This is a genomic window from Streptomyces sp. NPDC041068 (assembly GCF_040647455.1).
Classification (GTDB): domain Bacteria; phylum Actinomycetota; class Actinomycetes; order Streptomycetales; family Streptomycetaceae; genus Streptomyces.
The window spans coordinates 1-56,917 of sequence record NZ_JBEZCG010000010.1; the positions used below are offsets into that span (position 1 = coordinate 1).

Sequence of the window (56,917 nt, forward strand, 5' to 3'; positions counted from 1 at the left end):
GAGCAGATCGACACGACCGGGATGTTCGAGAAGCGCGACCTGATGCCGAAGTTCGAGATCCCGGAGGGCTTCACCGAAGTCACCTGGTTCCAGGAGGAGGTCCGGGTCGGCATGAACCGCCGCTACCCGGGCGGTGTCCCCGAGGACCGGCAGAAGCAGGCCGAGTACGAGATGGACATCATCATCCAGATGGGGTTCCCGGGGTACTTCCTCGTGGTCGCCGACTTCATCATGTGGGCCAAGAACAACGGCATCGCGGTCGGCCCCGGCCGAGGCTCCGCGGCCGGTTCGATCGTCGCGTACGCCATGGGCATCACCGACCTCGACCCGATCACGCACGGACTGATCTTCGAGCGGTTCCTCAACCCCGAGCGCGTCTCCATGCCCGATGTCGACATCGACTTCGACGAGCGCAGGCGCGTCGAAGTGATCAGGTATGTGACGGAGAAGTACGGCGCCGACAAGGTCGCCATGATCGGCACGTACGGAAAGATCAAGGCGAAGAACGCCATCAAGGACTCCGCGCGCGTGCTCGGATATCCGTACGCGATGGGCGACCGCCTCACCAAGGCCATGCCCGCCGACGTCCTCGGCAAGGGCATCGACCTCTCCGGCATCACCGACCCCAAGCACCCGCGCTACAGCGAGGCGGGCGAGATCCGGGGGATGTACGAGAACGAGCCGGACGTGAAGAAGGTCATCGACACCGCCAAGGGTGTGGAGGGTCTGGTCCGGCAGATGGGTGTGCACGCGGCCGGCGTGATCATGTCCAGCGAGCCGATCGTCGACCACGCGCCGATCTGGGTGCGCCACACCGACGGCGTGACCATCACGCAGTGGGACTACCCCCAGTGCGAGTCGCTCGGCCTGCTCAAGATGGACTTCCTGGGCCTGCGAAACCTCACCATCATGGACGACGCCGTCAAGATGGTGCGGGCCAACAAGGGCATCGACCTGGAGATGCTCTCGCTCCCGCTCGACGACCCGAAGACCTTCGAACTGCTCTGCCGCGGTGACACGCTCGGCGTCTTCCAGTTCGACGGCGGCCCCATGCGCTCGCTGCTGCGCCAGATGCAGCCCGACAACTTCGAGGACATTTCCGCCGTCTCGGCCCTGTACCGGCCGGGCCCGATGGGCATGAACTCGCACACGAACTACGCCGAGCGCAAGAACGGCCGCCAGGAGATCACGCCGATCCACCCGGAGCTCGAAGAGCCCCTCAAGGAGACGCTGGGTCTGACCTACGGCCTCATCGTGTACCAGGAGCAGGTGCAGAAGGCCGCGCAGATCGTCGCCGGCTACTCCCTCGGCGAAGCCGACATCCTGCGCCGCGTGATGGGCAAGAAGAAGCCCGAGGAGCTGGAGAAGAACTTCGTCCTCTTCCAGGCGGGCGCCCGGAAGAACGGCTACTCCGACGCCGCGATCCAGGCCCTGTGGGACGTCCTGGTCCCCTTCGCCGGCTACGCCTTCAACAAGGCGCACTCCTCCGCGTACGGTCTGGTCACGTACTGGACCGCGTACCTGAAGGCGAACTACCCGGCCGAGTACATGGCCGCGCTGCTCACCTCGGTGAAGGACGACAAGGACAAGTCGGCCGTCTACCTGAACGAGTGCCGGCGCATGGGTATCAAGGTCCTCCCGCCGAACGTGAACGAGTCGGTGCACAACTTCGCCGCGCAGGGCGACGACGTGATCCTGTTCGGCCTGGAGGCCGTTCGCAACGTCGGTACGAACGTGGTCGAGTCGATCATCCGGTCGCGCAAGGCGAAGGGGAAGTTCGTCTCCTTCCCCGACTACCTCGACAAGGTCGAGGCGACCGCCTGCAACAAGCGCACCACGGAGTCGCTGATCAAGGCGGGCGCGTTCGACACCATGGGGCACACCCGCAAGGGTCTGACCGCGCAGTACGAGCCGATGATCGACAACGTGGTCGCGGTCAAGCGCAAGGAGGCCGAGGGGCAGTTCGACCTCTTCGGAGGCATGGGTGAGGAGTCCGGCGGCGACGAGCCGGGCTTCGGGCTCGACGTGGAGTTCTCCGAGGACGAGTGGGAGAAGACGTATCTGCTCGCCCAGGAGCGGGAGATGCTCGGTCTGTACGTCTCCGACCACCCGCTCTTCGGCCTGGAGCACGTCCTCTCCGACAAGGCCGACGCGGGCATCGGGCAGCTGACCGGCGGTGACTTCTCCGACGGCTCGGTCGTCACCATCGGCGGCATCATCTCGGGCCTGCAGCGCAAGATGACCAAGCAGGGCAACGCCTGGGCCATCGCCACGGTCGAGGACCTCGCGGGCTCCATCGAGTGCATGTTCTTCCCGGCGACGTACCAGCTGGTGTCGACCCAACTCGTCGAGGACGCCGTGGTGTTCGTCAAGGGACGCCTCGACAAGCGCGAGGACGTGCCGCGGCTCGTCGCCATGGAGATGCAGGTCCCCGACCTGTCGAACGCGGGCACCAACGCGCCCGTGCTGATCACCATCCCGACCGTCAAGGTGAGCCCGCCGATGGTCACCCGTCTCGGCGAGATCCTCAGCCATCACCGGGGCAACAGCGAAGTGCGGATCAAGCTCCAGGGAGCGCAGAAGACCACCGTTCTGCGGCTCGACCGGCACCGCGTGAAGCCGGACCCGGCGCTCTTCGGCGACCTGAAGGTCCTGCTCGGCCCGTCCTGCCTGGCCGGCTGATCCAAGGGGTGATCCAAGGGCCGACCCGAGAGTCGGCGTAGGAGTCGGGGCAAGAGAAGCGCGCAAGGGGCGCACCCGAATCGGGTGCGCCCCTCATGTGTGCCTGGGTGTGCGTCAGTTGTGGCCGAAGCGGCGCTGGTGCTTACGGGCAACATCAGCGGGGCTGCCCTGCGCCTGCGACTGCACGGCCGACTGGGCGTCGGAGGCGGCCGACTTGGCCTGCTCCTGGGCCTGCTCGGCCTGCGAGGCGCGGTTCTGCTGGCCGCCCTGCTTGCGGTTCTTGTTCTTGGCCATGGTGATCTTCCTCCTGAGGGGGATCTGGGGGCCAGGACGCGACCAGATTCACATATGGCGACAAGGTGTGCATTTCGGAGAATTACCGTGCGTGATAAGGGCCCTCGGAGAGTCGTGCGCCGCTGCGCCACGCCGAAGATCGAGTTCGGGCCGTTAACCTCCGCCGGGTCGGGCAGACTCGAAGGAACCCGACGTGGACCCGCACCCCTGATTCGTTGTCGTTACAGGGTGTGTTCGTGGGCCTTCGAGGGAACGTCCAGGAACCTCCGGGCACTTTTCGGGAACTTCCAAGTACGTCAGGGAACCTCCAGGGAAAGAGGGTGGATCGCGTGGACCGCTGCATCGTCCTGGTGGACGCCGGGTATCTGCTGGGTGCCGCCGCGAGTCTCCTCGCGGGCGAACCGTCCAGGTCCCGGATCACCGTCGATCACACCGCCCTGATCCAGGGCCTGCGCGAGCGCGCGGAATCGGACACCGAGCGCCCCTTGCTGCGTATCTACTGGTTCGACGGGGCCCCTGACCGCGTGCCGCAGCCCGAGCACCGCCGACTGCGCGTGATGCCGCGCGTGACGGTCCGGCTCGGCGCCCTGACCCGCAGCGACGGGCGCTGGGCGCAGAAGGGCGTCGACGCCGCGATGCACGCCGAGCTCACCGAGCTGGCCCGCAACCGCGCTTGCTCCGACGTCGTGCTCGTCACCGGTGACGGCGATCTGCTGCCGGGCATGATGGCCGCCAAGGAGCACGGCGTCGCCGTCCACCTGTGGGCCGTCCAGGCCGCCGACGGCGACTACAACCAGTCCGAGGACCTGGTCGCCGAGGCCGACGAGCGGCGCGTGCTCGACCGGGCCTGGATCACCAAGGCCGTACGCCCCAAGGAGCTCACCGGCATCTGCGCGCCGCCGCCCGCGCCGCGCCCCGAGATCGCCGCGATCCTCTCCGCACCGCTGCCGGAGTCCGCGCTCGCCGCCGCCGCGCAGCGCGCCGAGGAGGAGGCCCCCGTCCGGCACGCCGACGCCTCGGCCAACGGCCAGGACGCCGGAGAGCACCGCATCCCCGCGGGCAAGGGCGTGCCCACCCCCAAGGACCTGGCCGCCCTGCGCGGCCCCGGTACCCAGGCCGCGCAGCACCCCACGAACGCGACGCTGCGCTGGTCCTCCGACAAGGGCTGGGTCGAGCGGCCCGGCGGCGCCTCCGAGAGCCCCGAGGCCGCCGCCCTGCCCACCCTCGCCCAGCTGACCACGGCCGAGCAGCGCTGGGCCGACCGCGAGGAGGACATCACCACCGTCGGCGGCGACCCGTACGAGGTAGGACAGGTGTTCGCGCGGCGCTGGATGGCGCGGCTCCCGGAACAGCACAATCTGCAGAAGCTGTCGACGATGTACCCCCGCATCCCGCATCGCATCGATGGCGAGCTGCTGCGGTATGCCGCGCGTTTCGGCCTGCTCGCCCACAAGGACGACCAGATCGACGAGCACGACCGGTACGCGATCAGGGCCGGTTTCTGGCGGGAGATCGACGTGCGGACGGCCGCCGAGCACGCGCCCGTGGGGGACCGGGCAGGTGACTGATACGGGGCGTACGGGGCGCCCCGGGCGTCGCCGGTGCCCGCGGACCCCGTAGTCTCGTCCTTCGTGAGTACGCGCCCGGCACCGGCAGTCCGACAGGGGCTCCGCAAGGAACACGGCATCGACGCCGTCTGCGCGGTGCGCGACCTGGTCAAGACCTATCCGGCCGCCCGCCGCAGGCGCGGCAGGCCCGCGACGCCCGAGGTCCGCGCGACCGACGGGATCTGTCTGACGGTGGGGCGCGGGGAGATCTTCGGGCTGCTCGGACCCAACGGCGCCGGCAAGTCCACCCTCGTACGCCAGCTGACCGGGCTGATGCGGCCCGACGGCGGCAGCGTCGAGATTCTCGGGCACGACATCGTGCGCCACCCCGAACGGGCCGCGCGGATCCTCGCCTATCTGGGGCAGGAGTCCACCGCGCTGGACGAGCTGACGGTGTCGCTCGCCGTGGAGACGACGGCGCGGCTGCGGGGGCTCGATGTGCCGCGGGCGCGGGCCGAGCGGGACGCGGTGCTTGAGGAGCTGGGGCTCTCGGGCCTTGCCTCGCGGCCCTTGAAGAAGCTTTCCGGTGGGCAGCGGCGGCTTGCGTGCTTTGCCGCGGCGCTGGTGGGGGAGCGGCAGCTGCTCGTCCTCGACGAGCCGACCACCGGGATGGACCCCGTCGCGCGGCGTGCGGTCTGGTCGGCGATCGACCGGCGCAGGGCCGAGCGCGGGACGACCGTGCTGCTGGTGACGCACAACGTCATCGAGGCCGAGACCGTGCTCGATCGTGTCGCCGTGCTCGATCGTGGCAAGGTCATCGCCTGCGACAGCCCGGCGGGGCTCAAGGAGAAGGTCGCGGACGAGGTGCGGGTGGAGCTGGTGTGGCGGGAGCGGGCGCCGCTGGATGTTCCTGAGGTGGCGGCGTTGCGATCCTCTGCGGTTGAGTCGGGGAGGCGGTGGTCCTTGCGGCTCGCGCCCGATGAGGCTCGGGCCGCTGTTGCCGCGGTGACCGGTGGGGCCGCGTTTGCCGCGCTGGACGACTTCACCCTGGCTACGCCGAGCCTTGAGGACGTCTATCTTGCGTTGGGCGGGAGCGGGCGGGGGTTGGTGAAGGCGTGACTTGCGTGGCTTCTGGTTCTGCTTCTGGTTCTGTCTCTGCTGCGGGTTCGTCGGGGTTTTTCTGTGCCGCCGCTTCGCGGCGGATGTTTCCCACCCACCCACCCGTTTACCCCGCGTCGAGTGGTTGGGCGGGGCGGGGTGGGGAGTGCTCCGCGTCGAGTGGTTGGGCGGGGCGGGTGCGGTGTTGCTCTGCGTCGAGTGACCGGGCGGGGCGGGTGGGGGAGTGTCCCGCGTCGAGTGGTTGGGCGGGGCGGGTGCGGTGTTGCTCTGCGTCGAGTGACCGGGCGGGGCGGGTGGGGGAGTGTCCCGCGTCGAGTGGTCGGGCGGGGCAGGTGTGCTGTTGCTCCGCGTCGAGTGACCGGGCGGCGTGGGTGCGGGGTTGGGGCGTGTCGAGTGGGCGGGTGGGGCGTTGCCCCGTGGCGTGTGGTCTGCGTAGGAACAGCGACAGAAGGGTTGTCCGGTGAGTGCGGTTCCTCTGGAGGCCGCGGTGCGAGCCGATGCCAGGCGCGAGGAGGACGTCGACGGGCCCGCGCCCCTCGGGCCCCCCGCCCGGCTGTTTCCGGCGCTGTCCGCCGTCTACCGCGCTCAGCTGTCCCGTGCGCGGGTCGCGCGGATTCCGCTGCTCTTCGTGGCGACCTTCCAGTCCGTCGGGATCATGATCCTGATGCGGGGCGTCGTCGACGGAGGCGGGGAGGCGAGGGCGGTCGTCGCCGGGTCCTCCGTGCTGGTTGTCGCGTTCGTCGCGCTCAACCTGCTCGCCCAGTACTTCGGACAGCTCCGCGCCGACGGCGGTCTCGACCACTACGCCACGCTGCCCGTGCCGCCCGCCGCCGTGGTCCTGGGGGCCGCGGCCGCGTACGCCTCGTTCACGGTGCCCGGGACCTTCGTGACGGCGATCGTCGGATGCGGGCTCTTCGGGCTTCCGCTCACCCACCTGTGGGTGCTCGTGGCGGTGATCCCGCTCGCCGGTGCCGCGCTCGCGGGGCTCGGCGCGGCCCTCGGGCTGCTCGCGCCGCGGCCCGAACTGGCCACGCTGCTCGGTCAGATGGGCATGTCGGCGGCGCTGCTGCTCGGTGTGCTCCCGGCCGACCGCATGCCCGCGCTGCTGCAGTACGCGCGTGACCTGCTGCCCTCGACGTACGGCGTGGAGGCCTTCGCCCACACGTTCGGGCCGGATCCGGACTGGGCGGTCGTCGCCCTCGATCTGGCGGTCTGCGCGGGGGTCGGCGTGGTCTCGCTGGCCGTCGCCACATGGGCGTACCGCCGAGCAGCCGTCCGGTGACGCGCCGCACAGGGAGTGCTGGCACGATGTGTAGGTGACCGCACCGCTGACACCCTCCCAACCGCCGCAAGACCAACCCCCGCACGACCCCTGGCAGGCAGCCGCGCACCCGTCGGGAGCCACGCCTCCTTACGGATACGAGGAGGACGGTCCCGGTATGAAGAGCGAAGTGCGGCAGGCCGCAGTGATCATGGTCGCGGTGGCCGTGAGCGGCGTCCTGCTCGGACTGCTGTGGATGTGGCTCGCGCCGCGTGTGCCGCTCATCTCGGACGGCAGGGTGGTGTACCTCAGCGACACCGAGGGCGAGCAGGCGATCGGCGTCGACGGAACGTTCACCCTGCTCGCGCTGGGCTTCGGCGCCGTCAGCGGTGTCGTCGTCTTCCTGCTGCGCAAGCGCGGCGGCATCGCGCTGGTCGTCGGGCTGGCGCTCGGCAGCCTGCTCGGCGCGCTGCTCGCGTGGCGGGCGGGGATCTGGCTCGGCCCCGAGACGGACGTCGCGGCGCACGCCAGGTCCGTGGGCAAGGGCATCGTCTTCGACGCCCCGCTCGAACTCAAGGCCAAGGGCACGCTCCTCGCCTGGCCGGTGGCGGCGCTGGCCGTGCACCTCGGCCTCACCGCGCTTTTCGGCCCGCGCGACCCGGACCCGTATCAGGAGTCGGCGCCCTATGAAGGCCCCCGGAGCGACGGTCACCCCGAGGGCATGAGTTCCTAGGCCGGAGCTTTCCGTTCTACCGGAGCCTTCCGTTCTAGGCGGGACGCTTCCCGTGGTTGGCCTTGCGCTTCTTCGCCCGCCACTTCCGCATGCGCGTCTTTTTCGACATGCCCTCGGTACTAGTCCGGTGCGGTGCATGTGTCGAGGGCGCTTTCACGTCGTACGCACGTACGCGAAACCGTCAGAGGCCCGGCCGATCGGCGAACCCCCAGAGGCCCGGCCGATCGGCCAACCGTCAGGCCCGGCCGATCGGCGCGAGCACCGCGCCGGTGAGGTCCGCCAGGTCGCCCGGAGCCAGTTCGACTTCGAGGCCGCGGCGCCCCGCGGAGACACAGATCGTGGCGTGCGCGGACGCCGAGTCGTCCAGGACCGTACGCAGCTTCTTGCGCTGGCCGAGCGGTGAGATGCCGCCCCGCACATAGCCCGTGGTGCGCTCGGCCGCGGCCGGGTCGGCCATCACCGCGCGCTTGCCGGAGACCGCGGCGGCCAGCGCCTTCAGGTCGAGGGAGCCCGCGACGGGCACGACGGCGACGGTCAGGTCGCCGTCGACCTCGGCCACCAGCGTCTTGAAGACCCGGTCGGGGGAGACGCCCATCGCCTCGGCGGCCTCGTCGCCGTACGAAGGGTGGGACGGGTCGTGCTCGTAGGAGTGGACGGTGAAGTCGGTGCCCGCCGCGGTGAGCGCGACCGTGGCCGGGGTGCCGCCCGACTGCTGCTGTTTCTTCTGCTTCTTCGCCAAGGTGCTCGCGCCTTATGTCGGTTGAGGCCGTACGTCAGTTGAGGCTGGTCGTCCCGCGAGTGAGGTCGATCGCGGGCAGCGACGGCAGGTTACGGATGATCGCGGTCTCGGCGCGCAGCAGTGTCAGCTCGTCCCGCAGCCGCGCCGCGGTGTCCGGGGCCTCCAGGAGCCGCTGCTTGGTGGGGGTGTCCAGGACGGCCGCCGCGGCGACCAGGTACGACACGACGGACGGGTCGTCCGGCAGCTCCGCCCCCGTCGACAGCGAGCGCTCCCGGGCCCCGGCAAGCCGCTTCTGATAGGAGCGGAAGGCGCGCAGGACGCCCTCGGCCAGGGTGCCCGCGCCGTCGCCCGCTTCCTCGGGGACCTCCTCGACCTCGGCGGTCAGGTAGGCGCCGGAGGCGTCGACCGAGTGGATCCGCACCCGGGTCGTGCCCGTGGCGAGGACCTCGAAGCCGCCGTCGGGACGTTCTCTGATCGTCGCAGCGTCCGCCACGCAGCCCATGCCGTGGAAGGCCTTGAGCGGGTCGTCGCCGAAGCCCGCGGCGGGGCCGCCCTCGGGCACCGCCGTCTGGTCGGGGAGGCCTGGCGCGCTCGGCGCCACCTCCAGGCCGTCGCGGATCGCGACGACGGCGAACTGGCGCTGCTCCTCCTCGGGGGTCTTGAGCAGCTCGCGCATCATGGCGCGATATCGCTCCTCGAAGACGTTCAGCGGCAGCACGAGGCCGGGGAACAGCACCGAGTTGAGCGGAAAGAGCGGAAGCCGGGTGGTCACGACCGGCAAGCCTAATGCTCGCCGGAGCGGTCGCGTTCGCCCGGAGTGCGCAGCGGCGTCATCGACGCCACTTCGATGCGCACGCCGTCGCGCAGCTCGAGGAACTGGCCGAGCGGATCCTCCGCCATCCGGTCCCAGGGGAAGGACGTCGCGTACGGGCCGATCAGGCGCAGCTGTTCCAGGGCGTCCTGCCAGCGCTCCAGGCGGACCAGAACGTACGTGAGGAGATTGCGGACCTCGGCGGGCCACGGGTCCCCGGCGTCGTACTCCCGCGAGAGCCCGATCGCGAGGTCGGCCGCCGCGTCCAGGCGCTCGCGCGGCACCTTGCCCGAAGGGCTGGTCAGATACGCGAAGGCCGCGCGTGCGGGAAGGACCTGTATCAACGAGCCGGGCAGCGCGTCGGCCGCCGCGCGCTCGGCGAAGTCGAAGCACTCGCGGTGCGAGCCGTACCAGGCGGCGGAGAGGTACTGCAGGGCGGAGGCATGGCAGCCGTAGTGGTACGAGGAGCGGCGCACAGCCTCCTCCCACAGCCGCTCGAAGACGGTGTGCGGGGCGTGCGTGCCGCGGGCGTGGTCCAGGGCGATCCGCCAGGGCACCGGGTCGCGCGGGTCGGCCTCGGCGGCGGCGGTCAGGAGCGGGCCCGCGTCGCGCAGGAGCTCGGCGCGCGCCGGCGACTCCCAGCCGCGGACGACCGCGAGCTCGGCCTTGACCAGGAGGGCGTCCGGGTCGTGCGGGGACGCGCCGAGCCAGGCGTCGAACCACTCGGGGCGGGAGCGCGCGAAGGCGGCGAGCCGCGTCGTGTAGCGGTCGCGGTTCTCCCACTCGGCGGCCTCGCGGGTGGTGGCGAGGACCTTCGCGGCCGGGCCGTAGTCGCCCCGGCCCGCGGCGACGAGCGCGGGGGCGAGCCGTTCGTCGGGCACGTCGAGGAGCACCTCGTCGTCCGGCGGCAGCCCCTCGGCAAGCCGCGGGGTGTGCCTGACCATGCGGGCGGTACGGATGAAGGCACGCAGCACCGTGCCCTCCTTTGCGCCTCAACCGGCACCGCTCGCGCGGGGGTCGCCGGTCACCGTCGTGGTTGCTCAATTGTTGGTTGCGCTGGGATGACGGTCAAAGGGCGGGGATGGTTGCCTGCCGTCCGATAACGGTTCAGCCGCGGCGTCCGCGGGGGCGTGATTCGGCCGCGCCGGGCCCCGGCCGCGCGGGGCCTCAGCTGCGCCGCAGCAGTCGTGTCGCCCCCGCGGCCACAGTAGTCGCAAGGATCCAGCCGAGCAGGATCAGGACCGTCGAGAACCACTGCCAGCCGCCGTTCAGCTGCCAGTAGCTGTCCTGGCCGAGGTTGATGACGGGCAGCAGCAGGTCCAGGGAGAACAGCGCGGGGTTCCAGTTGGGGTGCTCGCCCGGTTTGATCGCCGGGTGGTCGGCGCGCGAGAAGGCCACCGCGCTCACCGCCCACAGGACCGCCATCCAGACCGCGGCCCGGCCCGGCCGGTAGCCGTACGCGACCGTCCAGTCCTGCGCGTACCCCCACAGCTTCGCCGCCAGCGGCAGCGTCTCGCGGCGCCTGCGCTGCTTGGCCAGGAGGACCTCGCGGGCGTCGGCGTCCTCGCCGCCGTTGCGCAGGACGGTGGCCAGCTTCTCGTACGGCTCGGGGTTGTACTCGGCGGTCGCGGCCGCCACCCAGCTGAGCCGCCGGGAGAGCGGGAAGCTGCCCTGCGGCACGAGGTTCTCGTAGGTGAAGCCGCCCATCTGGAGGCCGCCGGGGCCCGGCCAGCTGGTCGACTTGTCGATGAGGTTGACGACCCGGGCGCCGGACAGCACGACCTTGCCGCGCTGCGGCGCCTCGCCGAGGAAGCGCAGCTCGGGCGTCTGGACGCGGCGCAGCGAGATCTCCTGGTCGTTCTGGAGCGTGAAGCGGGCCTGCGCGAAGTCGATGGCGTCCCCGAAGCGGCCGTCGTCCAGGCGGATGCCGCCCTCGGCCTCGAAGCGCTGCACGCGGGTGCCGCGCGCCGGGGTCGTGCCGCTGGTCTGCGGGGGATTGCCGACGGCGGCCGGCGTCAGATACAGGGTGCGCTCGACGGTCAGCTGCGGGGCGTTGAGCGCCTGCCTGCCGTACTGGTTGACGAGCTTGCTGCCGCGCAGGCTGAGCGAGACGCCGATCTTCGCGCCGCGCAGGCTCAGCTCGCCGTGCGACTCCATCATCTCGGCCTGCAGGTCCTGGCCGACGGTGAGGCCGTCGCCGGTGATGGAGCGGCTGCGCCGGTCGCGGTAGACCACGGCCTGGTTCAGGAGCAGGTCGGTGCCGATCTGGGCGTCGGTCAGGCGGATGCCGTTGTGCACGCGGCAGCGCGGCAGGTGCAGATCGCCCTCGGTGTGCAGCCGGGCCGCCTCGATGCGCGGGATCGAGCAGTCGACGAGGCGCAACGTGGTGAAGCGGGCCTCGGGCAGCAGGACCTCCTTCTCGAAGCGGCAGTGCTTCATCTCGGCGTACGGGACGACCTGGCCGCCCGCGAGATCGAGTACGTCGGTGATCTGCACGCCCGCCAGCTTCAGCGAGGAGACCCGGCCCGCGAGGGCGGGCGGCCCGTCGAGGAGCAGCCAGCACACGATGCGCGCCCGCACGCTGCGCTCGGGGCCCCAGGGGTGTCCGCCGTGCGGATCGTCGGCCGCCGCGTCGCCCGACCTGAGGTCGTAGACGCTGCCGTTGCGGAACGCCTGCCACATGCCGATCTCCGCGGCGGTAAGACCGTCCGGCGGGTCCCCGGCGCCGACGTCGTCGACCACTGCTGTTGTCCTCCCCGTCCTTGTGGCACACCTGTGCCTCGTACATATGTCTAATGCCCGTTCGGTGACCGGCTGAACGCTAGTGGTGAACGTCGTCTTCCGGGCTCCATATCAGCCAGTGATACGGGCGTCCGGCGTCGAAAGAAGGTCTGAGAGAATTGGCCATGTGATCTCTCGAATCGATCTGCGCGGCGATGCCCTCACGGAGTTTCCGTCGGGGGCCGCCCTGCGCGCCCTGCTGCCCCGTGCCGACTTCGACGTCGCGGCCGCCCTGGAGAAGGTGCGGCCCATCTGCGAGGACGTGCATCATCGTGGCGACGCGGCACTGATCGAGTACGCGGAGAAGTTCGACGGCGTACGCCTGGACCAGGTGCGTGTGCCCGCCGCCGCGCTCGCCGAGGCGCTGGACGGTCTCGACCCCGAGGTCCGTGCCGCGCTCGAGGAGTCGATCAGGCGTGCCCGTCTCGTCCACCGCGAGCAGCGCCGCGCCCCGCACACCACGCAGGTCGTGCCCGGTGGCAAGGTCACCGAGAAGTGGGTACCGGTCGAGCGCGTCGGGCTTTACGCGCCCGGCGGCCGCTCCGTCTACCCCTCCTCCGTGATCATGAACGCGGTCCCGGCGCAGGAGGCCGGCGTCGAGTCCATGGCGCTCGCGTCCCCGCCGCAGAAGGAGTTCGGCGGCCTGCCGCACCCGACGATCCTCGCCGCCTGCGCACTCCTCGGCATCGACGAGGTGTACGCGGTCGGCGGCGCCCAGGCCGTCGCCATGTTCGCGTACGGCACCGAGACCTGCGCCTCCGCCAACATGGTCACGGGCCCCGGCAACATCTGGGTCGCGGCCGCCAAGCGCTACTTCACCGGCCGTATCGGCATCGACACCGAGGCGGGCCCGACCGAGATCGCGGTCCTCGCGGACGACACCGCCGACCCGGCGCACGTCGCGTCCGACCTGATCAGCCAGGCCGAGCACGACCCGCTCGCGGCCGCCGTGCTCGTCACCGACTCCGTGGCGCTCGCCGACGCGGTAGCCGCGGAGCTGGAGCCGCAAGTCGCCGCCACCAAGCACGTCGAGGACCGGATCGTCCCCGCGCTCAGCGGCCGCCAGTCCGCGATCGTCCTGGTGGACGGCCTGGCGGAGGGCCTCAAGGTCGTCGACGCGTACGGCGCCGAGCACCTGGAGATCCAGACCGCGGACGCCCCCGCCGTCGCCGACCGCGTCAAGAACGCGGGCGCGATCTTCGTCGGCCCCTGGGCGCCGGTCTCCCTCGGCGACTACTGCGCGGGCTCCAACCACGTCCTGCCGACCGGCGGCTGCGCCTGCCACTCCTCGGGGCTCAGCGTCCAGTCCTTCCTGCGCGGCATCCACATCGTCGACTACACGCGCGAGGCCCTCGCCGACGTGGCGCACCACGTGGTGACGCTCGCCGAGGCGGAGGACCTGCCCGCGCACGGCGCGGCGATCAAGGCGAGGTTCGGATGGAAGGTGCCGGAGAGCAAGTGACCAGGAACGCCCCCTTGTCCCCCTGGGACGAACTTCCCATCCGCGACGAGCTGCGTGGCAAGTCCCCCTACGGCGCGCCCCAACTCGACGTACCCGTACGCCTGAACACGAACGAGAACCCCTACCCGCTGCCGGATGCCCTGGTCGACCGCATCGCCGAGCGCGTGCGCGAGGCCGCCCGCGATCTGAACCGCTACCCCGACCGGGACGCGGTCGAGCTGCGCACGGAGCTCGCGCGCTACCTCACCTCCACCGGTGGTCACGAGGTCGCCCTCGCCAACGTGTGGGCGGCCAACGGCTCGAACGAGGTCATCCAGCAGCTCCTGCAGACCTTCGGCGGGCCCGGACGCACGGCCATCGGCTTCGAGCCCTCGTACTCGATGCACGGTCTCATCGCCCGCGGCACCGGCACGGCCTGGATCTCGGGCCCGCGCCACGACGACTTCACGATCGACGTCGACGCGGCCACGAAGGCCATCGCGGAGAACCAGCCGGACGTCGTCTTCGTCACGACGCCCAACAACCCCACGGGCAACGCCGTCTCGGCCGAGACCGTCCTCGCGCTGTACGACGCCGCGCAGGCCGCGAAGCCGTCCATGGTGGTGATCGACGAGGCGTACGTGGAGTTCAGCCACGGCGATTCGTTGCTCCCGCTGATCGAGGGGCGGCCGCACCTCGTCGTCTCGCGCACCATGTCGAAGGCCTTCGGCGCGGCCGGGCTGCGCCTCGGCTACCTCGCCGCCGACCCCGCGGTCGTCGACGCGGTGCAGCTGGTGCGCCTGCCGTACCATCTGTCGGCCGTCACGCAGGCCACCGCGCTCGCCGCCCTGGAGCACACCGACACGCTCCTGAAGTACGTCGAGCAGCTCAAGGCCGAGCGCGACCGGCTCGTCACCGAGCTGCGCGCCATGGGCTATGAAGTGACCGATTCCGACGCCAACTTCGTGCAGTTCGGGCGGTTCGCGGACTCCCATGAGGTGTGGCAGCGGATCCTCGACCGGGGCGTCCTGGTCCGGGACAACGGAGTGCCGGGATGGCTGCGGGTCTCCGCGGGAACCCCCGCCGAAAACGACGCGTTCCTCGATGCGGTACGCGAACTGAAGAAGGAGCAGAGCGCATGACTCGCGTTGGGCGTGTTGGAAGAATCGAGAGAACGACCAAGGAGACCTCCGTCGTCGTCGAGATCGACCTCGACGGCACCGGAAAGGTCGACGTGTCGACCGGGGTCGGTTTCTACGACCACATGCTCGACCAGCTCGGCCGCCACGGCCTCTTCGACCTCACGGTCAAGACCGAGGGCGACCTGCACATCGACTCGCACCACACCATCGAGGACACCGCGCTCGCGCTCGGCGCCGCCTTCAAGCAGGCGCTCGGCGACAAGGTCGGCATCTACCGCTTCGGCAACTGCACGGTCCCGCTGGACGAGTCGCTCGCCCAGGTGACCGTCGACCTCAGCGGCCGCCCGTACCTCGTGCACACCGAGCCCGAGAACATGGCGCCCATGATCGGCGCGTACGACACGACGATGACCCGGCACATCCTGGAGTCCTTCGTCGCGCAGGCGCAGATCGCCCTGCACGTCCACGTGCCGTACGGGCGCAACGCCCACCACATCGTGGAGTGCCAGTTCAAGGCCCTGGCCCGCGCCCTGCGCTACGCCTCCGAGCACGACCCGCGCGCGGCCGGCATCCTTCCCTCCACGAAGGGTGCGCTGTAACCCATGACCGGCCTCAACACCATCCTCATCGTCGTCGGTCTCTTCCTGATCGGCGGCGTCATCTCCTTCGTCAAGCAGGGCATGCCGAAGAGCCTCATCACGCTGCTCTCCATCGGCGCCGTGATGTGTCTGGCCGCGGGCATCCTGCGGCTCGACTACTGGAACTGACGGGAGGCGTACGCAAGATGAGCTCTCCCAAGAAGGTCGTCGTCTTCGACTACGGCTTCGGCAACGTCCGCTCCGCCGAGCGCGCCCTCGCGCGCGCGGGAGCCGACGTCGAGATCACGCGCGACTACGACAAGGCCATGAACGCCGACGGTCTCCTCGTCCCCGGTGTCGGTGCCTTCGCCGCCTGCATGAAGGGTCTGAAGGAGGCGCGCGGCGACTGGATCGTCGGCCGTCGCCTGTCCGGCGGGCGCCCCGTGATGGGCATCTGCGTGGGCATGCAGATCCTCTTCGCGCGCGGCATCGAGCACGGCGAGGAGACCGAGGGCCTGGACGAGTGGCCCGGCACGGTCGAGCCGCTGAAGGCCGACATCGTCCCGCACATGGGCTGGAACACCGTCCAGGCCTCCGCGGGATCCACGCTCTTCAAGGGCCTGGACGACGACGCCCGCTTCTACTTCGTGCACTCCTACGCGGTGTCCACCTGGTCCCTCGAAGTCGCGAACCCGGTGATGCGCGCCCCGCACGTCACCTGGTCCACGCACGGCGAGCCCTTCGTGGCGGCCGTCGAGAACGGCGCCCTGAGCGCCACCCAGTTCCACCCCGAGAAGTCCGGCGATGCCGGCGCCCAGCTCCTCACCAACTGGATCGGAACCCTGTGAGCACTCTCGAACTCCTTCCCGCCGTCGACGTCCGCGACGGCCAGGCCGTACGCCTCGTCCATGGCGAGTCCGGCACCGAGACCTCCTACGGCTCGCCGCTGGAGGCCGCACTCGCCTGGCAGCGGGCGGGTGCCGAGTGGCTGCACCTGGTCGACCTGGACGCCGCCTTCGGCACCGGCGACAACCGGGATCTGATCGCCGAGGTCACCAAGGCCATGGACATCAAGGTCGAGCTGTCCGGCGGCATCCGCGACGACGCCTCGCTGGCCGCCGCCCTCGCCACCGGCTGCACCCGCGTCAACCTCGGCACCGCCGCCCTGGAGACCCCGGACTGGGTCGCCAAGGTCATCGCCGAGCACGGCGACAAGATCGCGGTCGGCCTCGACGTGCGCGGCACGACCCTGCGCGGCCGCGGCTGGACCCGCGACGGCGGCGACCTCTACGAGACCCTGGAGCGCCTCAACTCCGAGGGCTGCGCGCGCTACGTGGTCACCGACATCGCCAAGGACGGCACGCTGCAGGGCCCGAACCTGGAGCTCCTGCGCAACGTCTGCGCGGCGACCGACCGTCCCGTGGTCGCCTCCGGCGGCGTGAGCAGCCTGGACGACCTGCGCGCCATCGCCGAGCTCGTCCCGCTCGGCGTCGAGGGCTCGATCGTCGGCAAGGCGCTCTACGCCAAGGCGTTCACGCTGGAGGAAGCGCTGGAGGCCGTGGTCCGATGAGTGGCGTACGACGAGTGCAGAGCGGGAGCCCCTGGGAGGAGGCCTTCGGCTTCGCCCGTGCCGTCGAGGCGGGCGACCGGGTCGTGGTCGGCGGCACCACCTCCTTCAAGGGCGACGTCCTGTACGGCGAGGGCGACCCCTACGAGCAGGCGAGGGTCGCCATGGCCAACGCCCTCGACGCGATCGGCGAGTTCGGCCTCGGGGCCGAGTCCGTCATCCGCACCCGGATGTTCCTGACCCACGCGCGGGACGTCGAGGAGGTGGGCCGCGCGCACAAGGAGGTCTTCGGCGCCGCGCGCCCGGTGACGACCATGGCGGTCGTCTCCGGCTTCGTCGACCCGCGCATCCTGGTCGAAGTCGAACTGGAAGCCTTCCGAGGAGCCCCCGCATGACGCTCGCGGTCCGTGTGATCCCCTGCCTAGACGTGGACAACGGCCGCGTCGTCAAGGGAGTCAACTTCCAGAACCTGCGCGACGCGGGCGACCCCGTCGAGATGGCGAAGGTGTACGACGCCGAGGGCGCCGACGAGCTCACCTTCCTGGACATCACGGCCTCCTCCGGCAACCGCGAGACGACGTACGACGTGGTCCGCCGCACCGCCGAGCAGGTCTTCATCCCGCTCACGGTGGGCGGCGGCGTGCGCACCGCCGAGGACGTCGACAAGCTGCTGCGCGCGGGCGCGGACAAGGTCGGGGTCAACACCGCGGCCATCGCGCGCCCCGACCTGATCCGTGAGATCGCGGAGCGCTTCGGGCGGCAGGTGCTCGTCCTGTCGGTGGACGCGCGGCGGACCGAGTCCGGGTCCTTCGAGGTGACGACCCACGGCGGCCGGAGGTCCGCCGGGATCGACGCGGTCGAGTGGGCGCACCGGGCCGCGGAGCTCGGCGCGGGCGAGATCCTGCTGAACTCGATGGACGCCGACGGCACGAAGGACGGCTACGACATCGAGATGATCGAGGCGGTGCGTAAGCACGTCACGGTTCCGGTGATCGCCTCGGGCGGCGCGGGGAAGCTGGAGCACTTCCCGCCGGCCGTCGCGGCGGGCGCGGACGCGGTGCTCGCCGCGTCGGTCTTCCACTTCGGCGATCTGCGGATCGGCGAGGTCAAGGAGACGTTGCGGGAAGCCGGGCATCCGGTGCGGTAGCCCCCGGTCGGCTTTTCGGGCCCCGGTCATCTGTGAGGTGGCCGGGGCTTCTTCTCGTACAGATACAAAAGGAAAGTTGTGCAATATTCGTTGCGCAACTTTCCTTTCGTATCTACGGTGGGTGTATGAGCAAGCGGCAGCGTCGCCGCGTGACCGACCTCGGCACCCTCAAGGCCTTCGGGCACCCGTTGCGCCTGAGGCTCTACGGGGCCCTGAAAGTCGCCCCCGGGCGCACCGCCACCGCCTCACAGCTCGCCGAAGAGGTCGACGAGGCCGTCTCGCTCGTCAGCTACCACCTGCGCAAGCTCGCCGAGCACGGCCTGATCGAGGAGGCCCCGCAGGCGCAGCGCGGGGACGGGCGCGAGCGGTGGTGGACGCCGGCGCAGGAGACGCTGTCGTTCCACACCGAGGACTTCGAGGACACCCCGGAGAAGGCCGCCGCCCTGACCGCCGTGACCCGCACCCTCCATGAGCAGCAGACCGATCTCTTCGAGGTCTGGCTCGGCAACCGCTCGGCCTGGAGTCCCAAGTGGCGCTCCGCCGCCGACAACTCCGACTTCCTGGCCCGCCTCAACCCCGCCGAACTCGCCTCGCTCACCGAGGAGTTGCACGCCGTGGTCCGCAAGTACGAGGAGCAGGCCAAGGCCGCCGAAGAAGCAGGGGAGACGGAGGGGCGCGAGAACGTCCTGCTGTACATGCGCTCGTTCCCCTTCCGGTCGCTGTAGGGCGGGCCCCATGACCACCGGCATATCCGCCCCGGCCGTCGCCGTCACCGAGCGGCCCGCCCACCGTGACGGCAACGTCCTGCGCTGGCTCAGCGCCTACACCGCGTCGATGGTCGGTGACAGCGCCTACTTCGTGGCGCTCTCCTGGGCCGCCACGCGCAGCGGCAGCCCCGCCCAGGCCGGGCTCGTCCTCGCCGTCGGTGCCGTGCCGCGGGCCGCGCTCATGCTCGGCGGCGGGGTCCTCGCCGACTGCTTCGGGCCGCGCCGCGTCGTCATCGGGAGCGACGCCGTGCGGTGCCTGGTGATCCTGGGCGTGGCCGCGCTGCTCCTTCTCGCCACGCCCGGCATCTGGCTCCTCACCCTCGTGGCCCTGGTCTTCGGAGCCGTGGATGCGCTGTTCATGCCGAGCGTCGGGGCCCTGCCGCCGCGCATCACCGCGCCGGGGCAGCTCGCCCGGGTGCAGGGGATGCGCGGGGTCGCGGCCCGCGTCGCCACCGTGGCGGGCGGCCCGCTGGGCGGGATCGCGGTCGCCACGGGCGGGTCGCCCGCGGCCTTCGGGGTGGCCGGGGTGCTCTTCGCCGTCTCGCTCGCGCTGCTGCTCGCCGTACGCGTACGAGAACTGCCCGGCGACGACACGGTGGCGGGGGAGGGCCCGTCGGCATGGCGTGAACTGGTCGACGGGCTGCGGTACATCCGCGGCCACCGCGTGCTCGCCCCGCTGACGATCGTGGTCGCGGTCGGCGAGCTGGGCTTCACGGGGCCCGCCAACATCGGGCTCGTGCTGCTCGCCGAGGAGCGCGGCTGGGGCGCGTCGGGGCAGGGCTGGATCCTCGCCGGGTTCGGCGTCGGGGCGGGGCTCGCCTCTCTGCTGCTGGCCGTGCGCGGCCGGGTGCCGCGCGCCGGAGCCGTGCTGTCCTGGGTGGCCTTCCCCGGCACGGCGGCCCTCGCCGCGCTCGGCTTCGTGCCCTCGGTGGCGGGCGCGGTCGTGGCCGCCGTGCTCCTCGGGGCGCTGCTCGGGCTGTGCGGCGCCCTGTGCGGGGCGCTGGCCCAGACCGTCAGCGACCCCGCCTACCTGGGCCGCGTCACCGCGGTGATCAGCTTCTTCACCCTGGGCATCGCCCCGCTCAGCTACCCCGTCGTGGGCGCCGCGATCGGCACCTGGGGCATCGAGCCGGTCTTCGTGGCGAGCGCGGCGCTCTGCGCGGCCGGTGGCGTCATCGGCCTGTGCTCCAGGCCGCTGCGCCAGGCCGAACTCCCGCGCTGAGCAAGGCGGTTCAGAGACCCAGCTGCTTCGTCTCGTGCACCTTCGCGATCGCGTCCTTGTCGCCGTCGAGCTCGACGTCGGCGACCTCCTGCCTGCCGTACGCGAACATCAGCAGCTCCGCGGGCTCACCGGTCACCGTCACCACCGGCGCGCCCCGGTGCGCCACCGCCGTCTGGCCGTCCGGGCGGCGCAGCACCAGGCCCACCGGAGCCTTGCGGCCCACCAGACGGGCCGTGCGCTCCAGGCGGGACCACAGAGTGTCCGAGAAGACCTTGTCGAGTTCGCGCGGCGTCCAGTCGGGCTGCGCGCGGCGTACGTCCTCGGTGTGGACGTAGAACTCGACGGCGTTCGACATCTCGTCGACCTGCTTGAGCGAGAAGGGCGAGAAGCGCGGCGGTCCCGTCCTGATCAGCTGGATCAGTTCCTCGTACGGCTTCGCGGCGAACTCGGCCTGCACCCGCTCCAGACGCCCCGCGAGCTGTTTGATCAGGATTCCGCCCGCGGCGTCCGCGCGGCGCTCGCGCACCACCACATGGGCCGCGAGGTCACGGGTCTTCCAGCCCTCGCAGAGGGTGGGGGCCTCCGGGCCTCGCGCCTCCAACAGGTCGGCGAGGAGAAGTCGTTCACGCTTGGCATGGGTCGACATACCGGCCAGCCTACGACCGCCCACCCCGTCCGGACAGTGGACGGCATCCGGAGGGCCCCGGCGGGCGCGGCACAATGGGCCCATGACCAGCGTTCCCCCGCCCAGCAGCGGCCTCGACCCGGAGATCGCCGCGCGCCTCAAGCGCAGCGCCGACGGCCTCGTCCCCGCCATCGCCCAGCAGTACGACACCGGTGAGGTGCTGATGCTCGGCTGGATGGACGACGAGGCGCTGCACCGCACCCTCACCACGGGCCGCTGCACCTACTGGTCGCGCAGCCGCCAGGAGTACTGGGTCAAGGGCGACACCTCAGGACACTTCCAGTACGTCAAGGAAGTGGCCCTGGACTGCGACGCCGACACCGTCCTCGTCCAGGTCGACCAGGTCGGCCCGGCCTGCCACACGGGCACGCGCACCTGCTTCGACACCGACGTGCTGCCCGTGTCCGGCACCTCGGCGCCCGGTCAGTAGGGTCGGCTCCCATGGACCTCGAGACCTTCCGCAAGCTGGCCGCCGACCGCCGCGTCATCCCCGTCAGCCGCAGGCTCCTCGCGGACGGCGACACCCCCGTCGGCCTCTACCGCAAGCTCGCCGCCGAACGCCCCGGCACCTTCCTCCTGGAGTCCGCGGAGAACGGCCGCGCCGGGTTCTTGTGGTCCCGCTACTCCTTCGTGGGCGTGCGCAGCGCCGCCACCCTCACCGTTCGCGACGGCGAGGCCCACTGGCTCGGCAGCCCGCCCGTCGGGGTGCCCACCTCGGGCGACCCGCTCGCCGCGCTGCGCGCCACCGTCGAGATGCTGCACACCCCGCGCGACGTGGTCAGCGCCGACCAGCTGCCGCCCTTCACCGGCGGCATGGTCGGCTATCTCGGCTACGACATCGTGCGCCGCCTGGAGAAGATCGGCCCGGGGGAGCGGGACGACCTGAGGCTGCCCGAGCTGACCATGCTGCTCACCAGCGATCTCGCCGTCCTCGACCACTGGGACGGCTCGGTCCTGCTGATCGCCAACGCGATCAACCACAACGACCTCGACACCGGCGTCGACGAGGCCTACGCCGACGCGGTCGCCCGCCTCGACGCCATGGAGGACGACCTCTCCCGGCCCCTCTCCCAGCCCCCGGCCGCGCTCCCGCCCTCCGAGCTCCCCGAGTACACCGCGCTGTGGGGCGGCGAGCAGTACCAGGAGGCCGTCGAGGACATCAAGGAGCGCATCCGGGCCGGCGAGGCCTTCCAGGTCGTTCCCTCGCAGCGCTTCGAAACCCCGTGCACGGCAAGCGCGTTGGACGTCTACCGCGTGCTGCGGGCCACCAATCCGTCGCCGTACATGTACCTCTTCCGCCTCGACGGGTTCGACGTGGTCGGCTCCTCGCCCGAGGCCCTGGTCAAGGTCGAGGACGGCCGCGCCATGGTCCACCCCATCGCGGGGACCCGGCACCGCGGCACCACCCCGCAGGAGGACCAGGCGCTCGCCGGCGAGCTGCTCGCCGACCCCAAGGAACGCGCCGAGCACCTGATGCTCGTCGACCTCGGCCGCAACGACCTGGGCCGGGTCTGCGAGCCCGGCTCGGTCGAGGTCGTCGACTTCATGTCCATCGAGAAGTACTCCCACGTCATGCACATCGTCTCGACGGTCACCGGACGGGTCGCCGAGGACCGCACCGCCTTCGACGTGCTCACCGCCTGCTTCCCCGCGGGCACCCTCTCCGGCGCACCCAAGCCGCGCGCGATGCAGATCATCGACGAGCTGGAGCCGTCCCGGCGCGGCCTGTACGGCGGCTGCGTCGGGTACCTCGACTTCGCGGGCGACTCCGACACCGCCATCGCCATCCGCACCGCCCTGCTCCGCGACGGCACGGCGTATGTGCAGGCCGGGGCCGGGGTCGTCGCCGACTCGGACCCCGTCGCCGAGGACACCGAGTGCCGCAACAAGGCCGCCGCCGTGCTGCGCGCCATCCACACGGCGAACCGCCTGCACGACAGTTCGGGCCGTGAGGGATAGTGGACGGGTGACTTCTGCAGTACCACCGCCCCGTACCGAGGCCCCGTCCGAGAGCCCGACCCAGCGCGGCAGCAGGCGCAGCATCGCCGCCGCGCTGCTGCTCGGAGCCGTGGGCGCGGCCCTCGCACTGCTCGCGTCCCGCCAGGCCTGGGCCCACGGGACCGTGTCGGTGGCGGGCGGCAAGCTGCCCCTGACCGCCAACGGCGGCGACGTCACGGGCGTGCCCGCGGCCCTCGCGATAGTGGGCCTCGCCGCGCTCGTCGCCGTCTTCGCGGTCCGCCGCACCGGACGCGTCCTGGTCTCCCTGCTCCTCGCGCTCAGCGGCGCGGGCACCGTGGCCGCGGCCCTGCTCGGCGCGGGCGACAGGGACGCCCTCGACGAGAAGGCCGCCACGGCCTCCGGCGACGCCGCCGCCACCATCGGCGACCTGACCCACACCGGCTGGCCGTACGCCGCGGCAGCCGCGGGCGTGCTGCTCCTGCTCGCGGGGCTGCTCGCGCTCACCTACGGCCGCTCGTGGCCCGCTATGTCGGGGCGCTACGAACGCGACGGCTCGCCCAGGCCCCGCAAGGCCCGCCGCGCCCCCGACCCGGAGCGGCCCGAGGAGATGTGGAAGGCCCTCGACCGCGGCGAGGACCCGACACGCGAAACATGATCGGCGCGACGCGCGAAGCGTGACCCCGCGCTCACGGCATACGCGCGGGTACGGGACAATGAGCGGGAGCGTCCGACTCGCGCGGTGACTTACCATCCGCCACCACGCACACAGCCAACGAGGAGCAAGTCATGTCCAGCCACGGACACACCCCGGCCGCCTGGACCGGTGTCATCATCGCCTTCATCGGTTTCTGCGTCGCGGGTGCCTTCATGGTGATGGCCAACGTGCCCGGGTTCTGGGCCGGCATGGCCATCATCGCGATCGGTGGCCTCGTGGGCGGCGCCATGCGCATGGCGGGCCTGGGCCAGGTCAAGCGTCCGCAGCGGCAGGTCGCGCGCTCCGAGAGCTGATCTTCGTCGTACGCGAGCCGTACGCACGTCGTCGCACGTCGTACGTGAAGAGGCGGTCCGGCAGCAGCCGGGGCCGCCTCTTTGCGTGCATGCGGCACCCGGCTCGCGCATCCACCGGGCGTCGGGCCCCGGAGCGGGGCAGAATGCACGGGTGACCGCCGAAACCGAGCGCGCCGCGCCCGCCGTCCTGACCCGCCTGCTCGTGCCGGCCGGGCTGCTCGCCGCGGTCGCGGGCGCCTTCGCGTACGTCGGCGCGGTCGACCCCAACGAACCCGGTCACTACCCGGCCTGCCCGCTCCTTCGCCTCACCGGCATCTACTGCCCCGGCTGCGGCGGTCTGCGCAGCGCCCACGCCTTCGTCCACGGCGACATCGCGACGGCCCTCGGGGCCAACGCGCTCGCCGTCGTCGGGTACGGCGTCTTCGCCGTGGTGTGGACCGTATGGGTGGTCAAGGCGGTGCGCGGGCGACCCCTGCGGATCGAGTTGGGCCCGGTGCAGCTGTGGGGTTTCGGCGCCCTGGTCGCGATCTTCACCCTCGTACGCAACCTGCCGTTCGGATCGTGGCTGCACCCTTGAACCCGCAGGCCACGGGGCCGGTGAATGTCCAGGTCGTGGGACGGGCGTCAACCGGATGCGGGGCCTTCGCCCTCCTGCGGATACCATCGCAGTGACCAGCTTGAACGTCAGCTTCAACCGTCAGGGAAGGGGGCCGCTCGCGTGAGTGTGCTCGACGAGATCATCGACGGAGTCCGTGCCGACCTCGCGGAGCGGCAGGCGCGCGTCAGCCTCGACGAGCTCAAGGAGCGTGCGGCCAAGGCTCCCGCGGCCAAGGACGGCGCGGCCGCCCTGCGCGGCGACGGCGTCAAGGTCATCTGCGAGGTCAAGCGCTCCAGCCCCTCCAAGGGCGCGCTCGCCGCGATCGCCGACCCCGCGGGGCTCGCCGCCGACTACGAGGCGGGCGGCGCCGCCGTCATCTCCGTGCTCACCGAGGAGCGCCGCTTCGGCGGCTCGCTCGCCGACCTGGAGGCCGTCCGGGCCAAGGTCGACATCCCGGTGCTCCGCAAGGACTTCATCGTCACCTCGTACCAGCTGTGGGAGGCCCGTGCGTACGGCGCCGACCTCGCGCTGCTGATCGTGGCCGCCCTGGAGCAGCCCGCCCTGGAGTCCCTCATCGAGCGTGCCGAATCGATCGGCCTCACGCCGATCGTCGAGGTGCACGACGAGGACGAGGCCGAGCGCGCCGTCGACGCGGGCGCCCGGGTCATCGGCGTCAACAACCGTGACCTCAAGACCCTCAAGGTCGACCGCTCCACCTTCGAGCGCATCGCGCCCGAGCTGCCGGACGGCGTCGTCAAGATCGCCGAGTCCGGTGTGCGCGGGCCGCACGACCTGATCGCCTTCGCCAACGCGGGCGCCGACGCGGTGCTCGTGGGCGAGTCCCTGGTCACCGGGCGCGACCCGAAGTCAGCGGTCTCCGACCTCGTCGCCGCGGGCGCCCACCCGGCCCTGCGCCACGGACGGAGCTGACCCTCCCGATGTCCATCGCCGCCCGCCTCGCCCCCGGCTGCCGCCCCCGCGGCTGCCGCGCGCCCGCACGGCGCGTACGGGGCAGGCGCGTGCGGTACCACATCGGTTCGGAGCCGGGCCAGATTCCCGGGATGCGATGGCGAGGCGGCGCTCTGGACGCCGCCGCGAGCTGAAGCGCCCCTGAAAGGGACGCGGGGAACTGCGCGACAAGCCCAAGACGGGCCGCGGTCGCGACAGAACCGTGACCAGCTACGGCGTCAGGGCGTACTCATGTCAAACGTCAACGCCAGCCTGAGCGAGGTTTCCGCATGCCCAGCGAGTTCTTCATCCCGGACCCGGAGGGTCAAGTCCCCAGCACCGAAGGCTACTTCGGCGCGTTCGGCGGCAAGTTCATCCCGGAGGCCCTGGTCGCCGCCGTGGACGAGGTCGCCGTCGAGTACGACAAGGCCAAGAGTGACCCCGAGTTCGCCCGCGAGCTCGACGACCTCCTGGTCAACTACACCGGCCGCCCCAGCAGCCTCACCGAGGTCCCCCGCTTCGCCGAGCACGCCGGAGGCGCCCGCGTCTTCCTCAAGCGCGAGGACCTGAACCACACCGGCTCGCACAAGATCAACAACGTGCTCGGCCAGGCCCTGCTCACCAAGCGCATGGGCAAGACCCGCGTCATCGCCGAGACCGGCGCGGGCCAGCACGGCGTCGCCACGGCCACCGCCTGCGCGCTCTTCGGTCTCGAATGCACCATCTACATGGGCGAGATCGACACCCAGCGCCAGGCCTTGAACGTGGCCAGGATGCGCATGCTGGGCGCCGAGGTCGTCGCCGTGAAGTCCGGCAGCCGCACCCTCAAGGACGCCATCAACGAGGCGTTCCGCGACTGGGTCGCCAACGTGGACCGCACGCACTACCTCTTCGGCACCGTCGCGGGACCGCACCCCTTCCCGGCCATGGTCCGCGACTTCCACCGGGTCATCGGCGTCGAGGCCCGTCGCCAGATCCTGGAGCGCGCCGGACGGCTGCCCGACGCCGCGATCGCCTGCGTGGGCGGCGGCTCCAACGCCATCGGCCTCTTCCACGCCTTCATCCCTGACGCGGACGTACGCCTCATCGGCTGCGAGCCCGCCGGGCACGGCGTCGAGACCGGCGAGCACGCGGCCACGCTGACGGCGGGCGAGCCGGGCATCCTGCACGGCTCCCGCAGTTACGTCCTCCAGGACGAGGAGGGCCAGATCACCGAGCCCTACTCGATCTCGGCCGGACTCGACTACCCCGGCATCGGCCCCGAGCACGCCTACCTCAAGGACAGCGGCCGCGGCGAGTACCGCGCGGTCACCGACGACGCGGCGATGCGGGCCCTGCGGCTCCTCTCCAGGACCGAGGGAATCATCCCGGCCATCGAGAGCGCCCACGCGCTCGCCGGTGCCCTGGAGGTCGGCAAGGAGCTCGGCAAGGACGGCCTGATCGTCGTCAACCTCTCCGGGCGCGGCGACAAGGACATGGACACGGCCGCCCGCTACTTCGGCCTGTACGACACGGACGCCACCGTCGAGGTGGACGCGTCCGCCACCGGTGCGGAGATCGAGGGGGACGCCAAGTGAGCGGCAACATCCAGCTGTTGAGCGACACCCTCGCGGCCGCGAAGGCCGAGGGACGGTCCGCCCTCATCGCCTATCTGCCCGCCGGTTTCCCGACCGTCGACGGCGGCATCGAGGCGGTCAAGGCCGCCTTCGACGGCGGCGCCGACGTGGTCGAGGTGGGCCTGCCCCACTCCGACCCGGTCCTGGACGGCCCGGTCATCCAGACCGCCGACGACATCGCGCTGCGCGGCGGCCTCAAGATCCGTGACGTGATGCGCACGGTCCGCGAGACCTTCGAGGCGACCGGCAAGCCGGTGCTCGTCATGACGTACTGGAACCCCATCGACCGCTACGGCGTCGAGCGCTTCACCGCCGAGCTCGCCGAGGCGGGCGGCGCGGGCTGCATCCTGCCCGACCTGCCCGTCCAGGAGTCGGCGCTGTGGCGGGAGCACGCCGAGAAGCACGGCCTCGCGACGGTCTTCGTCGTCGCGCCGAGCAGCAAGGACGAGCGGCTCGCCACGATCACGGCGGCGGGCTCCGGCTTCGTGTACGCGGCCTCCCTGATGGGTGTCACCGGCACCCGTGCCTCGGTGGGCGAGCAGGCGCAGGAGCTGGTGCGGCGCACCAAGGCCACCACCGAACTGCCGGTCTGTGTCGGGCTAGGCGTCTCCAACGCCCGGCAGGCCGCGGAGGTCGCGGGCTTCGCCGACGGTGTGATCGTCGGCTCCGCCTTCGTGCAGCGGATGCTCGACGCCCCCAACGAGGCGGCGGGGCTCGCCGCCGTCCGCGCCCTCGCGGGTGAGCTCGCGGACGGCGTACGCGGCAAGGCGTAACCCATACGGGTGGATCTTGGACCGGGGAGGCACGCTCGTGCCTCCCCGGTTCGTTGGCGGGGTGTGAGCGAGAAGAACCGTGAGGGAAAGCGTGCGGCCCGCGAGCGGCTGGCGGAAGAGCGAGAGCGGCAGAAGTCCCGCGACAAGCAGCGCCGGGCGCTGATCGTCGGCGCGGCCGTGCTGGGCGTCCTGGGCCTGGCCGCGGTGGTGGGCCTGCTCGCCGCCAACTCCGGGGACGACAAGAGCGACACATCGGGCCCGGTGGTCGTCCCCAAGGGGGCGAACGGCAAGGACCAGCTCTCGATCCCCCTCGGCAAGGACAGCGCCAAGTCGACCCTCACCATCTGGGAGGACTTCCGCTGCCCCGCCTGCAAGCAGTTCGAGGACGCCTACCGCTCGACGATCAACGAACTGGCCGACAAGGGCCTGCTGAAGGTCGAGTACCACCTGGCGACGCTCATCGACAACAACCTCCGCGGCGAGGGTTCCCTGCGCGCGGCCAACGCCGCGGCGTGCGCCCAGGACGTCGGCAAGTACCCGCCGTACCACGACGTGCTCTTCAAGAACCAGCCCGAGGAGACGGACGACGCCTACGCCAAGAACAGCAGGCTCATCGAGCTCGCGGGCGAAGTCGACGGACTGGTCACGGACTCCTTCAAGAAGTGCGTGGACGAGGGGAAGCACGACAGCTGGGTCGGCAAGTCCGACAAGGCCTTCCGGGACGCGAAGCTGCAGGGTACGCCCACCGTGCTGCTCGACGGCAAGAACATCTTCGGGGACCAGAAGAACCCGCTGACCCCTCAGAAGCTGAAGAAGATGGTGGAGGAGGCGAACAAGGGCTAGCGGCAGCTGCCGTTGCGCCTGTTATGGAGCCGTAGCCGGGCTGGTTGCCGTCCCCGCCGCCCGGCACGGTAGCGTCGGACCTGCCATGGACCTTGCCTTCATTCCCAGTCCGTCGCGCGGTGTGGTCGAACTCGGCCCCATTCCGCTCCGCGGCTACGCGTTCTGCATCATCATCGGCGTCTTCGTGGCCGTCTGGCTCGGCAACAAGCGGTGGGTCGCCCGCGGGGGCCAGTCCGGCACCGTGGCCGACATCGCCGTGTGGGCCGTGCCGTTCGGCCTCGTCGGCGGGCGCCTCTACCACGTGATCACGGACTACCAGCTGTACTTCAGCGAGGGCCGTGACTGGGTCGACGCCTTCAAGATCTGGGAGGGCGGCCTCGGCATCTGGGGCGCGATCGCGCTCGGCGCGGTCGGCGCGTGGATCGGCTGCCGCCGCCGTGGCATTCCGCTGCCGGCCTGGGCCGACGCGCTGGCCCCCGGCATCGCCCTGGCGCAGGCGATCGGCCGCTGGGGCAACTGGTTCAACCAGGAGCTGTACGGCAAGCCCACGGATCTGCCCTGGGCGCTGAAGATCACGTCGGCGGAGGACGGCCGGGTTCCCGGCACGTACCACCCGACCTTCCTGTACGAGTCCCTGTGGTGCATCGGCGTCGCCGTCCTGGTCATCTGGGCCGACCGCCGCTTCAAGCTCGGGCACGGGCGGGCGTTCGCGCTGTACGTCGCCTCGTACTGCGCCGGGCGCGGCTGGATCGAGTACATGCGGGTCGACGACGCCCACCATGTCCTGGGCCTGCGCCTCAATGTCTGGACCGCGATCGTGGTCTTCGTGCTGGCCGTGGTGTACCTCGTGGTGTCCGCGAAGATCCGCCCCGGGCGGGAGGAAGTCGTGGAACCGGCCGCGGTCGCCGATGCCTCCGGCGAGGGTGAGGGCGACGGTGCCGATGCCTCCGGCGGGGACGGTGACTCCGTGAAGCTGGACAAGGGGGAGCGCGAAGCCGAGGGCGAGGCGAAGGACGAGGCCAAGGACGAGGCCAAGTCCGCCGAGAAGAGCTGAGGCTTTGGTCGTTCGTCGAGAGGGCCGCCGGATCGTTTGATCCGGTGGCCCTCTCGTGTACCTGTCGGCGGTCAAACTCTGCCGGCCAGGGTCAGGACCCTCCTCGCCCCCTCCACCACCGCCTTGTCCACGAAGCGGCCGTCCGGGAGGGCCAGGGCCCCCTCGTCCGTGGCTGCCGCCTTGGTGATCTCCTCGGCCTTCTCGATCTCCTCGGGGGTGGGCAGATAGGCCCGTTCGATCACCGGGAGCTGGCGGGGGTGGATCGCCGCGCGGCCGAGGAAGCCGAGCGCGCGGCCCCGGGCGCAGGACGCGGTGAGGCCCTCCAGGTCGCGGATGTCCGGGTGGACCGACTGCGTGGGCGGGGCCAGGCCCGCCGCCCGCGCGGCCACCACGACGCGGGAGCGTGCCCAGTCGAGGCCCGTCTCCTCGCGTACCCCCAGGTCGGCGCGGAGGTCGGCCTCTCCGAGGGAGATGCCGTGCAGGGCCGGGTGCGCGGTGGCGATGGCGAAGGCGTGCTCCAGGCCGAGCGCCGACTCGACGAGGGCGTGCAGGGCGGGGGTCTCGGCGGTGGCCAGAGCCGTGCGGTCGGCGACCCGGACGACCTCCGCGCGGCTGACGACCTTGGGCAGGCGCAGGCCCGCGACGCCGGGGAGCGGGGCGACGGCGCGCAGGTCGGCCTCGGCGAGAGGGCCGTCCAGGGCGTTGACGCGGACGTGGACGGGCTGCGGCTGGGGCTCGGAGAGGAGCTCCGCCGTCGCCGAACGCGCGTACTCCTTGCGGTCGGGGGCGACCGCGTCCTCCAGGTCGACGATCACCACGTCGGCGCCCGCGTGGAGGGCCTTGGCGACCACGTCGGGCCGGTCCCCGGGAACGTACAGCCAGGTCAGGGGGAGCGCGGCGGTCACAGGGCGCCCTCCTTGCGCAGGGTGGTGATCTCCCGTTCCGTCAGGCCGAGTTCGGCCAGGACCGTGTCCGTGTCGGCGCCGTGCGGGCGGCCCGCCCAGTGGATCGCGCCGGGGGTTTCGGAGAGGCGGAAGAGGACGTTCTGCATGCGCAGCGGGCCGAGTTCCGGGTCGTCGACCGTGGTGACCGTGTCCAGGGCCGCGTACTGGGGGTCCGTCATGACGTCGCGTACGTCCTGGATGGGGGCGACCGCGGCCTCCGCCTTCTCGAAGGCCTCGATCACCTCGGTGCGGGTGTGGCGGGCGATCCAGCCGCCGACCGCCTCGTCGAGCACGTCCGCGTGACGGGCCCGGTCCGCGCCCGAGCCGAACCAGGGCTCGCCGATCAGCTCGGGGCGGCCGACCAGGCGCATCACGCGTTCCGCGATCGACTGGGCGGAGGTGGAGACGGCGACCCACGTCCCGTCCGCCGTGCGGTAGGTGTTGCGGGGCGCGTTGTTGGTGGAGCGGTTGCCGGTGCGGGGCTGTACATGGCCCAACTGGTCGTACCAGAGCGGCTGGGGGCCGAGGACCGTGAGGATCGGCTCGATGATCGCCATGTCCACCACCTGGCCCTCGCCCGTGCGGTCGCGGGCCGCGAGCGCCGTCATCACCGCGTACGCCGTCGCAAGCCCCGCGATCGAGTCGGCGAGGCCGAACGGGGGCAGGGTCGGGGGCCCTTCGGGATCGCCGGTGATCGCGGCGAAGCCGCTCATCGCCTCGGCGAGCGTGCCGAAGCCGGGGCGGCGGGCGTAGGGGCCGAACTGGCCGAAGCCGGTGACGCGGGCCAGGACCAGGCGGGGGTTGGCGGCGTGCAGTTCCGCCCAGCCCAGGTCCCACCTCTCCAGGGTGCCGGGGCGGAAGTTCTCGACGATCACGTCGGCGGTGGCGGCCAGGCGCAGGAGGGTGTCGCGGCCGCCGGGCGTGGACAGGTCGAGGGTGATCGTGCGCTTGTTGCGGCCGAGCAGCTTCCACCACAGGCCGACGCCGTCCTTCGACGGGCCGTGGCCGCGGGAGGGGTCGGGGCGTGTGGGGTGCTCGACCTTGATGACCTCCGCGCCGAAGTCGCCGAGCATCGTGGCGGCGAGGGGGCCCGCGAAGAGGGTGGCGAGGTCGAGGACGCGGAGGCCGGCGAGGGGCGGCGTCGTGGCCGGGAGCGGTGTCATGAGGGGGTGCCGTTCGCCTGGGCGTCGATCTCCTTGCGGTACGGCATCGACGCCGAAGCCCCCGGGCGCTGCACGGAGAGTGCGGCCGCCGAGGAGGCCCACGTCAGCGCGTCCGGCACGGAGTTGCCCTCGGCGAGCGCCACGGCGAGGGTGCCCGCGAAGGTGTCGCCCGCGCCCGTCGTGTCCACCGCCGTGACCCGCTCGGCCTCGACCGTGACCGGTTCGGCGCCGCGCGCCGCGTACAGACTGCCGCGCGAGCCGAGCGTGATGACGACCTCGGGGACCTGGGAGAGCAGTGCCCTGGCCGCGGCGTGCGGGTCGTCGGCGATGCCCGTGAGGGCGGCCGCCTCGTGTTCGTTGGGCAGCAACAGGTCGACGGCGGCGAGGAGTTCGGGCGGCAGGGGCTGTGCCGGGGCGGGGGTCAGGACGGTGCGCACGCCGTGGCGGCGGGCGGCCTGCGCGGCGGCGAGCACCCCCTCGACGGGCACCTCCAGCTGGAGCAGCAGGACGTCGGCGGAGGCGATCAGGCCCTCGTCGCCGGGGGCCAGGGCGGTGACGGTGCCGTTGGCGCCGGGGATGACGACGATCGCGTTGCCGCCCTCGTCGTCGACGACGATGTGCGCGGTGCCGGTGGGCGTCTCGACGGTGCGCAGGAGGTCCGTGTCGACGCCGGAGTGGTCCAGGGCGGTGCGGAGCCCGGTGCCGAACGCGTCGGTGCCGACCGCGCCGATCATCGAGACGGTGGCGCCCGCGCGGGCCGCCGCGACGGCCTGGTTGGCGCCCTTGCCGCCGGGGACCGTGCGGAACTCGCGCCCCGTCACGGTCTCTCCGCGCTCCGGGGCCTTGGCGACGTACGCGACGAGGTCCATGTTCGCGCTGCCGAGGACGGCGATGTGGGGGGTGGGGGTCATGGGCGGTGCGCCTCCCGGGCGGTGAGTTCGGTGGTGATGTCTGCGAGGGTGTCGAAGCCGATGCCGTTGAAGTCGCCGATGGAGGTGGCGAGTCGGTTCTTGAGGGGTGCCGTCCAGCGGTCGGGGAGCGCGTCGGGGTGGCCTGCGAGCAGGCCCGCGATCGATCCTGCGGTCGCGCCGTTCGAGTCGGTGTCCCAGCCGCCGGAGACGGCGCGGGTGATGGAGCCGGTGAAGTCGCCGTCGGCGTGGGTGAGGGCGGCGGCGGTGAGGGCGGCGTTGGGGATGACGTGGACCCAGTGGTGGGTCGCGGCGTACGTGGCGTGGAGGGTGTCCACGACGTCGTCGAAGTCCCTTGTGGTGCGAGCGAGTTGGATGGCATCGCGGATGGCTCGGGCCAGGCGGGAGTCCTCGGGGACGGTGGCGAGGCCGGTGCGGAGGCAGTGGTGGACGTCCGCGTGGCCCGTCGCGGCCTGCGCGATCGTGGCCGCGGTGAACATCGCGCCGTGGACGCCGTTCGCGGTGTGGGTGAGGGCGGCGTCCCTGTGGGCCTGTTCGGCGGCGGCCTCGGGGGCGCCGGGGTTGGTCCAGCCGTGGACGTCGGCGCGGATCAGGGCGCCGATCCATTCGCGGAAGGGGTTGTGGTGGGTGGCGGTGTGCGGGGGTTCGATGCCGTGGAGGAGGTTGCGGTAGGCGATGCGTTCCGCGGTGAAGGTGCGGCCCGCGGGGAGTTCGTCGAGCCAGAGCCTTGCCACGTCCGTGGTGGTGAAGGTCTTCCCGTGGCGTTGGAGGAGGACGAGGTTCAGGAGGGGGTAGTTGAGGTCGTCGTCCTCGGGCATGCCGTCGATGTTCTCGGCGAGGGAGGTTGTCGCCGAGCGGCGGTTCCAGGGGTACGTGGCTTTGAGGGCGGGCGGGAGGCCTCGCTCCGTGAACCAGGTGTGCAGGGGCCAGTTTCCTGTTGCTTTCGCGAGGCTTCGGATGCCGGTGAGGGGGAGTTTTTCCACCGGCTTGCCCAGGAGGCAGCCCGCGGCTCTGCCCAGCCAGGCGGAGTGGAGGCGGTTCTGCAGGTCGGGCGGGGCGGGCGCCTTGTTGACCGGTGCTCGGCAGTGGGGGTTGTGCCCACCCTTCCCCGACGGGAGGGGCTGGGGCGGGGGGTCGTCGTGGGGAACGCCTGCCCGCGACGGGGACGGCTGTGAGAGTTCGGTCAGGAGTTGTTCTGCCAACGTCCGCAGGTGAGGTGCTGTCGGGGTCGGGGACGCGCCTGCTGTTGGCGGGGGGAGGTGGCCGCCTGCTGATAGCCAGCGGGAGCGGGCCGTCGAGACATCGCGGCCCTCCTGTTCCGACTGGTTGAGTTCGTGGCCGATCAGGTCTTCCGGTTGGACCCAGGTCAGGCGGATCACGGGGTCGCCGTCAGGGTCGCGAAGGCCGACTCGTGGGACCTGCGGCGCTCGATGTCGCGGGTGTGGATCTCCTCGGTGACCTCCGTGAGCGCCGCCGCGGGGGCGTGCAGGTCCAGGCGGCTGGCCTCGGCGACCCGCTTCGTCCAGTCGGCGGGGATCGCCGACTCGCCGTGCAGCGCGCCCACGATCGCGCCGCTCATCGTGGCGATGGAGTCGCAGTCGCGGCCGTAGTTGACCGAGCCGAGGACCGTGCGGCGGTAGTCGGCCTCGCCGACCAGGAGCATGCCGAGGGCGACGGGGAACTCCTCGATGGCGTGCAGCCGGGAGGGGCGGCGGGCGCCGAGGGACGGGGCGCGGTAGTCGGGGCCGACGGTGTCGAAGGGGGCGACGGCGGCGCGGATCGGGGCAAGCGCCGTCTCGAAGTCCCGGTGCCCCGCGGCCACTTCGGCTACCGCCTCGATCGCGGCGCGTGTGCCGTCCTTCGCGAGGGCCAGGCACGTCTCGACCACCGAGTCCGCCGTGGCGCCCGGCGCGCAGGCCGCCGCGACCGCCGCCGCGAAGACGCCCGCGGCCTCGCGGCCGTACGAGGACTGGTGGGCGCCCGCGATGTCGAGGGCCTCGGCGTACGCGCCCGCCGGGTTGGCCGCGTTGACCAGGCCGACCGGCGCCATGTACATCGCCGCACCGCAGTTGACGATGTTGCCGTTGCCGGCCTCGCGCGGGTCGACGTGGCCGTAGTGGAGGCGGGCGACGAGCCACTTCTCGGCGAGGAAGATCCGCTGGAGGGGGAGTGCGTCGGCCTCCAGCTCCGGGATCCAGCGCGGCGTCGTCATCAAGTCGGGGACCAGGTGCTCGGCGACGGAGTAGGCGTCGAGATGGTCGCGGGCGGTGGTGTAGACGCGTACGAGCGCGTGCGTCATCAAGGTGTCGTCGGTGACGTGCCCGTCGCCCTTGTGGTACGGCGCGATGGGGCGGGCGGTGCGCCACCGGTCGCCGTTCCAGGGGCCGACGATGCCGCGTACGCGACCGCCGTGGCGCTCCGCGATCTGCTCGGGGGCGTAGCCCTCGACGGGGCCGCCGAGCGCGTCGCCGACCGCGGCTCCGACGAGGCTGCCGGTGATGCGGTCGGCCAGGCCGATCGTGCTAGTTGTGGGCTTCATGTCGGGATTGTCCACCTGGGGCGGCCAGTTCCGCGGCTGCCAGGTGTCCGGCGAGTTCCACCAGGTCGGTGCCCGCGAGGCGGGGGAGCGCGCAGCCGGAGAGGGTGCGGCAGGCGTCGCGCCAGGCTTCGGGGAGCGCGGCCGAGGTGCCGAGCGTGCCGGTCAGCGCACCGGCGAGGGCGGGGGCGGAGTCGGCGACGCGGGACAGGCACGCGGCGGCGGGCACGGCCTCGCCGATGCGGCCGCGGGCGGCGGTGGTCAGGGCGAGGGCGACGGGGACGGTCTCGGCCGCGGCGATGCCGTAGCTGTAGACGTGGTCGACGATCTGGTGCTCCAGGAGCGGTACGAGGGCGAAGGCGCCGTCGTTCGGGTGGGCGGCGCGGGCGAGCTTGACGGCGTGCCGGGCGTTGCGGCCGATCTCCGTGTGCTCGGGGAGTTGGGCGAGGGCGGCGTCCACCGCGGTGTCGACGTCGGCGCCGCCGAGGGCGGTGGCCGTCGCGGCGGCCATGGCGCGGGCGCCGTGCACGCCGTCGCCGTCCTGGGTGTAGCGGGCGTCGAACTCCGCGAGGGCGGCGGCCTGTTCGGGGGCGCCGGGGTGGACGCAGGCGAGTACGCAGGCGCGTACGCAAGCGGCGTCGTCGAAGTAGTGGGGGTTGTCGTGGCCGGTGGCCGGTGGGCGCAGGCCTGCGGCGAGGTTGCCGAGGCCGGCGCGGACGGAGATGCGGGCGCGGAGGGGGAGGACCGCGGATTCGACTTCCGGGGCGCGGGCCGAGGCGGCGGCGACCTCGGCGGCGAGGGTGGACCAGGCGTGGTCCAGGGCGGCGCGGGGGGCGAGGGCGCCGGTTGCCGCGTGGAGGAGGGACTCGGCGGTGAACGCCGCCCACTCGGCGTCGTCGGAGGGGCCGAGTCGCAGGGGCTCGGGGGGCTGGTTCAGGGCGATGGGGACGGGGAGGGTGGTGGTGGCGTTCTGCTCGGCGAAGGTGTCGAGTTCGCGGGTGAGTCTTCGGGTCCACTCGGGCATGCGGGCGGCCCTGTGCCTGGCCGCGGGCCAGCCTGCGGCGTCGCCTGCGGCGAGGCCCAGGAGGAGGCCCTCCAGGCGCGGGGCGCAGGCATCGCCTTGGCGGAGGCCTCGTGGGTCGGCACCCGGCACCGTGGGCTGTGCCCACTCTCCCCCGAGCTCTCGGCTTCGCTCGAGCAGGGAGGACTCCCCTCGCCGTGCGGAACGCCTGCCCGCAGCGGGAGCGGCTGGGGCGTTCCTGGCGAGGGCGGAAGGGCTGTCCACGGCAGGGGAGGCCGGGTCGCTCCCGGTTCTCGCTGCCGGGTAAACGGGTGGGTGGGTGGGAGAGATCCGCCGCGGAGCGGCGGGGTTTTCCTCGGTCACTACGCCTCCCCGTCAGGGATCAGCAGCTCCGCGACATCCAGTACGTGATGCCCCCGCATCGAGGGAAGGCAGCTGCCCCGCGCCGGGCCGATCGCGGTGGACCAGGGCTGGGGGATCGCCGAGGCGCCGCACGCGGCGCCGGAGAGCGCGCCGGCCACCGCCGCCGTGGTGTCCGCGTCACGGCCCATGTTGACGGCGGTCAGCACCGCCGCGGAGAAGTCGCCGCGCGCCGCCGCGTACGCCCCGAAGGCCAGGCCCACCGCCTCCGGCGCGAGGTCCGTCCAGGGGTAGCCGCCGATCACCACGGCGGAGCGCACCGCGCGTTCGCCGAGGTGGGCGACCGCCACCGCGCGCCGCAGCGAGCGGGACGTCCAGCAGTCCTCGGGGATGACGGAGAGGGCCGCTTCCACCACCGACCGCACCGGTTCGCCCGCCATCGCCGCCGCGACGCCCGCCGCGACCGCCTGCCCGCCGTAGATGCCCTCGCCGTCATGGCTCACGGAGCCGTCGATCGCCACGAGCCGTGCGGCTTCGGCGGGTTGACCCGAGGCGAAGACCCCGAAGGGGGCGGCCCGCATCGCCAGGCCGTCGCTCCAGGCGTGCCGGTGCTGGGCCGAGATGGGGGCGGTGAGACCGCGCCGGAGGTTCTCCAGCGTGCCGCGCTCGCTGAAGCCCGCGCCCCGGAAGGGCCCTTCGTCCAGGTCCGCGATCCACTGGTGCCAGGCCCGTTCGACGTGCCCGACGGTCAGCGCCGAGCCGTGCCGCGCGAGCAGCAGGCCCGAGAAGATCGCGTACTCCGTGTCGTCCGTACCGGCCGGGTGCTCGGCTACGTATCCGGTGATCCGCCCCCAACGGGCCCGGATCTCGGACGGTTTCATGTTCTCCGCGGGCGCACCGAGGGCGTCGCCGACGGCGAGGCCGAGGAGTGCGCCGCGCGCCCTTTCCTGGAGGTCGCTCACGTCTGTATACCTGCCACGCGGCGTCCCGCGCGCGAGCATCCGGGGGCCCACGTCACCCCTTCGGCACCTCCGATGCCCTGCCCCGGCACCCCCGATTCCCCCCTTCGGTACCTCCGAGGCGACCCTTCGGCGCCCCTCGGGCAGGGCCGGAAACCCGTCGCCGGAACCCACGTTTTCGCAGGTAAGTACGGCCTTCCTTGCTGGCGGGAGATTTTTTTCGCGCGTACTTTCGAGGTCGTCCAAGCACATTGAGGGGGCTCACCACCATGGCGATCATCGAGACCGAAGCGGCACTGCACGAGGCGCACCGCGACAATCACACCCACCGTGACGTGAACGGTGGCTGGCTGCGTCCTGCCGTCTTCGGGGCGATGGACGGACTCGTCTCCAACCTGGCGCTGATGACCGGCGTCGCGGGCGGCGCCGCCTCGCAGCAGACCATCGTCGTCACCGGTCTGGTGGGTCTGGCCGCCGGCGCCTTCTCGATGGCCGCGGGCGAGTACACCTCGGTGGCCTCGCAGCGCGAGCTGGTGCAGGCCGAACTGGACGTCGAGCGGCGCGAGTTGCGCAAGCATCCGAAGGACGAGGAGCGGGAGCTAGCCGCCCTCTATGTGTCGCGCGGCGTCGAGCCCGAGCTGGCCCGCGAGGTCGCCCGGCAGCTGTCCCAGGACCCCGAGCAGGCCCTGGAGATCCACGCCCGCGAGGAGCTCGGCATCGACCCGGGCGACCTGCCCTCGCCGACCGTCGCCGCGGTGTCGTCCTTCGGCTCGTTCGCGCTGGGTGCCCTGCTCCCCGTACTGCCGTATCTGCTCGGTGCCACCGTGCTGTGGCCCGCGCTGCTGCTCGCGCTCGTCGGGCTCTTCGCCTGCGGCGCGGTGGTGGCCAAGGTGACCGCGAGGTCCTGGTGGTTCAGCGGTCTGCGGCAGCTCGTGCTCGGCGGTGCGGCGGCGGGTGTGACGTACGCCCTGGGCAGCCTGTTCGGTACCGCCGTAGGATGAGCCGCTGCAGGCCTATGCGGGATCTTGCATAAGTAGCCGTTACTCGGCGGTTTCGATTCCTTAACCACCGGGCATGAGCCGTAAGCGCTGCGGGCAATGAGGCCTGTGTCGCTTTGGGCCTTCGGCCATCGATCTGTCCGCAAAGGTCCCTTCGAACCGCTCTCCACCTCCCCGAGCGGTGTCCACATGGTGGAATGACGTATCCGCTTTTCGAGAAGCGTTCCATCATGTAACCTGCACGAAATTTCGCCAGGGCCAACGTCGTCCCTCGCCTTCTGCATATGCCACGACGACGACGGGAGTGCCGATGCGTACCCACGCCTGGTCGCCCATGGACGGTCGCCCCGCCCCCCAGGGGATGTACGACCCCCGTAACGAACACGACGCCTGCGGTGTCGGGTTCGTGGCCACCCTCACCGGTGTTGCCAGCCATGAGCTGGTCGAACAGGCGCTGACGGTACTGCGCAACCTCGAGCACCGCGGGGCCACGGGCTCGGAGCCCGACTCCGGCGACGGCGCCGGAATCCTGCTCCAGGTCCCGGACGCCTTCCTGCGCGAGGAGGCCGGATTCGAGCTGCCCGAGGCCGGCGCCTACGCGGTCGGCATCGCCTTCCTGCCCGTCGACACCGCAGGCACCACCGACGCCGCTGTCTCACAGATCGAGACGATTGCCTCGGAGGAGGGCCTGACCGTCCTCGGCTGGCGCGACGTGCCCGTCGCCCCCGAGCTGCTCGGTGCCACGGCCCGCTCGACGATGCCCGTCTTCCGGCAGATCTTCGTCGCCGACGGCGACACCAAGGGCCTTGACCTCGACCGCAAGGCGTTCGTGCTGCGCAAGCGCGCCGAGCGCGAGGCCGGGACGTACTTCCCCTCGCTCTCCGCCCGCACGATCGTCTACAAGGGCATGCTGACCACCGGACAGCTGGAGCCCTTCTTCCCGGACCTGTCCGACCGCCGCTTCGCCACGGCCGTCGCGCTCGTGCACTCCCGCTTCTCGACGAACACGTTCCCGAGCTGGCCGCTGGCGCACCCGTACCGCTTCGTGGCGCACAACGGCGAGATCAACACCGTCAAGGGCAACCGCAACTGGATGCGGGCCCGTGAGTCGCAGCTCGCCTCGGACCTCTTCGGCCAGGAGAAGCTCGACCGGATCTTCCCGATCTGTACGCCGGACGCCTCCGACTCCGCGTCCTTCGACGAGGTGCTCGAACTCCTGCACCTGGGCGGGCGTTCGCTGCCGCACTCCGTGCTGATGATGATCCCGGAGGCCTGGGAGAACCACGCTTCCATGGACCCGGCACGACGCGCCTTCTACCAGTTCCACTCCACGATGATGGAGCCCTGGGACGGCCCGGCGTGCGTCACCTTCACCGACGGCACGCAGGTCGGCGCCGTCCTCGACCGCAACGGTCTGCGCCCCGGGCGCTACTGGGTCACCGACGACGGCCTCGTCGTCCTCGGCTCCGAGGTCGGCGTCCTCGACATCGACCCCGCGAAGGTCGTCCGCAAGGGCCGGCTGCAGCCGGGCCGGATGTTCCTCGTCGACACCGCCGAGCACCGCATCGTCGAGGACGACGAGATCAAGGCCGCCCTCGCCGCCGAGAACCCGTACCAGGAGTGGCTGGAAGCCGGCGAGATCGAGCTCTCCGACCTGCCCGAGCGCGAGCACATCGTGCACACGCACGCCTCCGTCACGCGCCGCCAGCAGACTTTCGGCTACACCGAGGAAGAGCTGCGCATCATCCTCGCGCCGATGGCCAAGACGGGCGGCGAGCCGCTCGGCTCCATGGGCACGGACACCCCGATCGCGGCCCTCTCCGAGCGCCCGCGGCTGATCTTCGACTACTTCACCCAGCTCTTCGCGCAGGTCACCAACCCGCCGCTGGACGCCATCCGCGAGGAGCTCGTCACCTCGCTGCACTCCTCGCTGGGCCCGCAGGGCAATCTGCTCGACCCGAGTGCCGCGTCCTGTCGCAGCGTCACCCTGCCCTTCCCGGTGATCGACAACGACGAGCTGGCCAAGCTCATCCACATCAACGCCGACGGCGACATGCCCGGCATGAAGGCCGCGACGCTCTCCGGCCTCTACCGGGTCGGCGGGGGCGGCGACGCGCTCGCCGACCGCATCGACGAGATCTGCGCCGAGACCGACGCCGCCATCGAGGCCGGCGCCCGCCTCATCGTGCTCTCCGACCGGCACTCCGACGCCGAGCACGCGCCGATTCCCTCGCTGCTGCTCACCGCGGCCGTCCACCACCACCTCATCCGCACCAAGCAGCGCACCGAGGTGGGCCTGCTCGTCGAGGCGGGCGACGTCCGCGAGGTCCACCACGTGGCCCTCCTCATCGGCTACGGCGCCGCGGCCGTCAACCCTTACCTCGCGATGGAGTCCGTCGAGGACCTCGTCCGGGCCGGAACGTTCCTCCCGGGCATCGAGGCCGAGCAGGCCATCCGGAATCTCATCTACGCCCTCGGCAAGGGCGTCCTGAAGGTCATGTCCAAGATGGGCATCTCGACCGTCGCCTCCTACCGCGGCGCCCAGGTCTTCGAGGCCATCGGCCTCGAGCAGTCCTTCGTGGAGCGGTACTTCGCGGGGACGACGACGAAGATCGGCGGCGCCGGTCTCGACGTCATCGCCCAGGAGGTCGCCGCCCGGCACGCCAAGGCCTACCCGGCCTCCGGCGTTCCCTCCGCGCACCGCGCCCTGGATATCGGCGGCGAGTACCAGTGGCGCCGCGAGGGCGAGCCGCACCTGTTCGACCCGGAGACGGTCTTCCGCCTCCAGCACGCGACGCGCAACCGCCGGTACGACATCTTCAAGCAGTACACGGACCGTGTGAACGAGCAGTCCGAGCGCCTGATGACGCTGCGCGGACTCTTCGGCTTCAAGTCCGGCCGCCCGTCGATCTCCGTCGACGAGGTCGAGCCGGCCTCCGAGATCGTCAAGCGGTTCTCGACCGGCGCCATGTCGTACGGCTCGATCTCCCGCGAGGCGCACGAGACCCTCGCCATCGCCATGAACCAGCTGGGCGGCAAGTCCAACACCGGTGAGGGCGGCGAGGACCCGGAGCGTCTGTACGACCCGGCGCGGCGTTCCTCGATCAAGCAGGTCGCGTCCGGCCGCTTCGGCGTGACGAGCGAGTACCTCGTCAACGCCGACGACATCCAGATCAAGATGGCGCAGGGCGCCAAGCCCGGCGAGGGCGGCCAGCTGCCCGGCCACAAGGTGTACCCGTGGGTCGCCAAGACGCGTCACTCGACGCCGGGGGTCGGCCTGATCTCGCCGCCGCCGCACCACGACATCTACTCGATCGAGGACCTGGCCCAGCTGATCCACGACCTCAAGAACGCCAACCCGACGGCCCGCATCCACGTGAAGCTGGTCTCCGAGGTCGGCGTCGGCACGGTCGCCGCGGGTGTCTCCAAGGCGCACGCGGACGTGGTGCTCATCTCGGGCCACGACGGCGGTACGGGTGCCTCGCCCCTCACGTCGCTCAAGCACGCCGGCGGCCCCTGGGAGCTCGGCCTCGCCGAGACCCAGCAGACCCTGCTGCTCAACGGTCTGCGCGACCGCATCGTCGTGCAGACCGACGGCCAGCTGAAGACCGGCCGTGACGTCATCGTCGCCGCGCTGCTCGGCGCCGAGGAGTTCGGTTTCGCGACCGCGCCGCTCGTCGTCTCCGGCTGCGTGATGATGCGCGTCTGCCACCTGGACACCTGCCCGGTCGGCATCGCCACGCAGAACCCGGCCCTGCGGAGTCGCTTCTCCGGCAAGCCCGAATTCGTCGTGAACTTCTTCGAGTTCATCGCCGAGGAGGTCCGCGAGATCCTCGCCGAGCTCGGCTTCCGCTCCATCGAGGAGGCCGTCGGCCACGCCGAGCTGCTCGACACCACGCGGGCCGTCAGCCACTGGAAGGCGCAAGGCCTGGACCTGGAGCCGCTCTTCCACGTGCCCGACCTGCCGTCCGGTGCCGTGCGCCACCAGATCACGGTTCAGGACCACGGTCTGGCGAAGGCGCTCGACAACGAGCTGATCAGGCTCTCCGCCGACGCGCTCGCCGCGTCCAGCGCGAACGACGCCCAGCCCGTGCGCGCGCAGGTCGCCATCCGCAACATCAACCGCACGGTCGGCACGATGCTCGGCCACGAGGTGACGAAGAAGTTCGGTGGCGCGGGCCTGCCCGACGACACCATCGACATCACCTTCACGGGCTCGGCGGGCCAGTCGTTCGGCGCCTTCGTGCCGCGCGGTGTCACCCTGCGCCTGGAGGGCGACGCCAACGACTACGTGGGCAAGGGCCTTTCGGGCGGCCGCATCGTGGTCCGTCCCGACCGGGGCGCCGACCACCTCGCCGAGTACTCGACGATCGCGGGCAACACCATCGCGTACGGCGCGACCGGCGGCGAGCTGTTCCTGCGCGGCCGCACCGGCGAGCGCTTCTGCGTCCGCAACTCCGGCGCGACGGTGGTCTCCGAGGGTGTGGGCGACCACGGCTGCGAGTACATGACCGGTGGTCACGCGGTGGTCCTCGGCGAGACGGGCCGCAACTTCGCGGCCGGTATGTCGGGCGGCATCGCGTACGTGATCGACCTCGACCTCGACAACGTCAACGCCGGAAACCTGGCGGCCGTCGAGCCTCTCGACGAGACCGACAAGCAGTGGCTGCACGACGCCGTGCGCCGCCACCAGGAGGAGACGGGCTCGACCGTCGCCGAGAAGCTGCTCGCGGAGTGGGACACCGCCGTGGAGCGCTTCAGCAGGATCATCCCCAGCACGTACAAGGCAGTGCTCGCCGCCAAGGACGCCGCCGAGCGAGCCGGTCTCTCCGAGACCGAGATCACCGAGAAGATGATGGAGGCGGCGACCAATGGCTGATCCCAAGGGCTTTCTGAACCACGGCCGTGAGGTCGCGCAGACCCGCCCGGTCGGCGAGCGCGTCCAGGACTGGAACGAGGTCTACGTTCCCGGTTCTCTCCTCCCGATCATCTCCAAGCAGGCCTCGCGCTGCATGGACTGCGGCATCCCCTTCTGCCACAACGGCTGTCCGCTGGGGAACCTGATCCCGGAGTGGAACGACTACGCCTACCGCGAGGACTGGCAGGCCGCGTCCGAGCGGCTGCACGCCACGAACAACTTCCCGGAGTTCACGGGACGGCTCTGCCCGGCCCCGTGCGAGGCGGCGTGCGTGCTCGGCATCAACCAGCCGGCCGTCACCATCAAGAACGTCGAAGTCTCCATCATCGACAAGGCGTGGGACGCGAACGACGTCAAGCCGCAGGCGCCCGAGCGGCTCTCCGGCAAGACCGTCGCCGTCATCGGCTCGGGCCCGGCGGGCCTCGCCGCGGCCCAGCAGCTGACCCGGGCGGGCCACACGGTCGCCGTCTACGAGCGCGCCGACCGCATCGGCGGCCTGCTCCGCTACGGCATCCCCGAGTTCAAGATGGAGAAGCGGCACATCAACCGCCGCATCGAGCAGATGCGCGCGGAGGGCACCAAGTTCCGCACCGGCGTGGAGATAGGCCGCGACATCGACGCGGCGAAGCTGCGCAAGCGGTACGACGCCGTGGTCATCGCGGCGGGTGCCACGACCGCCCGTGATCTCCCTGTCCCCGGGCGGGAGTTGAAGGGCGTCTACCAGGCGATGGAGTACCTCCCCCTGGCCAACAAGGTCCAGGAGGGCGACTACGTCACCACGCCCGTCTCCGCCGAGGGCAAGCACGTCGTCGTCATCGGCGGCGGCGACACCGGCGCGGACTGCGTGGGCACCGCGCACCGCCAGGGCGCGGCCTCCGTGACCCAGCTGGAGATCATGCCGAGGCCGGGCGAGGACCGCGCCCCGCACCAGCCGTGGCCCACCTTCCCGATGCTGTACAAGGTCACCTCGGCGCACGAGGAGGGCGGCGAGCGGGTCTACTCCGTCTCGACCACGCACTTCGAGGGCGACGGGGACGGCAACGTCCAGTCCCTGCACCTCATCGAGGTGGAGTTCGTCGACGGCAAGCTGACCCAGAAGCCGGGCACCGAGCGGAAGATCCCCGCCCAGCTCGTCACCCTGGCGATGGGCTTCACCGGCACGGACCGCGAGAACGGACTGGTGGACCAGTTCGCCCTGGAGCTCGACGAGCGCGGCAACGTCGCGCGCGACGGCGAATTCCAGACGAACGTGCCCGGTGTCTTCGTCGCCGGTGACGCCGGCCGCGGCCAGTCGCTCATCGTCTGGGCGATCGCCGAGGGCCGTTCCGCGGCGCGCGGCGTGGACCGCTTCCTCACCGGTGCGAGTGATCTTCCGGCCCCGATCCGTCCGACGGACCGCTCCCTGACGGTCTAGCCCGTACGGTTCCTTTCCGTACGGTTCCTTCTCGTACGGCCTCGTCCGTACGACCCCTCATACGTCCCGCACAACGGAGTGCGGAACTGACGCGGCGCCCGCTTTGTCCCCGACCGGACGGAGGCGGGCGCCGTGGCGTTCGGGGCCGTCCCTGTCAATGCGGCACGACGCGGACCAACGCGGGGCCGTGACGCATGCGTTGCGTGGTGCGCAACGGCATGAGCGTATGTTGCGTCAGCCGCAACCCTCATTACGGTTCGGCCGCTTATCCCAATGGGTCTAGACCGCCCCTGTCCTGTGTGACCACAATCGCTCCCACCAATCGGAACCTGGAGGGGGCCGGCATGAATCGACGTGTCATCGCCGCTGGTTGTATCGCCTTGAGTCTCGGACTGACCGCCACGGCGTGCGGTGGCGATGACGGCGACAAGGGGGACGAGGCCACCGACGGCAAGGGCAAGACCCTCACCGTCTGGATCATGGAGGGGACCAACCCCGACGCGCGGCCGTTCTTCGAGGAGGCCGAGAAGGCCTTCCAGAAGAAGACCGGCGCCAAGATCAAGGTCGAGTACCAGCAGTGGGCCACCGCCCAGAAGAAGTTCACGACCGCCATCGAGGGCGGCGCGGACCAGGTGCCCGACGTCGCGGAGGTCGGCACCACCTGGGTGCCGCAGTTCGCCGAGACGGACGCGCTTGTCGACGTCACCGACGAGGTGAAGAAGTCGGGCCTGAATGACGACCTCGTCGAGGGCCTCAAGGACGCGGGCACGCTCGACGGCAAGCAGTACGGCATGCCGTGGTACGCGGGCGTCCGCTCCATCGTCTACCGCAAGGACATCTTCGAGAAGCACAACCTGAAGCCCCCGACCACGTGGAAGGAGCTCCAGGCGACCGCCAAGACGCTCAAGGAGAAGGAGCCCAAGCTCGTCTCCTTCCCGGTGGCGGGCGGCGCCGAGATGTTCGCGACCCCCTTCATCTGGGGCGCTGGCGGCGAGCTCGCCACCGAGTCCGGCGGCAAGTGGAAGTCCGGCATCAACTCGCCCGAGGCCATCAAGGGCATCGAGTTCTACACGGGCCTCGCCACCAAGGACAAGGTCTCCCCGGCCAAGGTCAACACCTGGACGGAGAAGGAGGTCGGCGACGCCTGGAACAAGGGCGAGATCGCCATGGCCATCGGCGGCAACTGGACCCCGAAGGCCATCGTCGACAACAACCCGGACCTCAAGGGCAAGCTCGGCGCGGTGCCGATCCCTGGCGAGAACGGCGGCATGAGCAAGTCCTTCCTCGGCGGCTCCTACCTCTCCACGTTCGACACGGAGAACAAGGACCTCGCCTGGGAGTTCGTGAAGATGCTGACCACCGGTCAGTTCGCCGCCAAGTGGGCCGAGGAGACCAACTACTTCCCCGGCCAGAACTCCGAGCTGAAGAAGATCGAGGCGAAGAAGGACCCGCTGGTCGAGCCGTTCGCCAAGCAGATGCTGGAGGCCGGGGCGACCGTCCCGAAGACCAAGTCGTACGGCGAGATCCAGGCGTCGAAGGTCATCCCGGGCATGATCCAGTCGATCCTCACCGGCAAGTCGTCCGTCAAGGAAGCGGCGGACAAGGCCGCGAAGGACATGGACGCGATCTTCGCCAAGGACGAGTAGGCGAGGGCGAGTCCGCCACTGTCAAGCACGTCAGCCTCGTGCAGCACACGACACCGTGCAACACACGACACCGTGCAACACACGACACCGTGCAACACACGACACCGTGAAAGACACGACACCGTGAAAGACACGCTCGTCAGCGGCGGGCCGGAATCCCCGGCCCGCCGCGTCCCCCGGCAGCCGGACGGCGGGGCCGAGGCGGCCCGCCGCCGCAAGAAACTGATCACTCTCACCCGTCCCTGGCTCCTGCTCGCCCCCTCCCTCGTGGTCCTCGCGGGCCTGCTGCTCTGGCCGCTGATCCAGGTCGGCAAGCTCTCCCTGCAGGACTACAAGGTCAAGTTCGGCGGCGGCGTAGGGACGTACATCGGGTTCGACCACTACAGCGACCTGCTCGGCAGCAGCCTGCTGTGGAAGACGGTCCTGCCCAACACCGTCTTCTTCGCCATCGCCTGCGTCGGCCTCACCGTCGCGCTCGGCACTCTCGTGGCGCTGCTGCTCAACCGCCTGGGTCCCACCTGGCGGGTGATCTGCTCGATCGCGATCCTCGCCGCCTGGGCCATGCCGGCGGTGACAGGGACGTACGTATGGATCTGGCTCTTCCAGCCGCAGGACGGCATGGTCAGCCAGATCGCCGGGGCGGTCGGCCTGATCGACCCGGAGACCACCAACTGGTTCACCGAGCGCGGCCCGTTCTACGCGATCGCCACGCTCAACGTCATCCACCACGGCTTCCCCTTCGTCGCCATCACCGTTCTCGCGGGACTCATGACGATCCCCAAGGAGCTCTACGAAGCGGGGGAGTTGGACGGCGCCAACGCCTGGCAGCGGTTCTGGAACATCACCGTGCCGACGATCAAGCCCGTCTTCCTCGTGGTGACCATCCTCTCCACCATCTGGGACTTCAAGGTCTTCACCCAGATCTATCTGCAGCCCGGCGGTGACGGCTCCAACGAGGACGTCTACAACCTCGGCGTCTTCTCCTACATCCAGGCCTTCGCCAAGAACGACTACGGCACGGGCGCGGCCGCGGCCGTCCTGCTGACCGCGCTGCTGCTCGTCATCACCGTCGTCTACATCCGCACGCTGTTCCGGCAGGGGGAGGAGGACCTGTGACCACCCGCCGCACCACTTACGCCTCGCGCATCGGGCTGCCGGTCGCGGTCGTGGCGCTCCTGGTCTTCACGCTCTTCCCCGTCTACTGGATGATCTCCACGGCGCTCGACCCGAAGGCCGCCCTGCGCGGCTCGGACGTGCTGCCGAGCGGCATCAGCTTCGAGCACTTCACGTTCGTCTTCGAAAAGGGCAACTTCGGTACGTACCTGCTGAACTCGGCGCTCGTCGGCTTCGCCACGATCATCGCGGCCGCACTGCTCTCGCTCTTCGCGGCCATCGCGGTGGCGCGGTTCAAGTTCCGCTTCCGCACCTCCGTGCTGATCATGATCCTGATCGTGCAGATGGTGCCGCTGGAGGCGCTGGTCATCCCGCTCTTCATCCAGATGCGGGACTACGACATGCTCAACTCCCTGCTCGGGCTGAGCATCGTCTACATCGCCCTCTCGCTGCCCTTCGCCATCTGGACGCTGCGCGGCTTCGTCGCCACCGTCCCCAAGGAGGTCGAGGAGGCCGCGTACATCGACGGGGCGTCCTGGCCGCGGATGTTCTGGTCGGTGCTGCTGCCGCTGGTCGCGCCCGGACTCGTCGCCACCTCGATCTTCGCCTTCATCACGGCGTGGAACGAGTTCGTCTTCGCCTACACCTTCATGAAGGGCAGCGACAAGTACACGGCGGCCGTGGGCATTTACCAGTTCTTCGGTGAGAACTCGACGGCCTGGGGCCCGGTCATGGCGAGCTCCACGCTGGTCACCCTGCCGGTCATGATCTTCTTCGTGATCGTGCACAGGAAGCTGGGCTCGGGCCTGGCGGCCGGCGCCGTCAAGGGCTGACCGTCCGGGGGGCGTTCAAGGGCTACGGCACCTTGAACGTCTCCCCGTACACCTTCCAGGTCAGCGGAGTCCTCAGGTCCAGATTGCCGTCGTAGAGGAACTGGCGCTGGGCCGTCTCGACGCGGGTCGTGTCGTGGTGGGCCTTCTTCTCCTTCATCGCCTTGGTGCGGATGTCGAGGAAGATGTCCAGGTACGCCTTCTCCTTGCCGCCCTGGGACGGCGTGTTCGCCTCCTTCAGCGCGGCCTCGCGCAGGCCGTAGAAACCGCGGGGGCCCGTGCCGGGGCCGTGCAGGACCATCGCGTCGTAGTAGATGAACTGGCCGAGCGTGCCGAGCCCGTCGAGCTTGGCCAGGCGCACCGCCGGGTCGAAGTAGACGCGGTCGCGCGTCCTGTCCTGGGCCTTTCGGAACGCGGGCTCGGTGGCCTCCGCCTTCCAGGCCTCGGTGAAGCCGGGGTCCAGGCCCTCGTGAGAGTCGCTGCCGTCGACCCTGCGCAGGGCGGGCAGATAGCGGGCCAGGCCGTTGTCCGGGTGGTCCTTCGTGTAGCGCTCGACGAGGGTCAGCAGGTCGTGGGTGCCGGTGCAGAAGCCGATGATGCCCGCGGTGTAGCCGTTCCCGTCGCCTATGTCCTCGATGTAGCCGTACTGGCCGCGCCAGTTCAGCGTCGAGTTCTCCGCGCTCGCCACGAGCTTCTGCGCCAGGTCCTTCTTGGCCGGGGCGGCGAGGCCGGGCGGCAGCGACGCGATCAGCTTGTCGTCGGCCCTTTTCTCGGCCGCCGACTTGTCCTCGTCGTAGGGGCGTCCGGCGCCGGGAGCCTTCTGGTCCGCCGCGCCTGCCGAGTCGGAGTCTGCGCCCATGAGGTAGACGGCCATCGTGGCGACCGGGGCGACGGCGACGAGAAGCAGGAGACCAGCGCGTTTCATTCGGCCAAGATTACGTGCGCTTTCGCGGCGGCGCGCCTTCCGGACCCATGCCGCAGGTGACCGGATCCGACTCTATTGACTAATAGTCAATTCGGCGCCAGTCTCGGGACCCGTACCCAGCCGTGGAGGTCAGCCCGGGGAGGCGACGTGAGCACCGAAGCGCACGAACAACGGGAGCAGCTGAGCGCGGAGCTGCGGGACGAACCACCCGAGTCCTTCGGGCAGTTGGCGCCTCAGCGGCTGGCGGCACTGACCCAGGCGCTGAAGCGGGAGCGCGAGAGCCGGGCCGCGGGACTGAACGAGGCCGCCGAGGAAGCCCTGAAGCTCGTGCCGGCCCTGGCCCGCGGCCCCGTCCGCCGGATCCTCTTCCGCTAGCCGCAAGGAGGCTTGAGTCAGCATGGACAAGCTGCGCAGCAGGGCCGAGACCCTCAAGATCGCCCGCCTGCTCGACGTCGAGCCGCAGGCGCTCGCCTTCCTCCAGGCGCTGCCCGTCGAGGACGTACGCCGCTTCCGCGCGCAGAGCGTGGCGGCCCTCTTCGACCGGGCGCCCGACATGCTCGACCGCATCGCGTCCGCGACCAAGCTGGTGCCTGCCGGGGTCGCGGCCGCCATCTCGCAGAAGGCGCTCGGCCCCCGCCTCGCCGCCGCCGTCGCGGGACGGCTCGAACCGGCCCGCGCCGCCGACATCATCGAGAAGCTGCCGGTGTCCTTCACGGCCGAGTCGTGCGGACACCTCGACCCGCGCCGGATCAAGGGCATCGTCGACCGGCTCGACGAGGATTTGGTCGTCCGCATCGCGGTGGTGCTGGCCGAGCGCGGCGACCACCTGACGATGGGGCGCTTCGTCGGCCATCTGTCGGACTCCGCGCTGCGCCGCATCCTGCCGCAGGTCGACGACGCCGCCGTCCTCAGGACGGGCTTCGCGATCGACGTGCCCGAACGCCTCGGCGGGATCATCGAGTTGATGGGCGCGGAGCGGCTCGCCTCGGTCATCGCCTCCGCCCCGGCCGAAGGGCTGTGGCCCGAGGCGCTGGCCGTCGCGGGCATGGTGACGGGGGAGCAGCGGGGCCGCATCGCCTCGCTCGCCGCCGCACAGCCCGAGGACCGGCTCGACGCCCTCGTCGTGACCGTGGCGGAGCAGGACCTGTGGGAGTCCCTGCTGCCGCTGGTGGCCCTGCTGAGCGAGGCGGAGCGGCGGGCGGTGGCCGAACTGCCCTCGCTGCGCGGCGCCGAGGTGCTCGGCGGCGTCGTGCGCGCGGTCGTCGCCACCGGCCTGTGGGCGGAGTTCCTGCCGCTGGTCGGCGCGCTGCCTGACGAGTCCCGCAAGGTCGTCGCCGACGCCGCGGGCGCGCTGCCCGAGCCCGACCTGGACGCCCTCGCCAGGGAGGTCGACAAGCAGGACCTGTGGGAACTGGTCATGCCCCTGGTCGAGTTGATGGACGACGACGCCAAGACGCGGATCTTCGCGCTGCCGTCGTTCCAGGACCAGGCGGGGTAGGACCCGTCGCAAGCCACGTCGGGGCGCGGGGAACTGCGCGAGCAACGAAAGAGCCGCAGGCCACCCGCGCCGTCACTCACATGGCGTAGGCAGGATCGATGCGGCACGTCCGTACGTGGGACGGCGCGCATCGGAGGGGCGTACGCGGGGCAGGGCGCAGGTGGATCCGCCGCATTCCGGGCGGGTCCGCCAACTCCCCCGAAGGAAAAGGACTTCATGCGCCTTCGCACCACGGTCGCCGCCGCCCTCGGCGCGCTCGCCCTCGTCGTCACCCTGCCGACCTCGGCGAGCGCCGCCACCGGCGACTTCTCCTACAAGTTCGCCGGGCTCGACGGCTCGCCGCAGTCGGTCACCCTGCACGACCCGGTGAGCCCCGGCTGCATCACCCTCCCCGAGGTCGCGGACCCGGACTCCTCCGAGCCCGCGTTCGCCCCGCACAACGACACCGACACGTGGGTGATGGTCTTCACCGAGCCCGACTGCTCGGGTGACTCCTGGACGCTGCGCCCGCACGGGCACCCCGCCACGGACCGCCTCAAGCTGCGCTCGGTGTTCCTGACCGACCGCCACTGAGCCGGGGCGCCGTCACCCCGTCGTCGACCCGCCGTCCACGGTGAACTCCGCGCCCGTGACGTACGACGACGCGTCCGACGCCAGGAACAGGACCAGCTCGCCGACCTCCTCCGGGCGGCCCATCCTGCCCAGCGGCAGATGGGACCAGTCGCGCCCGGCGGAGGTGGCGGAGATCATCGGGGTGTCGATCGCCCCCGGATGAACGGAGTTGACCCGGACCCGGTACTTCGCGAGGTCCAGCGCCGAGGACCGGGTCAGCCCCCGCAGGCCGAACTTCGTCGAGCCGTACGCCGCGTGGCCCGGGATGCCGACGAGGCCGGCCGTCGACGAGATGTTCACGACCGACCCGCCGCCCGCCTCCTTCAGTGCGGGCAGCACTGCCTGGATCCCCAGGAACGGCCCGAGCAGATTGACCCGGACCAGCGCCTCGAAGTTCTCGTACGTCTCGTCCTCGACGGCAGCCGTGCGCCACAGCGCCGCGTTGTTCACCAGGGCGTCGAGCCGCCCGAAGGCCTCCAGGGCGCGGGCCACGGCCGCCGACCAGCTCTCCGCGTCGGTGACGTCATGACGTACGAACACCCCTTGTTCCCCGAGGGACTCGGCGACCGCCCTGCCCTCCTCCTCGCGCACGTCCGTGACCACGACCCGCGCCCCGGCCTCGGCGAACAGCCGCGCCTCCGCCGCGCCCTGGCCGCGGCCCGCGCCCGTGATCAGGACGGTCCTGCCGTCCAGGCCATAGGAGACCTTTCGCGTATTTCGGGAGTCCATGTCACCCTCCATGCGTAGCGAATCCGCATATGACTGACAGTCATATGCGGAAGGTCTAGCAGTCGTACGTGCAAGGGAGAAGGGCGGAGCGACGCATGGAATCTGCGATCAGTCTGCGCAAGGTGGAGGACTCGGCGCCCGCGCTGGTCGGTCTCTACAAGAGCGCGGGGGTCAGTCTGCGCAAGCACGGCCTGCAGGGGGTGCGGGCGGCTGTCTATCTCGTCGTCGACTACTCCGGCTCCATGCGGCCCTACTACAAGGACGGCAGCGTCCAGGCGCTCGCCGACCGGGTGCTCGGCCTGTCCGCGCACCTCGACGACGACGGGGTCGTGCCGACCGTCTTCTTCTCCACGGACGTCGACGCGGTGACGGAGATCGCGCTCGACAACCACCGCGGTCGCATCGACGAGATCGTCGCCGGGCTCGGGCACATGGGGAAGACCAGCTACCACCTGGCGATGGACGCGGTCATCGACCACTACGTCGACAGCGGCTCCACCGAGCCCGCCCTCGTGGTCTTCCAGACCGACGGCGGTCCGATCAACAAGCTCGCCGCCGAGCGCTATCTGTGCAAGGCGGCGAGGCTTCCGCTGTTCTGGCAGTTCATCGGCTTCGGCGATCCGACGAGCAAGCAGTTCGACTATCTGCGGAGGCTCGACGAACTCGCCGTCCCCGCGAAGCGTCCCGTCGACAACGCGGGCTTCTTCCACGCAGGGACGGACCCGCTGGCGGTGCCGGACGACCGGCTGTACGACCAGTTGGTGGGCGAGTTCCCGGCGTGGCTCGCGGCGGCGCGGGCGGGCGGGATCGTGGGCTAGTCCACGGCTGAGGGCGGCCTAGTCGACCATGCGCTCGCGCAGCTTCAGGATCGTGCCCGCGTCGAGGCCGAGGCCCTTGGTCAGATAGCCCTGCAGGCCGCCGTAGCGCTTGGCCGCCTCGGCCAGGGCCGTGTCGAGGTAGTCGGTGCGGACCTCCTGCAGCGGGATGATCAGGTCCGGGTTCTGCATCATGCCGCTCTGCTTGAGCGCCTCGCGGAGCTTCGCGTCGTACGCGGCACGGTAGGTGTTGGAGGCCAGGTAGTCGCCCACGGCCGTGCGCTCGGAGACGCCGACGAGGCGCAGCAGGAGGTAGCTCGTCCAACCGGTGCGGTCCTTGCCCGACGTGCAGTGGTAGAGCAGCGGCGAGCGGCTGTTCGCGATGTCGCGCAGGGTGGCCGCGAACTGCGCGCGGTTGGTGGAGTCGCTGACGAAGGTGCGGTACACGTCCCGCATGAACGCGGCGGCCTTGCCGCCCCCGAGCATCTCCTCCTGCTTGACCGGGTCCTTGGAGCCGATCGCGGTGAGGAGCTGGGTGAACAGGCCGTTGTCGGTGATCGGCCGGGAGACGGGGGAGAGCCCGTCGGGCAGCCGGTCCGCGCCGTCGTACTGCACCTCGGCGGCCACCCGGAAGTCGATGACCTTCTTCAGGCCGAGCTTCGAGAGGGTGGTGAGGTCGGCGTCGGTGAGCTTGCTGAGGGCGTCGGCGCGGAAGACCTGGCCGCGGCGGACCTTCTCGCCGTCGACGGTCGGATGGCCGCCCACATCGCGTACGTTGACGGCGCCCTGGAGGGGGATCAGGTTCCGGTGGGCGGGCGCCTGGGGGTGGGACGAGGCGTGGCGGTAGGTGGTGGGGGCGTCACCGGCCGTGATGGATTCGGAGGGGGCCGCCCAGGCGGGCAGGGTGCCCAGGGCGAGCGCGGAGATCGCCAGTCCGGTCGCGGTACGGGTACGAGAGATGCGCATCGGTCCGCCTTCCCATCGGTAGCGGTGCCTCGTGGCCAATGGTGCCCCAACCAAGCGATTGTTTGGGTGGGTGGTCCGGTGAAGGTAGCGAGGTGCCCGCGAGGGAGGAAGGGCTGCGCTCGAAGTACTGACGAATCGTCAATTATGTAGAGCGGAAGGGGTGTTGGGGAGGGTGTCGTTCCGTGAGGCGGGCGGGGGTCGATGCGGGGCTCGGGCGGGGGTGCCGGCCCGTGCGTGCCGAGTGTCGTGCGTCTCACGGGGTCCCGGAACAAGGGGCCCCGTGTCCGTGTTAAAGTTCTGTGTTGCAGTTTTGGTACCCATGAACTTTATGTGCGCCTGACGGGAATGCTCCGAGGGCGCATTATTGTTTTTCCGGTTCTCTCCGGTATGGGGGTCATTGCAGCGCTGGAGATTCGCAATTCCGTGATTCTCCATACTCTGCCCCTGTTGAGGAGATTGACATGGCAACCGGCACCGTTAAGTGGTTCAACTCGGAAAAGGGCTTCGGCTTCATCGAGCAGGACGGCGGCGGCCCCGACGTCTTCGCCCACTACTCGAACATCGCGTCCTCCGGCTTCCGTGAGCTCCTGGAGGGCCAGAAGGTCTCCTTCGAGGTGACCCAGGGCCAGAAGGGCCTGCAGGCCGAGAACATCGTTCCTGCCTGATCGTCGCAGCGCGCGAACCTCACAGCCGAGGCCCGCACCGTCACGGTGCGGGCCTCGGCTTGCGCTGTCATCGGGCCCCACGGGCCCAGAGCCGCACCGGCTCAGAGGTCCGGAAGTCCAGCGACCAGGAAGGTCTTTCCGTATGAACCGCCCCGAACGCCCGGCACGCCCCGCACGCAAGCGCCCCGCCAACGCGGGAGGAAAAGGCAGGCCGAACGGCTCGGCACGCTCCTCGCATTCCGCGAAGAAAACCGGGAGCCGTAAGCCGAGGCCGGTCCAGGGCGGCGAATTCGCACTGCCCGAGACCATCACGCCCGCACTGCCGGCCGTCGAGGCCTTCGGCGAGCTGGACATGCCCGAGGCCCTCCTGAAGACGCTGGCCGCCCAGGGCGTCACGGACCCCTTCCCGATCCAGGCCGCCACCCTCCCCAACTCCCTGGCGGGGCGCGACATCCTCGGCCGCGGGCGCACCGGATCCGGCAAGACCCTCGCCTTCGGCCTCGCCCTCCTGGCCCGCACGGCCGGGCAGCGCGCCGAGTCGAAGGCGCCGCTCGCCATGGTCCTGGTCCCCACGCGCGAGCTGGCCCAGCAGGTGACGGACGCCCTCACGCCGTACGCGACGTCGGTGAACCTCCGCGTCGCGACGGTCGTCGGCGGCCTGTCGATCGGCAAGCAGGCGGGCACGCTCCGCCGCGGCGCCGAGGTCCTCGTCGCCACCCCCGGACGCCTCAAGGACCTGATCGAGCGCGGCGACTGCGATCTCTCGCGGGTGCGTACGACGGTTCTCGACGAGGCCGACCAGATGGCCGACATGGGCTTCATGCCGCAGGTCACGGCGCTGCTCAAGCAGGTCGAGCAGGGCGGCCAGACGATGCTGTTCTCGGCGACGCTGGACAAGAACATCGACCGCCTGGTCCGGATGTTCCTCACGGACCCCGTCGTGCACTCCGTCGACCCGTCCGCGGGCGCGGTCACGACGATGGAGCACCACGTGCTGTACGTCGCCGACGAGACGGACAAGAAGGCCGTCGCCCTGCGGATCGCGGCCCGCGAGGGTCGAGTGATCATGTTCCTGGACACCAAGCGGGCGGTGGACCGCTTCACCAAGCGGCTGCTTGCCAACGGTGTACGGGCCTCCGGGCTGCACGGCGGGCGCTCGCAGCCGCAGCGCAACCGGACGCTCGACCAGTTCAAGAACGGCCAGGTCACCGCGCTGATCGCGACGAACGTCGCGGCGCGCGGCATCCACGTCGACGACCTCGACCTGGTCGTGAACGTGGACCCGCCGACCGACCACAAGGACTACCTGCACCGGGGCGGGCGCACCGCGCGGGCGGGGGAGTCGGGCAGCGTCGTCACGCTCGTGCTGCCGGACGAGAAGCGGGACATGACGCGGCTGATGTCCGACGCGGACATCCGGCCCCACACGGCGCGGGTCTCGTCGTCCGACGAGGAGCTGACGCGGATCACCGGGGCGCGGGAGCCGTCGGGTGTGCCGGTGGTGATCGAGGTGCCGCAGCCCGCGCAGGCGCCCGCGGCGCGGTCGTCGTCGCAGAGGCGTCGTCGGCCGCGGGGTGGCTCCGCCGGTTCCGGGGGTGCGGGGAACGGTGGTGGCGGTCGGGGCCGCCGGGGTGGTCGTCCCGGGAGCGGGGCCGGGGGGCGTCGCGGGTCGGCGTGACCTTGGTTCTGGGGTGCCCGGCGGTATCCCCTGGTCCGCCGCTTCGCGGCGGATGTCTCCCACCCGCCCGCCCGTTTGCCCCGTAGTGGCCATGTGGGAGTAGGGGCAGGGGGGGCTCCCCTCGGGGCGAGGCCATGCCCGGCCTGGCCGTGGCGGGAGAATCGGGAGAATAGGGTCAGGGAACCTGGTCTGCCGTCTGCCGTCTGCCGTCTGCCGTCTGCCGTCTGCCGTCTGCCGCTCCCGCCCCGCATCACCTGCACCACCCGAACCACCGCCCGAAGGAGCCCGCTCGATGTCATCGGAGCGCGAAGTCGTCGCGTTGCCCCTGCTGGAAGACGACCGCGCCGCGCTGCGCGCCGACTGCGGCAGTTGTTTCGGGCTCTGCTGCGTGGCCCTCGCCTTCTCCAAGTCCTCGGACTTCCCGGTGAACAAGGACGCGGGCAAGCCCTGCACCAACCTTCAGGCGGACTTCCGCTGCGGCGTCCACAGCGAACTGCGGGACAAGGGCTACCGCGGCTGCACGGTGTACGACTGCTTCGGGGCCGGACAGCACGTCTCCCAGGGCACCTTCGAGGGCCGCGACTGGCGCAAGGATCCGGCCACGGCCCGGCAGATGTTCGAAGTGTTCCCGATCATGCGGCAACTCCACGAACTGCTCTGGTACGTGACCGAGGCGCTCACCTACCCGCAGACGCGGCCGATCGCCGCCGACCTGAAGCGCGCCCTCGCCACGACGGAGCGCCTCGCCGGTGGCACCCCCGAGGCCGTCGCCGCCACCGATGTGGCCGCACACCGCCAGGAGGTCAACACCCTTCTCCTGCGCACCAGCGAGCTCGTCCGCGCCGAGCACCTGCGCAAGGGCGGCAAGAAGAAGAACCGCCGC

Annotated in this window: 54 protein-coding genes (1 of these 54 cut by a window edge); 38 read left to right on the plus strand and 16 right to left on the minus strand. The window is 71.0% G+C overall.

The genetic code is table 11. The features are described from left to right. A partial coding sequence (dnaE, locus tag AB0B50_RS23045) for a DNA polymerase III subunit alpha (RefSeq protein ID WP_362334913.1) occupies positions 1-2,682 on the plus strand: 2,682 nt, incomplete at its 5' end. Positions 2,683-2,796: 114 nt separating this feature from the next. On the opposite strand, the gene AB0B50_RS23050 is transcribed toward dnaE, so the two are convergent. Next, positions 2,797-2,976, minus strand: coding sequence for a hypothetical protein (locus AB0B50_RS23050; protein ID WP_362334916.1), 180 nt, complete (start codon positions 2,974-2,976; stop codon positions 2,797-2,799). A gap of 329 nt (positions 2,977-3,305) precedes the next feature. On the opposite strand from AB0B50_RS23050, the gene AB0B50_RS23055 reads away from it, so the two are divergent. From AB0B50_RS23055 to AB0B50_RS23070, 4 genes are all read left to right on the plus strand, one after another. After that, positions 3,306-4,544, plus strand: a complete 1,239-nt coding sequence (locus AB0B50_RS23055; protein ID WP_362334919.1) for an NYN domain-containing protein — start codon at positions 3,306-3,308, stop codon at positions 4,542-4,544. 117 nt (positions 4,545-4,661) lie between these two features. Next, positions 4,662-5,642 (plus strand): ABC transporter ATP-binding protein, encoded by a 981-nt coding sequence (locus AB0B50_RS23060; protein WP_362335835.1) that lies wholly within the window; start codon positions 4,662-4,664, stop codon positions 5,640-5,642. 475 nt (positions 5,643-6,117) lie between these two features. Beyond that, entirely contained in the window at positions 6,118-6,924 is an 807-nt protein-coding gene (locus AB0B50_RS23065) for an ABC transporter permease (RefSeq protein WP_362335837.1), read from the plus strand. A gap of 34 nt (positions 6,925-6,958) precedes the next feature. Beyond that, positions 6,959-7,636 (plus strand): DUF2567 domain-containing protein, encoded by a 678-nt coding sequence (locus AB0B50_RS23070; RefSeq protein ID WP_362334921.1) that lies wholly within the window; start codon positions 6,959-6,961, stop codon positions 7,634-7,636. Between the two features lie 235 nt (positions 7,637-7,871). Here AB0B50_RS23070 and ybaK read toward each other — a convergent pair whose 3' ends face one another. The 4 genes from ybaK to AB0B50_RS23090 all read right to left on the minus strand — a co-directional run bounded on the left by ybaK (position 7,872) and on the right by AB0B50_RS23090 (position 11,868). Beyond that, on the minus strand, positions 7,872-8,375 hold the full coding sequence (ybaK, locus tag AB0B50_RS23075; protein ID WP_362334924.1) for a Cys-tRNA(Pro) deacylase: 504 nt from the start codon (positions 8,373-8,375) through the stop codon (positions 7,872-7,874). Positions 8,376-8,409: 34 nt separating this feature from the next. After that, entirely contained in the window at positions 8,410-9,156 is a 747-nt protein-coding gene (locus AB0B50_RS23080) for an LON peptidase substrate-binding domain-containing protein (protein WP_362334927.1), read from the minus strand. Between the two features lie 2 nt (positions 9,157-9,158). After that, entirely contained in the window at positions 9,159-10,130 is a 972-nt protein-coding gene (locus AB0B50_RS23085) for a hypothetical protein (protein WP_362335840.1), read from the minus strand. A 223-nt stretch (positions 10,131-10,353) separates the two neighbouring features. Further along, positions 10,354-11,868 carry an oxidoreductase gene (locus AB0B50_RS23090; RefSeq protein WP_362335843.1) on the minus strand — a complete coding sequence of 505 codons (1,515 nt, stop codon included), beginning with the start codon at positions 11,866-11,868 and terminating at the stop codon, positions 10,354-10,356. A gap of 226 nt (positions 11,869-12,094) precedes the next feature. Here AB0B50_RS23090 and hisD point away from each other — a divergent pair, with 226 nt between their 5' ends. From hisD to AB0B50_RS23140, 10 genes are all read left to right on the plus strand, one after another. Continuing rightward, positions 12,095-13,429, plus strand: coding sequence for a histidinol dehydrogenase (gene hisD, locus AB0B50_RS23095; RefSeq protein WP_362334930.1), 1,335 nt, complete (start codon positions 12,095-12,097; stop codon positions 13,427-13,429). Then, positions 13,405-14,550 carry a histidinol-phosphate transaminase gene (locus AB0B50_RS23100; RefSeq protein ID WP_362334933.1) on the plus strand — a complete coding sequence of 382 codons (1,146 nt, stop codon included), beginning with the start codon at positions 13,405-13,407 and terminating at the stop codon, positions 14,548-14,550. The genes hisD and AB0B50_RS23100 overlap by 25 nt, the downstream gene beginning before the upstream one ends. Further along, positions 14,547-15,149: an imidazoleglycerol-phosphate dehydratase HisB gene (hisB, locus tag AB0B50_RS23105; protein ID WP_362334936.1), complete on the plus strand. Its 603-nt coding sequence runs from the start codon at positions 14,547-14,549 to the stop codon at positions 15,147-15,149. The genes AB0B50_RS23100 and hisB overlap by 4 nt, the downstream gene beginning before the upstream one ends. Positions 15,150-15,152: 3 nt before the next feature. Next, the gene (locus AB0B50_RS23110; RefSeq protein ID WP_062781233.1) at positions 15,153-15,317 is read left to right on the plus strand and encodes a hypothetical protein; all 165 of its coding nucleotides are present in this window, start codon (positions 15,153-15,155) and stop codon (positions 15,315-15,317) included. A 17-nt stretch (positions 15,318-15,334) separates the two neighbouring features. After that, positions 15,335-15,976 carry an imidazole glycerol phosphate synthase subunit HisH gene (gene hisH / locus AB0B50_RS23115; RefSeq protein WP_362334939.1) on the plus strand — a complete coding sequence of 214 codons (642 nt, stop codon included), beginning with the start codon at positions 15,335-15,337 and terminating at the stop codon, positions 15,974-15,976. Continuing rightward, complete coding sequence (gene priA, locus AB0B50_RS23120) at positions 15,973-16,698, plus strand: bifunctional 1-(5-phosphoribosyl)-5-((5-phosphoribosylamino)methylideneamino)imidazole-4-carboxamide isomerase/phosphoribosylanthranilate isomerase PriA (RefSeq protein ID WP_362334942.1); 726 nt, start codon at positions 15,973-15,975, stop codon at positions 16,696-16,698. Before hisH ends, priA begins: the two co-directional genes overlap by 4 nt. Beyond that, on the plus strand, positions 16,695-17,090 hold the full coding sequence (locus tag AB0B50_RS23125) for a RidA family protein (protein WP_362334945.1): 396 nt from the start codon (positions 16,695-16,697) through the stop codon (positions 17,088-17,090). The genes priA and AB0B50_RS23125 overlap by 4 nt, the downstream gene beginning before the upstream one ends. Further along, positions 17,087-17,842 (plus strand): imidazole glycerol phosphate synthase subunit HisF, encoded by a 756-nt coding sequence (gene hisF, locus AB0B50_RS23130; protein ID WP_362334948.1) that lies wholly within the window; start codon positions 17,087-17,089, stop codon positions 17,840-17,842. Before AB0B50_RS23125 ends, hisF begins: the two co-directional genes overlap by 4 nt. Positions 17,843-17,967: 125 nt before the next feature. Beyond that, positions 17,968-18,567, plus strand: a complete 600-nt coding sequence (locus AB0B50_RS23135) for a helix-turn-helix domain-containing protein (protein ID WP_362334950.1) — start codon at positions 17,968-17,970, stop codon at positions 18,565-18,567. Between the two features lie 10 nt (positions 18,568-18,577). Next, positions 18,578-19,831, plus strand: coding sequence for an MFS transporter (locus AB0B50_RS23140; RefSeq protein ID WP_362334953.1), 1,254 nt, complete (start codon positions 18,578-18,580; stop codon positions 19,829-19,831). 10 nt (positions 19,832-19,841) lie between these two features. Here AB0B50_RS23140 and AB0B50_RS23145 read toward each other — a convergent pair whose 3' ends face one another. Continuing rightward, on the minus strand, positions 19,842-20,477 hold the full coding sequence (locus AB0B50_RS23145) for a TIGR03085 family metal-binding protein (RefSeq protein ID WP_362334955.1): 636 nt from the start codon (positions 20,475-20,477) through the stop codon (positions 19,842-19,844). 82 nt (positions 20,478-20,559) lie between these two features. On the opposite strand from AB0B50_RS23145, the gene hisI reads away from it, so the two are divergent. The 10 genes from hisI to lgt all read left to right on the plus strand — a co-directional run bounded on the left by hisI (position 20,560) and on the right by lgt (position 29,315). After that, entirely contained in the window at positions 20,560-20,946 is a 387-nt protein-coding gene (gene hisI, locus AB0B50_RS23150) for a phosphoribosyl-AMP cyclohydrolase (RefSeq protein ID WP_362334958.1), read from the plus strand. An 11-nt stretch (positions 20,947-20,957) separates the two neighbouring features. Further along, complete coding sequence (locus AB0B50_RS23155; protein WP_362334961.1) at positions 20,958-22,475, plus strand: anthranilate synthase component I; 1,518 nt, start codon at positions 20,958-20,960, stop codon at positions 22,473-22,475. Positions 22,476-22,482: 7 nt separating this feature from the next. Then, positions 22,483-23,130 carry a TIGR02234 family membrane protein gene (locus AB0B50_RS23160; protein WP_362334964.1) on the plus strand — a complete coding sequence of 216 codons (648 nt, stop codon included), beginning with the start codon at positions 22,483-22,485 and terminating at the stop codon, positions 23,128-23,130. A 131-nt stretch (positions 23,131-23,261) separates the two neighbouring features. Further along, positions 23,262-23,483: an HGxxPAAW family protein gene (locus AB0B50_RS23165; protein WP_362334967.1), complete on the plus strand. Its 222-nt coding sequence runs from the start codon at positions 23,262-23,264 to the stop codon at positions 23,481-23,483. A gap of 151 nt (positions 23,484-23,634) precedes the next feature. Further along, complete coding sequence (locus tag AB0B50_RS23170) at positions 23,635-24,060, plus strand: DUF2752 domain-containing protein (protein ID WP_362334970.1); 426 nt, start codon at positions 23,635-23,637, stop codon at positions 24,058-24,060. Positions 24,061-24,201: 141 nt separating this feature from the next. Beyond that, positions 24,202-25,011, plus strand: coding sequence for an indole-3-glycerol phosphate synthase TrpC (gene trpC / locus AB0B50_RS23175; RefSeq protein WP_362334972.1), 810 nt, complete (start codon positions 24,202-24,204; stop codon positions 25,009-25,011). Positions 25,012-25,319: 308 nt separating this feature from the next. Further along, on the plus strand, positions 25,320-26,606 hold the full coding sequence (gene trpB / locus AB0B50_RS23180; RefSeq protein WP_362334975.1) for a tryptophan synthase subunit beta: 1,287 nt from the start codon (positions 25,320-25,322) through the stop codon (positions 26,604-26,606). Then, the gene (trpA, locus tag AB0B50_RS23185; protein ID WP_362334978.1) at positions 26,603-27,418 is read left to right on the plus strand and encodes a tryptophan synthase subunit alpha; all 816 of its coding nucleotides are present in this window, start codon (positions 26,603-26,605) and stop codon (positions 27,416-27,418) included. The genes trpB and trpA overlap by 4 nt, the downstream gene beginning before the upstream one ends. 63 nt (positions 27,419-27,481) lie before the next feature. Then, complete coding sequence (locus AB0B50_RS23190) at positions 27,482-28,261, plus strand: thioredoxin domain-containing protein (RefSeq protein ID WP_362334981.1); 780 nt, start codon at positions 27,482-27,484, stop codon at positions 28,259-28,261. 85 nt (positions 28,262-28,346) lie between these two features. Then, a complete protein-coding gene (gene lgt / locus AB0B50_RS23195; protein ID WP_362334984.1) occupies positions 28,347-29,315 on the plus strand; it encodes a prolipoprotein diacylglyceryl transferase in 969 nt (322 codons plus the stop codon). 71 nt (positions 29,316-29,386) lie between these two features. Here the strand turns inward: lgt and AB0B50_RS23200 are convergent, their stop codons facing one another. The 7 genes from AB0B50_RS23200 to AB0B50_RS23230 form a co-directional block, all read right to left on the minus strand. Then, entirely contained in the window at positions 29,387-30,220 is an 834-nt protein-coding gene (locus tag AB0B50_RS23200; protein ID WP_362334987.1) for a CoA ester lyase, read from the minus strand. Beyond that, complete coding sequence (locus AB0B50_RS23205) at positions 30,217-31,422, minus strand: CoA transferase (protein ID WP_362334990.1); 1,206 nt, start codon at positions 31,420-31,422, stop codon at positions 30,217-30,219. Before AB0B50_RS23205 ends, AB0B50_RS23200 begins: the two co-directional genes overlap by 4 nt. Then, complete coding sequence (rbsK, locus tag AB0B50_RS23210; RefSeq protein WP_362334993.1) at positions 31,419-32,333, minus strand: ribokinase; 915 nt, start codon at positions 32,331-32,333, stop codon at positions 31,419-31,421. The genes AB0B50_RS23205 and rbsK overlap by 4 nt, the downstream gene beginning before the upstream one ends. Beyond that, positions 32,330-33,730 carry an ADP-ribosylglycohydrolase family protein gene (locus AB0B50_RS23215; RefSeq protein ID WP_362334996.1) on the minus strand — a complete coding sequence of 467 codons (1,401 nt, stop codon included), beginning with the start codon at positions 33,728-33,730 and terminating at the stop codon, positions 32,330-32,332. Before AB0B50_RS23215 ends, rbsK begins: the two co-directional genes overlap by 4 nt. Next, positions 33,727-34,890 carry an ADP-ribosylglycohydrolase family protein gene (locus tag AB0B50_RS23220; RefSeq protein WP_362334999.1) on the minus strand — a complete coding sequence of 388 codons (1,164 nt, stop codon included), beginning with the start codon at positions 34,888-34,890 and terminating at the stop codon, positions 33,727-33,729. Before AB0B50_RS23220 ends, AB0B50_RS23215 begins: the two co-directional genes overlap by 4 nt. Continuing rightward, entirely contained in the window at positions 34,874-36,040 is a 1,167-nt protein-coding gene (locus AB0B50_RS23225) for an ADP-ribosylglycohydrolase family protein (RefSeq protein ID WP_362335001.1), read from the minus strand. Before AB0B50_RS23225 ends, AB0B50_RS23220 begins: the two co-directional genes overlap by 17 nt. A gap of 230 nt (positions 36,041-36,270) precedes the next feature. Next, positions 36,271-37,230, minus strand: coding sequence for an ADP-ribosylglycohydrolase family protein (locus AB0B50_RS23230; RefSeq protein ID WP_362335004.1), 960 nt, complete (start codon positions 37,228-37,230; stop codon positions 36,271-36,273). 266 nt (positions 37,231-37,496) lie between these two features. On the opposite strand from AB0B50_RS23230, the gene AB0B50_RS23235 reads away from it, so the two are divergent. The 6 genes from AB0B50_RS23235 (at position 37,497) to AB0B50_RS23260 (ending at position 48,149) form a co-directional block, all read left to right on the plus strand. Next, on the plus strand, positions 37,497-38,228 hold the full coding sequence (locus AB0B50_RS23235; RefSeq protein WP_362335007.1) for a VIT1/CCC1 transporter family protein: 732 nt from the start codon (positions 37,497-37,499) through the stop codon (positions 38,226-38,228). 307 nt (positions 38,229-38,535) lie between these two features. Further along, entirely contained in the window at positions 38,536-43,104 is a 4,569-nt protein-coding gene (gene gltB / locus AB0B50_RS23240; RefSeq protein WP_362335010.1) for a glutamate synthase large subunit, read from the plus strand. Beyond that, positions 43,097-44,557: a glutamate synthase subunit beta gene (locus AB0B50_RS23245; RefSeq protein ID WP_362335012.1), complete on the plus strand. Its 1,461-nt coding sequence runs from the start codon at positions 43,097-43,099 to the stop codon at positions 44,555-44,557. The genes gltB and AB0B50_RS23245 overlap by 8 nt, the downstream gene beginning before the upstream one ends. A gap of 380 nt (positions 44,558-44,937) precedes the next feature. Beyond that, entirely contained in the window at positions 44,938-46,203 is a 1,266-nt protein-coding gene (locus AB0B50_RS23250; RefSeq protein ID WP_362335015.1) for a sugar ABC transporter substrate-binding protein, read from the plus strand. 123 nt (positions 46,204-46,326) lie between these two features. After that, positions 46,327-47,319, plus strand: a complete 993-nt coding sequence (locus AB0B50_RS23255) for a sugar ABC transporter permease (protein WP_362335017.1) — start codon at positions 46,327-46,329, stop codon at positions 47,317-47,319. Next, entirely contained in the window at positions 47,316-48,149 is an 834-nt protein-coding gene (locus AB0B50_RS23260; RefSeq protein ID WP_362335019.1) for a carbohydrate ABC transporter permease, read from the plus strand. Before AB0B50_RS23255 ends, AB0B50_RS23260 begins: the two co-directional genes overlap by 4 nt. 22 nt (positions 48,150-48,171) lie before the next feature. On the opposite strand, the gene AB0B50_RS23265 is transcribed toward AB0B50_RS23260, so the two are convergent. Continuing rightward, positions 48,172-49,071, minus strand: a complete 900-nt coding sequence (locus AB0B50_RS23265; RefSeq protein ID WP_362335022.1) for a chitosanase — start codon at positions 49,069-49,071, stop codon at positions 48,172-48,174. 147 nt (positions 49,072-49,218) lie between these two features. On the opposite strand from AB0B50_RS23265, the gene AB0B50_RS23270 reads away from it, so the two are divergent. The 3 genes from AB0B50_RS23270 to AB0B50_RS23280 all read left to right on the plus strand — a co-directional run bounded on the left by AB0B50_RS23270 (position 49,219) and on the right by AB0B50_RS23280 (position 51,142). Next, entirely contained in the window at positions 49,219-49,446 is a 228-nt protein-coding gene (locus AB0B50_RS23270; RefSeq protein ID WP_362335024.1) for a hypothetical protein, read from the plus strand. Positions 49,447-49,468: 22 nt separating this feature from the next. Continuing rightward, positions 49,469-50,569 carry a hypothetical protein gene (locus AB0B50_RS23275; RefSeq protein WP_362335027.1) on the plus strand — a complete coding sequence of 367 codons (1,101 nt, stop codon included), beginning with the start codon at positions 49,469-49,471 and terminating at the stop codon, positions 50,567-50,569. Positions 50,570-50,785: 216 nt separating this feature from the next. Further along, positions 50,786-51,142 (plus strand): hypothetical protein, encoded by a 357-nt coding sequence (locus AB0B50_RS23280; protein ID WP_362335029.1) that lies wholly within the window; start codon positions 50,786-50,788, stop codon positions 51,140-51,142. Positions 51,143-51,154: 12 nt separating this feature from the next. Here AB0B50_RS23280 and AB0B50_RS23285 read toward each other — a convergent pair whose 3' ends face one another. Further along, positions 51,155-51,910, minus strand: a complete 756-nt coding sequence (locus AB0B50_RS23285; RefSeq protein ID WP_362335032.1) for a glucose 1-dehydrogenase — start codon at positions 51,908-51,910, stop codon at positions 51,155-51,157. A 95-nt stretch (positions 51,911-52,005) separates the two neighbouring features. Between AB0B50_RS23285 and AB0B50_RS23290 the strand changes: the two genes are divergently transcribed. After that, entirely contained in the window at positions 52,006-52,728 is a 723-nt protein-coding gene (locus AB0B50_RS23290; RefSeq protein ID WP_362335034.1) for a VWA domain-containing protein, read from the plus strand. Between the two features lie 18 nt (positions 52,729-52,746). On the opposite strand, the gene AB0B50_RS23295 is transcribed toward AB0B50_RS23290, so the two are convergent. Beyond that, positions 52,747-53,691: a tyrosine-protein phosphatase gene (locus AB0B50_RS23295; protein WP_362335037.1), complete on the minus strand. Its 945-nt coding sequence runs from the start codon at positions 53,689-53,691 to the stop codon at positions 52,747-52,749. A 461-nt stretch (positions 53,692-54,152) separates the two neighbouring features. On the opposite strand from AB0B50_RS23295, the gene AB0B50_RS23300 reads away from it, so the two are divergent. The 3 genes from AB0B50_RS23300 to AB0B50_RS23310 all read left to right on the plus strand — a co-directional run. Further along, positions 54,153-54,356 (plus strand): cold-shock protein, encoded by a 204-nt coding sequence (locus AB0B50_RS23300; protein WP_030362889.1) that lies wholly within the window; start codon positions 54,153-54,155, stop codon positions 54,354-54,356. A gap of 142 nt (positions 54,357-54,498) precedes the next feature. Further along, positions 54,499-56,034, plus strand: a complete 1,536-nt coding sequence (locus AB0B50_RS23305) for a DEAD/DEAH box helicase (protein WP_362335040.1) — start codon at positions 54,499-54,501, stop codon at positions 56,032-56,034. A gap of 292 nt (positions 56,035-56,326) precedes the next feature. Further along, a protein-coding gene (locus AB0B50_RS23310; protein WP_362335043.1) for a pentapeptide repeat-containing protein crosses the window boundary here: on the plus strand, positions 56,327-56,917 show its 5' portion. Its footprint extends 270 nt past the window's final position; only the first 591 of its 861 coding nucleotides appear in the window; it begins with the start codon at positions 56,327-56,329; its stop codon lies beyond the right edge, outside the window.

Bases quoted from the DNA above. Each gene is read 5' to 3' on its own strand.
- AB0B50_RS23165 (WP_362334967.1), top strand. From the start codon at position 23,262: ATGTCCAGCCACGGACACACCCCGGCCGCCTGGACCGGTGTCATCATC.
- AB0B50_RS23305 (WP_362335040.1), top strand. From the start codon at position 54,499: ATGAACCGCCCCGAACGCCCGGCACGCCCCGCACGCAAGCGCCCCGCC.
- AB0B50_RS23205 (WP_362334990.1), bottom strand. From the start codon at position 31,422: ATGACACCGCTCCCGGCCACGACGCCGCCCCTCGCCGGCCTCCGCGTC.
- AB0B50_RS23135 (WP_362334950.1), top strand. From the start codon at position 17,968: ATGAGCAAGCGGCAGCGTCGCCGCGTGACCGACCTCGGCACCCTCAAG.
- AB0B50_RS23245 (WP_362335012.1), top strand. From the start codon at position 43,097: ATGGCTGATCCCAAGGGCTTTCTGAACCACGGCCGTGAGGTCGCGCAG.
- AB0B50_RS23050 (WP_362334916.1), bottom strand. From the start codon at position 2,976: ATGGCCAAGAACAAGAACCGCAAGCAGGGCGGCCAGCAGAACCGCGCC.
- AB0B50_RS23100 (WP_362334933.1), top strand. From the start codon at position 13,405: ATGGAAGGTGCCGGAGAGCAAGTGACCAGGAACGCCCCCTTGTCCCCC.
- AB0B50_RS23280 (WP_362335029.1), top strand. From the start codon at position 50,786: ATGCGCCTTCGCACCACGGTCGCCGCCGCCCTCGGCGCGCTCGCCCTC.
- AB0B50_RS23140 (WP_362334953.1), top strand. From the start codon at position 18,578: ATGACCACCGGCATATCCGCCCCGGCCGTCGCCGTCACCGAGCGGCCC.
- hisI (WP_362334958.1), top strand. From the start codon at position 20,560: ATGACCAGCGTTCCCCCGCCCAGCAGCGGCCTCGACCCGGAGATCGCC.
- trpB (WP_362334975.1), top strand. From the start codon at position 25,320: ATGCCCAGCGAGTTCTTCATCCCGGACCCGGAGGGTCAAGTCCCCAGC.
- AB0B50_RS23125 (WP_362334945.1), top strand. From the start codon at position 16,695: ATGAGTGGCGTACGACGAGTGCAGAGCGGGAGCCCCTGGGAGGAGGCC.
- AB0B50_RS23300 (WP_030362889.1), top strand. From the start codon at position 54,153: ATGGCAACCGGCACCGTTAAGTGGTTCAACTCGGAAAAGGGCTTCGGC.
- hisH (WP_362334939.1), top strand. From the start codon at position 15,335: ATGAGCTCTCCCAAGAAGGTCGTCGTCTTCGACTACGGCTTCGGCAAC.
- AB0B50_RS23145 (WP_362334955.1), bottom strand. From the start codon at position 20,477: ATGTCGACCCATGCCAAGCGTGAACGACTTCTCCTCGCCGACCTGTTG.
- AB0B50_RS23285 (WP_362335032.1), bottom strand. From the start codon at position 51,910: ATGGACTCCCGAAATACGCGAAAGGTCTCCTATGGCCTGGACGGCAGG.
- AB0B50_RS23235 (WP_362335007.1), top strand. From the start codon at position 37,497: ATGGCGATCATCGAGACCGAAGCGGCACTGCACGAGGCGCACCGCGAC.
- AB0B50_RS23220 (WP_362334999.1), bottom strand. From the start codon at position 34,890: ATGAAGCCCACAACTAGCACGATCGGCCTGGCCGACCGCATCACCGGC.
- hisF (WP_362334948.1), top strand. From the start codon at position 17,087: ATGACGCTCGCGGTCCGTGTGATCCCCTGCCTAGACGTGGACAACGGC.
- AB0B50_RS23090 (WP_362335843.1), bottom strand. From the start codon at position 11,868: ATGTGGCAGGCGTTCCGCAACGGCAGCGTCTACGACCTCAGGTCGGGC.
- AB0B50_RS23155 (WP_362334961.1), top strand. From the start codon at position 20,958: ATGGACCTCGAGACCTTCCGCAAGCTGGCCGCCGACCGCCGCGTCATC.
- AB0B50_RS23295 (WP_362335037.1), bottom strand. From the start codon at position 53,691: ATGCGCATCTCTCGTACCCGTACCGCGACCGGACTGGCGATCTCCGCG.
- lgt (WP_362334984.1), top strand. From the start codon at position 28,347: ATGGACCTTGCCTTCATTCCCAGTCCGTCGCGCGGTGTGGTCGAACTC.
- AB0B50_RS23265 (WP_362335022.1), bottom strand. From the start codon at position 49,071: ATGAAACGCGCTGGTCTCCTGCTTCTCGTCGCCGTCGCCCCGGTCGCC.
- hisB (WP_362334936.1), top strand. From the start codon at position 14,547: ATGACTCGCGTTGGGCGTGTTGGAAGAATCGAGAGAACGACCAAGGAG.
- AB0B50_RS23290 (WP_362335034.1), top strand. From the start codon at position 52,006: ATGGAATCTGCGATCAGTCTGCGCAAGGTGGAGGACTCGGCGCCCGCG.
- AB0B50_RS23085 (WP_362335840.1), bottom strand. From the start codon at position 10,130: ATGGTCAGGCACACCCCGCGGCTTGCCGAGGGGCTGCCGCCGGACGAC.
- AB0B50_RS23110 (WP_062781233.1), top strand. From the start codon at position 15,153: ATGACCGGCCTCAACACCATCCTCATCGTCGTCGGTCTCTTCCTGATC.
- gltB (WP_362335010.1), top strand. From the start codon at position 38,536: ATGCGTACCCACGCCTGGTCGCCCATGGACGGTCGCCCCGCCCCCCAG.
- AB0B50_RS23275 (WP_362335027.1), top strand. From the start codon at position 49,469: ATGGACAAGCTGCGCAGCAGGGCCGAGACCCTCAAGATCGCCCGCCTG.
- rbsK (WP_362334993.1), bottom strand. From the start codon at position 32,333: ATGACCCCCACCCCCCACATCGCCGTCCTCGGCAGCGCGAACATGGAC.